The organism is Streptomyces capitiformicae, assembly GCF_002214185.1.
Lineage (GTDB): Bacteria > Actinomycetota > Actinomycetes > Streptomycetales > Streptomycetaceae > Streptomyces > Streptomyces capitiformicae.
In genome coordinates this window covers 3,115,048-3,172,718 of record NZ_CP022161.1, presented here as the reverse complement: position 1 = coordinate 3,172,718, position 57,671 = coordinate 3,115,048, and the positions used below count along the sequence as shown (strand labels likewise).

Annotated in this window: 45 protein-coding genes and 1 pseudogene (1 of these 46 running past the window's edge); 22 read left to right on the top strand and 24 right to left on the bottom strand. The window is 70.6% G+C overall.

The window, feature by feature from the left end; genetic code table 11:
• The 3 genes from CES90_RS14050 to CES90_RS14040 all read left to right on the top strand — a co-directional run.
• On the top strand, positions 1 to 473 hold the 3' portion of the coding sequence (locus tag CES90_RS14050; RefSeq protein WP_189785118.1) for a hypothetical protein. The gene continues 1,054 nt to the left of window position 1, outside the view; only the last 473 of its 1,527 coding nucleotides appear in the window; its start codon lies off the left edge, out of view; its stop codon occupies positions 471 to 473.
• Between the two features lie 145 nt (positions 474 to 618).
• Complete coding sequence (locus tag CES90_RS14045) at positions 619 to 1,518, top strand: hypothetical protein (protein WP_189785117.1); 900 nt, start codon at positions 619 to 621, stop codon at positions 1,516 to 1,518.
• 46 nt (positions 1,519 to 1,564) lie between these two features.
• The gene (locus tag CES90_RS14040) at positions 1,565 to 6,208 is read left to right on the top strand and encodes a hypothetical protein (protein ID WP_189785116.1); all 4,644 of its coding nucleotides are present in this window, start codon (positions 1,565 to 1,567) and stop codon (positions 6,206 to 6,208) included.
• Positions 6,209 to 6,325: 117 nt separating this feature from the next.
• Here the strand turns inward: CES90_RS14040 and CES90_RS14035 are convergent, their stop codons facing one another.
• The 4 genes from CES90_RS14035 to CES90_RS14020 all read right to left on the bottom strand — a co-directional run bounded on the left by CES90_RS14035 (position 6,326) and on the right by CES90_RS14020 (position 11,931).
• A complete protein-coding gene (locus CES90_RS14035) occupies positions 6,326 to 7,876 on the bottom strand; it encodes a GMC family oxidoreductase (RefSeq protein ID WP_189785115.1) in 1,551 nt (516 codons plus the stop codon).
• Between the two features lie 55 nt (positions 7,877 to 7,931).
• A complete protein-coding gene (locus CES90_RS14030; protein WP_189785114.1) occupies positions 7,932 to 9,524 on the bottom strand; it encodes an APC family permease in 1,593 nt (530 codons plus the stop codon).
• 73 nt (positions 9,525 to 9,597) lie between these two features.
• Positions 9,598 to 11,064, bottom strand: a complete 1,467-nt coding sequence (locus tag CES90_RS14025; protein WP_189785113.1) for an aldehyde dehydrogenase family protein — start codon at positions 11,062 to 11,064, stop codon at positions 9,598 to 9,600.
• A 318-nt stretch (positions 11,065 to 11,382) separates the two neighbouring features.
• Positions 11,383 to 11,931 carry a hypothetical protein gene (locus tag CES90_RS14020; RefSeq protein WP_189785112.1) on the bottom strand — a complete coding sequence of 183 codons (549 nt, stop codon included), beginning with the start codon at positions 11,929 to 11,931 and terminating at the stop codon, positions 11,383 to 11,385.
• Positions 11,932 to 12,348: 417 nt separating this feature from the next.
• Between CES90_RS14020 and CES90_RS14015 the strand changes: the two genes are divergently transcribed.
• The 5 genes from CES90_RS14015 to CES90_RS13995 are packed head-to-tail and all read left to right on the top strand — an operon-like array spanning position 12,349 to position 20,280.
• Entirely contained in the window at positions 12,349 to 15,213 is a 2,865-nt protein-coding gene (locus CES90_RS14015) for a sensor histidine kinase (RefSeq protein WP_189785111.1), read from the top strand.
• Complete coding sequence (locus tag CES90_RS14010; RefSeq protein WP_189785110.1) at positions 15,210 to 15,647, top strand: roadblock/LC7 domain-containing protein; 438 nt, start codon at positions 15,210 to 15,212, stop codon at positions 15,645 to 15,647. Before CES90_RS14015 ends, CES90_RS14010 begins: the two co-directional genes overlap by 4 nt.
• 9 nt (positions 15,648 to 15,656) lie before the next feature.
• On the top strand, positions 15,657 to 16,052 hold the full coding sequence (locus CES90_RS14005) for a DUF742 domain-containing protein (RefSeq protein WP_189785109.1): 396 nt from the start codon (positions 15,657 to 15,659) through the stop codon (positions 16,050 to 16,052).
• 24 nt (positions 16,053 to 16,076) lie between these two features.
• Complete coding sequence (locus tag CES90_RS14000; protein ID WP_189785108.1) at positions 16,077 to 19,694, top strand: hydantoinase B/oxoprolinase family protein; 3,618 nt, start codon at positions 16,077 to 16,079, stop codon at positions 19,692 to 19,694.
• The gene (locus CES90_RS13995; RefSeq protein WP_189785107.1) at positions 19,675 to 20,280 is read left to right on the top strand and encodes a GTP-binding protein; all 606 of its coding nucleotides are present in this window, start codon (positions 19,675 to 19,677) and stop codon (positions 20,278 to 20,280) included. Before CES90_RS14000 ends, CES90_RS13995 begins: the two co-directional genes overlap by 20 nt.
• A 108-nt stretch (positions 20,281 to 20,388) precedes the next feature.
• Here CES90_RS13995 and glpK read toward each other — a convergent pair whose 3' ends face one another.
• From glpK to CES90_RS13975, 4 genes are all read right to left on the bottom strand, one after another.
• A complete protein-coding gene (gene glpK, locus CES90_RS13990; protein WP_189785106.1) occupies positions 20,389 to 21,909 on the bottom strand; it encodes a glycerol kinase GlpK in 1,521 nt (506 codons plus the stop codon).
• A gap of 29 nt (positions 21,910 to 21,938) precedes the next feature.
• Positions 21,939 to 22,724 (bottom strand): MIP/aquaporin family protein, encoded by a 786-nt coding sequence (locus CES90_RS13985; RefSeq protein WP_189785105.1) that lies wholly within the window; start codon positions 22,722 to 22,724, stop codon positions 21,939 to 21,941.
• Positions 22,725 to 23,751: 1,027 nt separating this feature from the next.
• On the bottom strand, positions 23,752 to 24,942 hold the full coding sequence (locus CES90_RS13980; RefSeq protein WP_189785104.1) for a lipid-transfer protein: 1,191 nt from the start codon (positions 24,940 to 24,942) through the stop codon (positions 23,752 to 23,754).
• A complete protein-coding gene (locus CES90_RS13975) occupies positions 24,939 to 25,364 on the bottom strand; it encodes a Zn-ribbon domain-containing OB-fold protein (RefSeq protein WP_189785225.1) in 426 nt (141 codons plus the stop codon). Before CES90_RS13975 ends, CES90_RS13980 begins: the two co-directional genes overlap by 4 nt.
• A 255-nt stretch (positions 25,365 to 25,619) precedes the next feature.
• Here CES90_RS13975 and CES90_RS13970 point away from each other — a divergent pair, with 255 nt between their 5' ends.
• Complete coding sequence (locus tag CES90_RS13970) at positions 25,620 to 26,156, top strand: NUDIX domain-containing protein (RefSeq protein WP_189785103.1); 537 nt, start codon at positions 25,620 to 25,622, stop codon at positions 26,154 to 26,156.
• A 12-nt stretch (positions 26,157 to 26,168) separates the two neighbouring features.
• Here the strand turns inward: CES90_RS13970 and CES90_RS13965 are convergent, their stop codons facing one another.
• Positions 26,169 to 28,535, bottom strand: coding sequence for a glycoside hydrolase family 31 protein (locus CES90_RS13965; protein ID WP_189785102.1), 2,367 nt, complete (start codon positions 28,533 to 28,535; stop codon positions 26,169 to 26,171).
• Between the two features lie 213 nt (positions 28,536 to 28,748).
• Between CES90_RS13965 and CES90_RS13960 the strand changes: the two genes are divergently transcribed.
• Together CES90_RS13960 and CES90_RS13955 are read left to right on the top strand one after the other, a co-directional pair.
• Complete coding sequence (locus CES90_RS13960) at positions 28,749 to 30,716, top strand: acetoacetate--CoA ligase (protein WP_189785101.1); 1,968 nt, start codon at positions 28,749 to 28,751, stop codon at positions 30,714 to 30,716.
• Between the two features lie 78 nt (positions 30,717 to 30,794).
• Positions 30,795 to 31,703, top strand: a complete 909-nt coding sequence (locus CES90_RS13955; protein WP_189785100.1) for a hypothetical protein — start codon at positions 30,795 to 30,797, stop codon at positions 31,701 to 31,703.
• A 63-nt stretch (positions 31,704 to 31,766) separates the two neighbouring features.
• Here CES90_RS13955 and ptsP read toward each other — a convergent pair whose 3' ends face one another.
• Complete coding sequence (gene ptsP / locus CES90_RS13950) at positions 31,767 to 33,437, bottom strand: phosphoenolpyruvate--protein phosphotransferase (RefSeq protein ID WP_189785099.1); 1,671 nt, start codon at positions 33,435 to 33,437, stop codon at positions 31,767 to 31,769.
• Positions 33,438 to 33,514: 77 nt separating this feature from the next.
• Positions 33,515 to 33,964, bottom strand: coding sequence for a PTS sugar transporter subunit IIA (locus CES90_RS13945; RefSeq protein WP_189785098.1), 450 nt, complete (start codon positions 33,962 to 33,964; stop codon positions 33,515 to 33,517).
• A gap of 709 nt (positions 33,965 to 34,673) precedes the next feature.
• Between CES90_RS13945 and CES90_RS13940 the strand changes: the two genes are divergently transcribed.
• The gene (locus tag CES90_RS13940) at positions 34,674 to 35,357 is read left to right on the top strand and encodes a uracil-DNA glycosylase (RefSeq protein WP_189785083.1); all 684 of its coding nucleotides are present in this window, start codon (positions 34,674 to 34,676) and stop codon (positions 35,355 to 35,357) included.
• A gap of 156 nt (positions 35,358 to 35,513) precedes the next feature.
• Complete coding sequence (locus tag CES90_RS13935) at positions 35,514 to 36,035, top strand: hypothetical protein (RefSeq protein ID WP_189785082.1); 522 nt, start codon at positions 35,514 to 35,516, stop codon at positions 36,033 to 36,035.
• 53 nt (positions 36,036 to 36,088) lie between these two features.
• On the opposite strand, the gene CES90_RS13930 is transcribed toward CES90_RS13935, so the two are convergent.
• Positions 36,089 to 36,592 (bottom strand): hypothetical protein, encoded by a 504-nt coding sequence (locus CES90_RS13930; RefSeq protein WP_189785081.1) that lies wholly within the window; start codon positions 36,590 to 36,592, stop codon positions 36,089 to 36,091.
• Between the two features lie 178 nt (positions 36,593 to 36,770).
• Positions 36,771 to 37,283, bottom strand: a complete 513-nt coding sequence (locus tag CES90_RS13925; RefSeq protein ID WP_189785080.1) for a DinB family protein — start codon at positions 37,281 to 37,283, stop codon at positions 36,771 to 36,773.
• A 79-nt stretch (positions 37,284 to 37,362) separates the two neighbouring features.
• On the opposite strand from CES90_RS13925, the gene CES90_RS13920 reads away from it, so the two are divergent.
• The gene (locus tag CES90_RS13920) at positions 37,363 to 38,280 is read left to right on the top strand and encodes a Gfo/Idh/MocA family protein (protein ID WP_189785079.1); all 918 of its coding nucleotides are present in this window, start codon (positions 37,363 to 37,365) and stop codon (positions 38,278 to 38,280) included.
• Here the strand turns inward: CES90_RS13920 and lnt are convergent.
• Both lnt and CES90_RS13910 read right to left on the bottom strand, forming a co-directional pair.
• Positions 38,192 to 39,766, bottom strand: a complete 1,575-nt coding sequence (gene lnt / locus CES90_RS13915; protein WP_189785078.1) for an apolipoprotein N-acyltransferase — start codon at positions 39,764 to 39,766, stop codon at positions 38,192 to 38,194. The two genes, CES90_RS13920 and lnt, sit on opposite strands and share 89 nt — an antisense overlap.
• A gap of 131 nt (positions 39,767 to 39,897) precedes the next feature.
• Positions 39,898 to 40,392: a nuclear transport factor 2 family protein gene (locus CES90_RS13910; protein ID WP_189785077.1), complete on the bottom strand. Its 495-nt coding sequence runs from the start codon at positions 40,390 to 40,392 to the stop codon at positions 39,898 to 39,900.
• Between the two features lie 272 nt (positions 40,393 to 40,664).
• On the opposite strand from CES90_RS13910, the pseudogene CES90_RS13905 reads away from it, so the two are divergent.
• Positions 40,665 to 41,252 (top strand): annotated as a pseudogene (locus CES90_RS13905) (DUF4291 domain-containing protein); the annotation flags it as partial.
• Between the two features lie 135 nt (positions 41,253 to 41,387).
• Here the strand turns inward: CES90_RS13905 and CES90_RS13900 are convergent.
• The 3 genes from CES90_RS13900 to CES90_RS13890 all read right to left on the bottom strand — a co-directional run bounded on the left by CES90_RS13900 (position 41,388) and on the right by CES90_RS13890 (position 44,872).
• A complete protein-coding gene (locus CES90_RS13900) occupies positions 41,388 to 42,584 on the bottom strand; it encodes a serine hydrolase domain-containing protein (RefSeq protein ID WP_189785075.1) in 1,197 nt (398 codons plus the stop codon).
• Positions 42,585 to 42,775: 191 nt separating this feature from the next.
• Positions 42,776 to 43,753, bottom strand: a complete 978-nt coding sequence (locus CES90_RS13895; RefSeq protein WP_189785074.1) for an NAD(P)-dependent alcohol dehydrogenase — start codon at positions 43,751 to 43,753, stop codon at positions 42,776 to 42,778.
• A gap of 87 nt (positions 43,754 to 43,840) precedes the next feature.
• Positions 43,841 to 44,872 (bottom strand): expansin EXLX1 family cellulose-binding protein, encoded by a 1,032-nt coding sequence (locus tag CES90_RS13890; protein ID WP_229914059.1) that lies wholly within the window; start codon positions 44,870 to 44,872, stop codon positions 43,841 to 43,843.
• Positions 44,873 to 45,076: 204 nt separating this feature from the next.
• Here CES90_RS13890 and CES90_RS13885 point away from each other — a divergent pair, with 204 nt between their 5' ends.
• The gene (locus CES90_RS13885; RefSeq protein ID WP_189785072.1) at positions 45,077 to 45,817 is read left to right on the top strand and encodes an SDR family NAD(P)-dependent oxidoreductase; all 741 of its coding nucleotides are present in this window, start codon (positions 45,077 to 45,079) and stop codon (positions 45,815 to 45,817) included.
• 14 nt (positions 45,818 to 45,831) lie between these two features.
• Here the strand turns inward: CES90_RS13885 and CES90_RS13880 are convergent, their stop codons facing one another.
• From CES90_RS13880 to CES90_RS13870, 3 genes are all read right to left on the bottom strand, one after another.
• Positions 45,832 to 46,221, bottom strand: a complete 390-nt coding sequence (locus tag CES90_RS13880) for a phosphotransferase-like protein (RefSeq protein ID WP_308437883.1) — start codon at positions 46,219 to 46,221, stop codon at positions 45,832 to 45,834.
• 155 nt (positions 46,222 to 46,376) lie between these two features.
• Positions 46,377 to 46,556, bottom strand: a complete 180-nt coding sequence (locus tag CES90_RS13875) for a hypothetical protein (protein ID WP_189785071.1) — start codon at positions 46,554 to 46,556, stop codon at positions 46,377 to 46,379.
• Between the two features lie 150 nt (positions 46,557 to 46,706).
• Entirely contained in the window at positions 46,707 to 47,582 is an 876-nt protein-coding gene (locus CES90_RS13870) for an undecaprenyl-diphosphate phosphatase (protein WP_189785070.1), read from the bottom strand.
• Between the two features lie 382 nt (positions 47,583 to 47,964).
• Between CES90_RS13870 and CES90_RS13865 the strand changes: the two genes are divergently transcribed.
• The 3 genes from CES90_RS13865 to CES90_RS13855 are packed head-to-tail and all read left to right on the top strand — an operon-like array spanning position 47,965 to position 50,821.
• Positions 47,965 to 49,182 (top strand): Gfo/Idh/MocA family protein, encoded by a 1,218-nt coding sequence (locus CES90_RS13865; RefSeq protein WP_189785069.1) that lies wholly within the window; start codon positions 47,965 to 47,967, stop codon positions 49,180 to 49,182.
• A complete protein-coding gene (locus CES90_RS13860) occupies positions 49,179 to 50,114 on the top strand; it encodes a DUF6807 domain-containing protein (protein ID WP_189785068.1) in 936 nt (311 codons plus the stop codon). Before CES90_RS13865 ends, CES90_RS13860 begins: the two co-directional genes overlap by 4 nt.
• Positions 50,108 to 50,821 carry a cupin domain-containing protein gene (locus CES90_RS13855; protein WP_189785067.1) on the top strand — a complete coding sequence of 238 codons (714 nt, stop codon included), beginning with the start codon at positions 50,108 to 50,110 and terminating at the stop codon, positions 50,819 to 50,821. The genes CES90_RS13860 and CES90_RS13855 overlap by 7 nt, the downstream gene beginning before the upstream one ends.
• 95 nt (positions 50,822 to 50,916) lie before the next feature.
• On the opposite strand, the gene CES90_RS13850 is transcribed toward CES90_RS13855, so the two are convergent.
• Positions 50,917 to 51,729, bottom strand: coding sequence for a TVP38/TMEM64 family protein (locus CES90_RS13850; protein ID WP_189785066.1), 813 nt, complete (start codon positions 51,727 to 51,729; stop codon positions 50,917 to 50,919).
• 568 nt (positions 51,730 to 52,297) lie between these two features.
• Between CES90_RS13850 and tuf the strand changes: the two genes are divergently transcribed.
• Both tuf and CES90_RS13840 read left to right on the top strand, forming a co-directional pair.
• Positions 52,298 to 53,479 carry an elongation factor Tu gene (tuf, locus tag CES90_RS13845; protein ID WP_189785065.1) on the top strand — a complete coding sequence of 394 codons (1,182 nt, stop codon included), beginning with the start codon at positions 52,298 to 52,300 and terminating at the stop codon, positions 53,477 to 53,479.
• Positions 53,480 to 53,663: 184 nt separating this feature from the next.
• A complete protein-coding gene (locus tag CES90_RS13840) occupies positions 53,664 to 54,509 on the top strand; it encodes a spermidine synthase (protein WP_189785064.1) in 846 nt (281 codons plus the stop codon).
• Here CES90_RS13840 and CES90_RS13835 read toward each other — a convergent pair.
• Both CES90_RS13835 and CES90_RS13830 read right to left on the bottom strand, forming a co-directional pair.
• Complete coding sequence (locus CES90_RS13835) at positions 54,471 to 55,772, bottom strand: MFS transporter (protein WP_189785063.1); 1,302 nt, start codon at positions 55,770 to 55,772, stop codon at positions 54,471 to 54,473. The two genes, CES90_RS13840 and CES90_RS13835, sit on opposite strands and share 39 nt — an antisense overlap.
• A gap of 165 nt (positions 55,773 to 55,937) precedes the next feature.
• The gene (locus tag CES90_RS13830) at positions 55,938 to 57,026 is read right to left on the bottom strand and encodes a hypothetical protein (RefSeq protein WP_189785062.1); all 1,089 of its coding nucleotides are present in this window, start codon (positions 57,024 to 57,026) and stop codon (positions 55,938 to 55,940) included.
• 171 nt (positions 57,027 to 57,197) lie between these two features.
• On the opposite strand from CES90_RS13830, the gene CES90_RS13825 reads away from it, so the two are divergent.
• Positions 57,198 to 57,635, top strand: a complete 438-nt coding sequence (locus CES90_RS13825) for a DUF4442 domain-containing protein (RefSeq protein WP_189785097.1) — start codon at positions 57,198 to 57,200, stop codon at positions 57,633 to 57,635.
• Positions 57,636 to 57,671 lie beyond the last annotated feature (36 nt).

Genomic DNA, 57,671 nt, shown 5'->3' with positions numbered 1-57,671 from the left:
CCGACGCGTTCTTCTCTCGCGGGACCGGGTTGCGTACGCCGGGGTCCGTGCGGGTCGGGGACCTTGTCGAGTTGCTGTTCACGCCGCCGGTGGAGCGGGAGCATCTCGGGGCGGAGATGCCGGAGCCGGATCTGATCGCCACGCCGGATGACAGCCGGTTCAGTGAGGAGCAGCTCGCTGTGGCCAAGGAGCTGCTGGATCTGCCTGCGGATGCGCCTCGGCGGTTGTCGGGGTTGTTGGCGGAGGCGCGGCGGTCCGATCCCGAACTGCCTTATCTGGTTGCCCTCTTGGCTGTGCATGCGGCCAGTCCGCCGGTTGGTACGGCTTATCGGCAGGGGGAGGAGAAGTTGCTCTTCGCTGTGGATGACGGGACGGAGCTGGACGATCCGGAGTTCGGTGGGGCCGATTTGATCGTGGGGACGGCTCTCCTGGATGCGGTGGGGATGGCGGCGGACCGTACGGAGGCGGCATGAGAGCACCGTTGAGCTGCGGGATCGTTGTTGGCTGCGAGCCGTCAGTGGCTGGTCGCGCCCACGCGGCGGAGCCGCAGATGTCACAGCCCCGCGCCCCTGGCCTTGCTGCCCGTACCCCCTGTTTTCACATCAAGGAGTTTCTGCCGTGAGCGAGCACGTCGAGTGGAGTGAGCCGGAAGCCGCAGTTGCTCCCGTGGCTGCTGCCCTCACTCCCGCCGACGCCGCCGATGCCGCTCGGCTCGTCGCCTTTGGGCTTCAGCCCAAGCTTCAGCCTGCCCGTGACCAGGAATACGGCGAATTGCTGCGCCGCTACCGCGAGGACCCCGCTTTCGCCCGGCTCGCCGATGCCGTGGCCACCGGGCTCGGGCTGGTCGTGCTGGAGGTGTCGCCACGGGCGGGCATGGCTGTGACCGCCGCCGAGGACTCCGTGTTCGCCGTGCGGATGGGGGACTACGCACGGCGGACCTCGGCGGACTCGGTGGACCGGTTTCTGCATGGGCTCGCTCATCTCGCGGTTGCCGCCATGGCTTTTCCGCGGCCCGAGGACCTCGCGGACGACGGGTACATAGGGCGGGTGTCGGTCAACGGGGTCGACGCCTTCGTACGGCAGGCCTGCCGGCGGCTGGAGGAACGGGCCGAGGAACAGGGGGAGAACACCGACCCGGCCAGCGACGCACCGGGGCTGGAGGCGGCCTGGCGGATCTGGGCGCGACGCAGTTCCACCGGCGCCACCAAGGACGCGCGTCGGCTCGCGGGGTCGACCACCGGCATCGTCGGCAAGGCGGTGGGCTTCCTCACCGACTCGGGGTTCCTGCAGCGCACGGGCGACGACAACGGGGGCACGTACCGGACGACCGCCCGTTATCAGCTCCAGGTGCGGGACATGGCGGGCAGTGCGGCCATGGCCGAGCTGCTGGAACTGGGCATCGTCCCGGTGACCGACGGCACGGCGACCCTGCTGCCCGCCGAGGACACCGAAGATCTGGAGCTGGTGGCCGACGCCGGGTTGCCGTTCCACTCGTCCCCCTCATCCCCCTCCGCCTGACATCCGGCTTCACGAACCACCGTCACGACCGCGAAAGTCCGCCGCCATGTACGAGCTGTCCCGGGTCCGCCTCTACTCCATCGGGCCGGCCGGTGCGCGTTACGCCGACACCGTGCTGGACCTGAGGGGTGTGGGCGAGCCCGTGCCCGACCCCGCGCCACAGCAGGCGGAGTTCTTCGAGGAGGAGCCCACCGGGCCGCCGCGCCGGCCCGCACCCGCCGGTGTGCTCTTCCTGGAGAACGGCGGCGGCAAGTCGGTCCTGCTCAAGCTGATCTTCTCGGTGATGCTGCCGGGCCACCGGAACACGCTGGGCGGTGCCAGCTCCGGTGTGCTGCGGAAGTTCCTGCTCGCGGACGACTGCGGGCATGTCGCGCTGGAGTGGCAGCACACGCTGACCGGTGAGTGTGTCGTGGTCGGCAAGGTGAGTGAGTGGCGGGGACGACAGGTCTCCAACGACCCGAGGAAGTTCGCCGAGGCCTGGTACTCCTTCCGGCCCGGGCCGGGGCTGAGCCTGGACAACCTTCCCGTCGCCGAGTCCACCGCCGTACGGCCGCCCGTGGAGGGCGCGTCCGGCGCGCAGGGGCGGCGGCGGACCATGAAGGGCTTCCGGGACGCCCTCACCGAGGCCGGGAAGGCGTATCCGCACCTCGAAGCGCACTGGGAGGAGATCCACGACCGCTGGAACGAACACCTGACGGAGCTCGGTCTCGACCCCGAACTCTTCCGGTACCAGCGGGAGATGAACGCCGACGAGGGTGAGGCCGCCGGTCTGTTCGCGGTGAAGAAGGACTCCGACTTCACCGACCTGCTGCTGCGGGCCGTCACCGACACGCGGGACACGGACGGGCTCGCCGACCTGGTCGGCGGCTTCGGCAACAAGCTGGGGCGGCGGGCGGAACTGATCGCCGAGCGGGACTTCACGGCCGGGTCGGTGGATCTGCTCGGGCGGATCGTCGAGGCTGCCGAAGCCCGGTCGCGGGCGCGGGACATCCACGCGGGCGCCGAGCGGCGGACCCGCACCCTGGCCCGGCGGCTGTCCGCGCGCGCCGCGCAGGAACGGGTGCGGGGCACCGACCTCGCCCAGCGGGTCACCGCCGCCGCGTACGCGGTCACGCACACCGAGGCCGCCCGCGACCGCAGCGCACTGATCGCGGCCGAACTCGCCTATCGGCACGCCTCGTTGGCGCTGGCCGCCGCCGAGAAGTCCGCCGCCGCGCAGAAACGGGAGCTGGCCGACGCCCGCACACTGCACTCCGCCTGGCAGGCAGCGGAGGCCGTGCTCAGACACCGGGCCGCCGCCGACCGGGTCGCGCGTGTCGCCGCCGCGATCCAGGAGGCCGAGAGGGACGCCGCCCCGGCGCTCGCCGCCCGCGCCAAGGCCGCCGTCGACCTCGTACGCGCCCTGCACGCCGCGGCCGAGAGCGCCGAGAACCTCGCCAACGAAGGGGAGGAGCGGTCCGCCGCCCTGCAGGAAGTCGGCGAGACCGCGTACCGGGACTCGACGGCCGCCGCCACCGAGGCACAGCGCGCCCGCAGCGAGATCGGGCACCTGAAACAGCGGCTCGGCGAGGTCGAACAGGAGACCGCCGAGGCGGTCCGCGCGGGCTGGCTCGACGACAGCGCGCCGGATGCCGACCCGGCCCGGGCCGCCCTCGCCGCCAGCGACGCCGAGAAGACGGCCGTCGCCGCCTGGGACACCGCACGCGATGCCTCACGACGCGCTTCCGAGCACGCCCGGGAGGCGGCCTCCGCCGAGTCCCGCGCCGAGCTGACGGCCGCCCGCGCGGCGGACGCGGCGATCGCCGCCGAGCGCGCGTACGACGGGGAGCGCCGCACCGCCGAGGCCCTGGCGGGGGAGGAGCGGCTGGTCGAGCTGCTGGGCCTCGGCGGCAAGGGCGCGCGCAGGGCGATCCCGCAACCGCGGCGTGACGGCACCACCGCGGACGGCGACACCCAGGACAGCGGCGAAGGCCCCCTCACAGCCGAGGAGTTGGACCGCTTCGCCGATGAGCTGCGCGAACTGCTCGACGAGAACGTGTCGTCCGCCGAGCGCCTTCTCTTCGAGCTGCGCACCGCCGCGGCCGACGACTCCCGCATCCTCGGCGCCCTCGGTGACGGCGGACTGCTGCCGCCGGGCCCTGACGTCCTGGCGACCGTCGAGTTCCTCGGCGAGCACGGCATCCCGGCCCTCCCCGGCTGGCGCTACCTCGCCCAGGCCGTGGACCCCACCGACCACGCGCGCGTGCTCGCCGCCCGGCCGGAGCTGGTCGACGGCGTCATCATCACCGACCCGGACTCGCACGCCAGGGCCCGCGAGGCGCTGAGCGACGCCGCACTGCTCCCGCGCTCCGCCGTGGCCGTCGGTACGGCCGCGGCCCTGCTGGCGCCGACGCCGCCCGTGGACTCCGGAGACGGTGACGTCTTCCTCGTACCGCCGAACCCGGCCATGCACGACGAGCACGCCGCCGACGAGGAGCGGCAGGCGCTGCGTGCGCGGGCGACCGAACGGGACGAGGAGATCCGGCAGCTCGCGGCACGGCTCGGCAAAGACCGGGAGCTCGCCGCCCGGCTCGCCTCCTGGCGCACGGGATGCCCGGCCGGGCGCCTCACCGAGTTGGCCACGGCCGCGCGGGAGACCCGTGCGTTCGCCGAGGAGTCCGAGGCCGAACTGGCGGAGGCGCGGACCGTACGCGCCGAGGCCGAGGAAGTGGCGGCCGAGGCGTCCCAGGTCCGCGACGAACGGCAGGAGGCCGCCCAGAAGGCCCGGCGCGCCGCCGACGCCCTCGCCGGACTCGCCTTCCGGCTGCGTGAACGCGCCGGCTGGCAGGCCAAGCTCCGCGAACTCGCCGATGAGGCCACCGAGTCCGAGGCCCGCGCGCAGGCCTGCCTGGAGCGCGCCCGCGCCGCCGACGAGGATCGCCGCGCCACCCAGCGCGCCGCCGACGACGCCCGCCGCACGGCGCGTGCGCTGCGCGCCGAGCGCGCGGAGATCGCGGGCGCCCCCGACGACGTACCGGAGACCGACTCCGACACGCCCAAGCAGCCCCTCGCCGCCCTCCGCGAGGCCTACCGCGCCGCCTCCCAGGTGTACGAGAAGGTTGGCGTCGGCGCCGATCTGCGCGCCGAGCAGGCTCGGGCCGAGAGCGACGAGAGCGCCGCGATCGCCGAACTCGACCGGCTGACCAACAAGGTCCGCAACCGCGCCGAACAGTTGTTGCAGTCGCCCGACGGCTCCGACGGGCCGTCCCGGCAGGCGGCCGCGGCCCGTGCCGAGGAACTCGTCCAGGTCCTCGAAACCCGGATGTCCACCGCGAGCGAGCAGCTCGGACGGTTGCGCGGCGAGGCCGAGCGGCACGCCCCCGAGGACGGCGAGGCGCACACCGAGCTGCCTGACGAACTGCTCCCGCGCGATGCCGACCACGCGCAGGCCCTGCTGCGCACCGCCACCGCTGAACTCGCCTCGCGCACCGAGGCGTTGGCCCAGGCCCGCGAGGCCCACGCCGAGCTGCTGGAGTCCCACCGCGCCGCCGAGGACGCGGCCGGCGGCTTCGACGAGACCGCCGCCCTGCTCCGGGACCTCCTGCGCGACCACACCATGGACGACGACCAGGAGGAGCCCGAGCCCTACCCCGGCGGTCTCGAAGAGGCCCGCAAAGCCGCCGCCGAGGCCCGCCGCTCCCTGCGCGGCTGCGCCGCCGACCTCTCCGCTGCCGAGGGTGCCGTACGCGAGGCCAGTGACATCCTCGTACGACACGCCAACTCCACGCGCTATGAGCAGGTCCGCACGCCCGCCCGCCAACAGATCCGCGAGCTGCCCGCGTCCGCGTTGCCCGAGCACGCGCAGAAGTGGGCGGATGCCTTCGCACCCCGACTCCGGGTCCTCACGGACGAGTTGGCGCAGCTGGAGCGCAACCGGGACTCGATCGTGGACCGGCTGCGAGGGCTCGTGGAGTCGGCCCTCGCGACCCTGCGGTCCGCCCAGCGGCTCTCCCGCCTCCCCGAAGGACTCGGCGAGTGGTCCGGCCAGGAGTTCCTGCGCATCCGCTTCGAGGAGCCCGACCAGGCCACGCTCACCGAGCGGCTCGGAGAGGTCGTCGACGAGGCGACCCGCGCGGCCGTGAAGAAGAACTCCGACATGCGCCGCGACGGCATGTCCCTGCTGCTGCGAGGCGTCAGCGCTGCCCTCCAGCCCAAGGGCGTCGCCGTAGAGATCCTCAAACCGGACGCCGTGCTGCGCGCCGAGCGCGTGCCCGTGGGGCAGATGGGCGATGTGTTCTCGGGTGGGCAGCTGCTCACCGCCGCGATCGCGTTGTACTGCACGATGGCCGCGCTGCGCAGCAACGACCGAGGCCGGGACAAGCACCGCCACGCGGGAACGCTGTTTTTGGACAACCCGATCGGCCGCGCCAACGCGACGTACCTGCTGGAGCTGCAGCGCGCGGTGTCGGACGCCCTCGGTGTCCAACTCCTCTACACCACAGGCCTCTTCGATACGACGGCCCTGGCGGAGTTCCCGTTGGTCATCCGCCTACGCAACGACGCCGACCTCCGCGCAGGCCTGAAGTACATCAGCGTGGAGGAACACCTCCGCCCGGGCCTGCCCCAGCCGCCCCAGGCGGGGGAGGCGGTACACAGCGAGATCACGGCGACAAGGATGTTCAAGAGGCCGACAACATCCAGTGCCTCGTAAACGGGGCTGCGGCCCTTGCTCTAAGGGGCGCGGGGCTGTGACATTTGCGGCTTCGCCGCGGGGCGCGACCAGCCACAACCAGCCCGCAGCCGCCCCACAACCCGACCAGGCACCCCCTTAGGCGCCGGCCCTCAAGAGATCCGCGCACTTCTCGCCGATCATCATCGTCGTGATGCAAGGGTTGACGGTGACGAGATCCGGCATCACCGACCCGTCAGCCACTCGCAGCCCCTCGACCCCCTTCACCCGCAGCCGCGCGTCCAGCGGGGCTGCGGGGTCGTCGTCGGCGCCCATCTTCACCGTGCAGGCCGGGTGATAGACGGTGTTGTGCGTCTTGTGGATGTAGTCGAGCAACTCCTCGTCCGACCGGACGCCCGGCCCGGGCGCCAGCTCGGCCCCCGCCCACTTGGCGAGGGCCGGCTGCGCGGCGATCTGCCGGGCGAGCCGGAGCCCGTACGTCATCACCCGCACATCGTGCTCGTGGCTGAAGTACTGAGGGTCCACCTTCGGCTTGTCCCGATAGTCCCTGGTACGCAACCGCACGGTCCCCCGGGACTTGGCCCGCGTCACGTTCGGCGTCAGACAGAACGCGTTCTCGGACGTGGGGTAACCATGCCTGGCGGTGTTCATGTCGAACGGCACGGACCCGTAGTGGAACATCAGATCCGGCCGGTCCAGGCCCGGTTCGGTGTCGTAGAAGATGCCCGCCTCCCACCACTGGCTGGACGTGGTGGTCATCGGCTGCTTGGCCTCCCACATGATGACGCCCTCGGGGTGGTCCTGGAGGTTCTCGCCGACGCCCGCCGAGTCCACGACCACGTCCACGCCCACCTCCCGCAGCTGCTCGGCGGGCCCGATGCCCGACAGCATCAGGAGCTTCGGCGTGTCGATGGCGCCGCAGGAGACGATGACCTCCCGCCGGGCGCGTACCGTCCGGGTGTGGATCAGGTCCGGGTCCAGATACTCGGCGCCGACGCAGCGCCGCCCGTCCAGCACCAGCTTTTTCGCCCGTACCCCGGTCCGCACCTCCAGGTTCGGTCGTTTGCCCATGATCGGGTGCAGATACGCCACCGACGAGGACTGCCGGATGTTGTTCTCGTCGGAGTTGATCTGGAACCAGTTGGCGCCCCGGATCACGGTCTTTCCGGTGTTGAACGGCGTCGTAGGTATCCCCGCCTGCGCGCACGCCTCGAGCAGCGCGTTCCCGCACGGGTCCTCGCCCTTGAGTGTGCGCAGCTTCACCGGGCCGGTGCGGCCGTGGTGGTCGCCGGGCGCGTCGTTGTTCTCCAGGCGTTGGTAGAGCGGGAAGAGGTCGGCCGCCGACCAGCCCGTACAGCCCGCCGCTGCCCAGTCGTCGAGGTCCTCCGCCGGAGCCCAGAAGGCGATACAGGAGTTGTGGGAGGAACAGCCGCCGAGGACCTTCGCCCTCGCGTGCCGCATGAAGCTGTTGCCGCTGGCCTGCGCCTCGACCGGGTAGTCCCAGTCGTAGCCGGACTCCAGCAGGCCCATCCAGCGTTCCAGCTTCAGGACGTCGTCGTCGCCGACGTCACTGGGTCCCGCCTCCAGTACGCACACCGTGACCGACGGATCCTCGGAGAGCCGGGCCGCGACCACGTTTCCCGCGGTGCCGCCGCCGACCACGACGTAATCGAATTCTCCTGAGCTCACGGGGAGTTGACCTCCTTGCGTTGCAGTGCTGCGTCGGATCCCGGCGAGCCGGCGCTCAGTCGGCCGCCGAGGAGGCGACGGGCGGGGCGGGCGGTACGGGCGGCGCGGCGTCGGTCTCGGTGGTCGCCAGCCGGTGCTCGGCGAGCACACCTGTCTTGTGGCGCTGGACGAACCAGTAGTAGGCGAAGCCGCCGCCCGCGATGATCGCGACGAAGAGGACCGCGCCCCAGCGCAGGTACCAGTGGAACGGGGCTGTCGCGTTGTAGACCGACGCCCGCGGCCAGATCAGGTTGAGCGTCATGGCCCCGCCCCACACGACGGCCCCGATGTTGACGAGCAGCCCCCACCGGCCCAGCGAGAACTTGCCGTCCTTGGCCGGCTGCCACTTCCCGCGCACCCGTGCGATCAGCATCGGCACGGTGACGCCCAGGTAGGCCAGATAGATCATGATGATGCCGATGCTGGTCACCACGGTGAAGATCTGCGGCTGACGGATGTTCACGACCAGAATCGCCAGGGCCAGCACACCGATGATCACAGCCGGCAGCACCGGAGTCTGGAAGCGCGGACTGACCTTGGCCAGCAGCGAGGACGCGGGCAGGTTGTTGTCGCGGGCCATCGCGAAGGCGAGGCGGATCGCCGCCGTGTGCACGGCCAGCGCGCACACCGTGACGGCGATCAGCACGCACCACAGCATCGCCTTGCCGGCCGTCGGGCCGAGCACGTCGAGGACGATGTACTGCAGACCGTCCGTGGACAACTGCTCGCCCTTCAGGCTGGACACACTCATCAGAGCCAGCAGCAGGATCAGACCACCGAGGACGAAGGAGGCCACGACCGCGCGGATGATGGCGCGCGGCGCGTTGCGGGACGGGTCCAGCGACTCCTCACCGAGCGAGGCGGCCGTGTCGAAGCCGTACATGACGTACGCCGACGCCAGCGACGCCACCAGGAACGCGCCCAGGTAGCCGAAGGGCTGCCCCGCGCCGGTGCCGTTGGTCTCCAGGACGACCTGGGGGCCACGTGTGATGTGGACGGCGAACAACACGATGAGGACCACGGTGGCGACGAGCTCGATGAAGACGCCCGCGGTGTTGATCGTCGCCATCAACTTCACGCCGAAGGCGTTCACCAGCGTGGTGAAGAGGATGAGCACCGCGGCCAGGATCACCGCGTTCGTCGCGACGTCGTACGTGCCCGTGCCGTCCCCGACGAGCTGGAACACGTCGGAGATCTGCGGAAGCGTCAACTGGTAGGCGAGCGCGACCGCCGCGATGGAGACGATGGAGGCGATCAGCATCATCCAGCCGGCGAGCCAGCCCAGGTGCGGATTGCCTATCTTCTTCGACCAGTTGTAGACGGAGCCCGCGACGGGATAGCGCGCCGCCAGCTCCGCGAAACACAGCGCGACCATGAACTGGCCCACGAACACCATCGGCCACGACCACCAGTAGGCGGGGCCGCCGCTGCCGTAACCGAAGTAGAAGAGCTGGAAGGTGCCGGTCAGGATCGAGATGTAGCTGATGCCGGCGGCGAACGTGTGGAAGTTGCCGAGGGTGCGCTTCAGCTCGGGCTTGTAGCCGAACTCGGCGAGCTCGGCGTCGTCGGTGGAGTTCTTCGGTCCGGTCGGTTGCTCGGTTTTCGTCATGAGCGGACTCCTGGTGGCCTTGTGGGGAGGGGAGGGAGTGGCTCTCGGGAGTTAAGGGAGCGGCTCTCGGTAGTCAGGCGAACCAGCCCTGCGGTGAGGGGTCCGTGTTGCGCCAGATGTGCTTCGCCTCGCGGTATTCGGCGAGCCCCGAGGGCCCGAGCTCGCGGCCGAAGCCGGACTGCTTGAAACCGCCCCACTCGGCCTGCGGCACATACGGGTGGTAGTCGTTGATCCACACCGTGCCGATCCGCAGCCGTGCCGCGACCCGCTGGGCCTTGGCCTCGTCCGTCGTCCATACGGCGCCGGCGAGACCGTAGACGGTGTCATTGGCCAGCCGGACGACCTCGTCCTCGGTGCTGAACCGCTCCACGGTCAGCACCGGCCCGAACGACTCGTCCTGTACCACGGACATCGTGCTCGTGCACTCGTCCAGGACGGTCGGCAGATAGTAGAAGCCCTTGTCGTACGCGTCGCCGCGCGGCCGCTCGCCCCCACAGCGCAGTACCGCGCCCTCCGCGAGCCCCTTGGCGACGTACTCCTCGACCTTCGAACGGTGCGCCGCCGAGATCAGCGGCCCGGTCCGGGCCCGCTCGTCGAACGGGCCGCCGAGCCGGATCTCCTTGGCCCGGCGTACGACCTCGTCGACGAACCGGTCGTGCAGCGAGTCCTCCACGAGCAGGCGGGCGCCCGCCGAGCACACCTGGCCCGAGTGCAGGAACACCGCGGTCAGCGCCATGTCGACGGCCGTGTCGAAATCGGCGTCGGCGAAGACGATGTTCGGATTCTTGCCGCCGAGTTCCAGCGCGACTTTCTTCACCGTCCCGGCGGCCGCGGCCATCAGCCTGCGGCCGGTCTGCAGACCGCCGGTGAAGGAGAGCAGGTCCACATCCGGATGGTCGGCGAGCGGGGCACCTGCCTCGGGGCCGGCGCCGAGCACCAGGTTGGCCACGCCCGGCGGTAACCCGGCCTCCTGAAGGAGGCGCATCAGGTGGATCGCCGTATGCGGGGTCAGCTCGCTCGGCTTCAGGACGAAGGTGTTGCCGGCCGCGAGCGCCGGAGCCACCTTCCAGGCGGTCTGGAGGAGCGGGTAGTTCCACGGGGTGATGAGTGCGCACACCCCTACCGGCTCGTACACGACTCGGCTGTCGACATTCGCCTGGCCGGTGTCGACGACCCGGCCTGCTTCCGCCGCGGCCGCACGCCCGAAGTAGCGGAAACAGTTCGCGATGTCGTCCATGTCGTACTCGCTCTCCACCAGCCGCTTGCCGGTGTCGAGGGACTCGGCGCGGGCGAGCGCGTCCTTGTCGCGTACGAGGAGGTCGGCGACGCGCAGGAGCAGGTCACCGCGGTCGGCGGCGGGGGTGGTGGGCCACGGGCCCTCGTCGAAGGCGCGCCGCGCGGCCGCGATCGCCTTCACGGTGTCTTTGCCGCCGGCCTCGTCGACGACCGCGACCAGGCTGCCGTCGGCGGGGCAGCGGATCTCACGACTCCGCTCGTCCAGCGCGGATCGCCACGCTCCGCCGATGAAGAGTTCGGGCATGTTCTCGTTCCTCCTGGTCAGCGCCGTGCGGTGGGCGCCCTCGCGGCTGGGCGCCTAACCGGAGGACCGCGTTGTATGCCAAATGTGACGGTCAACACGCCTGGTCAGAAGGATGGCGGAGGGGCGGCTCGGCACGCCAGAGGCCTCACGTGGCGCGGCCACGACCACGCGGCCCACGGCACGGGAAAGACACGGTGCGGGAGCATGTGGCCGGCACGAGGTCGAGGAAAGCGTCCGCCTCACGGTCTGCGGCTCGGGCTGCGCCTCACCTCGGCATCTGCTGCCGAGGTGAGCGCGCGGGTCCGGCCCCGATTCGCGCTAGGGATGCGACAGTTGCCCCGCCCCACCCCGTCGGCGTATCCGCTCCTGTGTGCGCTCGGCCGTGCGCGCCTCGCGGCGGGCCCGGCGTCGTTCGCGCCGCAGCGAGCGAGCCGTGCTGCTGGGGGCCGACACCACGCCGTTGCGCTGGTTCCACACCTGCCGGGTCACCCAGACGTCCAGCACGCCCCAGGTCGCGAGGACGGTGCTGGCCACGCTGCTCAGGACCATGGGGAACGCCAGCCATGAACCGGCCAGGGTGCACAGGAAGGCCACCATCGCCTGAATCAGTGTCACCGCGATGATGAGGACCGCGCGCACCGCCGCAGTCCGCACCGGATCGGGCAGCCGCCGCTTGCGTGCCGGCTCCTCGATCCACAACGGCTGGTATTGCACCCGCTCTTCCTCGCCGGAGGAGAGCTGCCGCTCCGTCACCGCGACACCCTCGCCCGCCAGGACGTCGCGATCCGGTGCCTGAACGCCCCGCGGCGCCGCCTCGGGCGTCACCACATCATCCTCGGGCGCTACGCGCCGCTCCGCCGTGCCCATCAACACTTCACTCCCCACCGCCGGTTGACCATCGGCACCGGGATCACGCGACCCGGCCCCCCTCAGGTGCCCGACTTCCTCCGAATTACGCCACCGGGAGCGGCCTGCGGGGCCTGTAGCCCATTCCGCCCCCGATTCCCGTACAGAAAGACGATCGACGTACGCCGAAGATTCCCACCGAACGAAAAAAACCGGCCAACCAGCCAACCTCACCGAGGAGATGCGATGCAGCCACGTGGCCGACAGCGGGAGGCAATCTCCCGTAATGAGAGGACAACTCCCCATGCCTGACTCGCAGTCGGCGCGATGTGCGTTCGGACGGCTCTTCGAGATACCCGTGTGTCGGTAGTAGGCTCTCGCCGTTTGTTGACGCACATGTGTACCCCCGGGCCGGCGGGGGGCGAGCTGGGGGAGGCCATGCGCTTTCGCGGGAAATCGATCCGCCGGAAGATCGTGGCGCTGTTGCTCGTGCCTCTGATGGCCCTGACCGGTATCTGGACATTCGCCACGGTGCTGACGGGCCGTGAGGCCAGCGAGCTCTTCCGGGTGGCGGACATCGTCGAGGAGATCGGCTTCCCCACCGAGGACACCATTCGCGTGCTCCAGCAGGAACGCCGCCAGACCCTCGTCTACCTGGCCGATCCACGGGCCTCGGACGCGCTCACGGCCCTCGAACGCAGCCGGGCCGCCACCGACAAGGCCGTCGCCGAGTTCCGCGACCACGCGGCGGACTCCGAGGTGCGCGACGAGATGGGCGAGAGCACCTCGCTGCGGCTCACGGCGATCCTGGACGCCCTCGACGGCCTGCCCGCCCTGCGCACGACGGTCGAGCAGGGCACTGTCAACGTGCCCCAGGCGCTCTCTCACTACAACAGCCTGGTCGACCCCTGCTTCGCCCTGCTGGCCAACCTCCCCGCCGTCGACAACGTGGAGATGGACAAGCAGGGCCAGGCCCTGATCAACGTCGGCCGCGCCCGCGAACTCCTGTCCCGCGAGGATGCCCTGATCAGCGCCGTACTCGTCGCCGGCCGGATCACCCGCGAAGAGATCCGGGACTTCTCCGACCTCGTGGCCCAGCGCACCCTGATGTACGACATCAGCCTGCCGCTGCTACCCGCCTCCGAGCGCGACCGCTTCTACCTCTACTGGAAGAACGCGAACACCGCACCCCTGCGCTCCGTCGAGCAGGCTGTCAGCGGCTCCACCCCCGGCAAGCCCAACGGCGTCACCGCGAAGAGCTGGGACAGCGCGGTGGAACCCGTGCTCTCCGACCTCCGCGACCTCAGCCTCGAGGCAGGCGACCGCTATCAGGACCGGGTCGGGCCCCTGGCCACCAACATCATCCTCAAGGCCGTCATCGCAGGCGTCCTCGGCCTCTTCGCCCTCCTGCTGTCGCTCTTCATGTCCGTGCGCATCGGCCGCGTCCTCATCCGTGACCTGCGCCGCCTCCGCCAGGAGGCCCACGAGACCGCCGGAGTGCGGCTGCCCAGTGTGATGCGCCGCCTCGCCGCGGGCGAACAGGTCGACGTGGAGACCGAAGTGCCGCGGCTGGAGTACGACAAGAACGAGATGGGCGAGGTCAGCCAAGCCCTCAACACCTTGCAAAGAGCCGCCGTCGAGGCCGCCGTCAAGCAGTCCGAACTCCGCAGCGGCATCTCCGAGGTCTTCGTCAACCTCGCCCGCCGCAGCCAGGTCCTCCTCCACAAGCAGCTCACCCTCCTCGACGCCATGGAGCGCCGGACCGACGACACGGACGAACTCGCCGACCTGTTCCGTCTGGACCACCTGACCACCCGAATGCGCCGCCACGCCGAGGGTCTGGTCATCCTCTCCGGCGCCGCACCCTCCCGGCAGTGGCGCAAGCCCATCCAGCTCATGGACGTGGTCCGCGCCGCCGTCGCCGAGGTCGAGGACTACGAGCGCATCGAGGTCCGCCGACTGCCCCGTGTCGCCGTCACCGGCCCCGCGGTCGCCGACCTCACCCACCTCGTGGCCGAACTCCTGGAGAACGCCACGGTGTTCTCGCCCCCGCACACCGCCGTGCAGGTCCACGGCGAGCGCGTCGCCAACGGTTTCACGCTGGAGATCCACGACCGCGGTCTCGGTATGGCGGCCGAGGCGCTCCTCGACGCGAACCTGAAGCTCGCCGAGACCCCCGACTTCGAGCTCTCCGACACCGACCGGCTCGGTCTCTTCGTGGTCAGCCGGCTCGCCCAGCGGCAGAAAGTCCGCGTGTCCCTCCAGCCGTCGCCCTACGGCGGCACCACGGCCGTGGTCTTCATCCCCGACGCCCTGCTCACCGACGACGTCCCCGACACCAACGGCATCGGCTTCCGCCTCGACCGCGCCCACCCCACCCGGGAGGCCGAACTCGAGGAGGAGCGCAAGGCGGCGCTCTCCCAGGTGCCGGTCCGGCTTCCGGGGCTGTCCCCCGCCATCCTGGACGGCCCGGTGGAGCTGGAGGCACCGGTCGACCTGGACCCCCTCGACGGCTTCCCGGGCGCCCTGGACAACGAGGACAGCGAGCGGGGCGGACTGTTCCGCTCACGCCGCCCCCTGACCGGCGTCGGCGACGAGCAACAGCAGTCGGCGCGCGACGGCGACGAACGACAGGCACCTCTCACCGACCCCGACCCGACGCTCGGCCCCGTACCGCTGCCGCAGCGCAGGACGCCGCATCTCGTCAGCTCGCACGGCCGCCCGGTGACGAGCCCGAGGCCGCGGCGCCCGGACGACGAGCCCGCGCAGAGCAGGGAAACGGCGCCGGCGGACACACGGCCGCTCACCGCCCTGCGCGGCGACCGCGCCGAACTGTCGGCCCGTCCCGGCGCCGACCGCACCGGACCTGCTTCCCTCCCGGGCGCGCACCGCTCCGAGGCCCTGCCGCCCGGTGGTAGCGAGCCCCCCGTCCTACCCCAACGCCGCCGTACGACGGCGTCGAGCGGCACGGCCCCGACGCCTCCGCACATCGCCGCGAATGAGCCCACCCCGCGCGCGGACGCGACGGCCGACCGGGCAGAATCAGCTCCGAGCCCGCTGCCCCGTCGAGTCCGACAGGCCAGTCTGGCCCCGCAGTTGAAGGACGGCCCCGACCGGCGTGTCGAGCGCGACAGGGCCCGCTCGGCGACGCGACCGGACCCGGCCGAGCGCAATGCCGACGAGGTACGCAGCCGTATGGCCTCGCTCCAACGCGGTTGGCAGCGCGGCCGCGAGGAGAACGCCGAGGGCGACGATGCCCAGGACGTCTCAGCACCACGAGGAACGAAGGGGGACGGTCGATGACCGCACCGAAGGCCGAAGGGCCCACCGCGACCGGCATGTCCGGTGAGCTGAACTGGCTCCTGGACGACCTGGTGGAGCGCGTCGCCAGCATCCGCAAGGCGCTCGTGCTCTCCGGCGACGGACTGCCCATGGGCGTCTCCAAGGACCTCACCAGAGAGGACAGCGAGCACCTCGCCGCTGTCTCCTCCGGATTCCACAGCCTGGCCAAGGGCGTCGGCCGCCACTTCGACGCGGGCAACGTCCGGCAGACCGTCGTCGAACTCGACGAGGCCTTCCTCTTCGTCACGGCCGCCGGCGACGGCAGCTGCCTCGCCGTCCTCGCGGACGCCGACGCCGACATCGGTCAGGTCGCGTACGAGATGACGCTCCTCGTCAAGCGGGTCGGCGTACATCTGGGCTCCGCGCCGCGCACCGATGTGTCCCAGGGCGGGTAGTGGGATGGCATGAGCCGAGACGGTCAGGGAAGAAGCCACTGGTTCGACGACGAGGCCGGACCGGTGGTCCGTCCGTACGCGATGACGCGTGGCCGGACCAGCCACGCGGTCCAGCACCGCCTCGATCTGATCGCCGTGGTCGTCACGGAACCGCATGTCGACGACCCGGAGGAGGACCACGCGCTGGCCCCGGAGCACGTCCGTATCGTCGAGCTCTGCCGTGACACCCCGCAGTCGGTCGCCGAACTCGGCGCCGAGCTGGACCTGCCCGTCGGCGTGGTGCGTGTCCTCGTGGGAGACCTCGTGGACGAGGAACTGGTCCACGTGACACGTCCCGTACCGCCTGCCGAGCTGGTGGACGAGAGTATTCTGCGCGACGTGATCAACGGCCTCCGGGCGCTCTGAGCAGCGCGGAAGCGGAGTGGATACGTGACAGGCTGGCAGTTCTGGGTCGATCGTGGCGGCACCTTCACCGACGTCGTCGCACGACGCCCGGACGGCCGCCTGCTCACGCACAAGCTCCTCTCCGACAACCCCGCGCGGTACGCAGACGCGGCTGTCGCCGGCGTCCGTGAACTCCTCGACGGCTCCGATGCCCCCATCGAGGCCGTCCGTATGGGCACCACCGTCGCCACCAACGCCCTCCTGGAGCGCACGGGAGAGCGCACCCTCCTCGTCATCACCCGCGGCTTCCGTGACGCCCTGCGCATCGCCTACCAGAACCGACCCCGCATCTTCGCCCGCGCGATCGAACTTCCCGAGCTGCTGTACGAGCGTGTCGTCGAGGTCGACGAGCGCATCGCCGCCGACGGCACGGTGCTGCGCGCCCCCGATCTGGACGCTCTCGCGGGGCCGCTCCGTCAGGCGTACGACGACGGGATCCGCGCCGTGGCCGTCGTCTGCATGCACAGCCACCTCCACCCCGCCCATGAACAGGCGGTCGGCGAGCTGGCCGCCCGGAACGGCTTCCCCCAGATCTCGCTCTCCAGCGAGGTCAGCCCCTTGATGAAGCTCGTCCCACGGGGTGACACGGCCGTCGTCGACGCCTACCTGTCGCCCGTGCTGCGCCGCTACGTGCGGCACGTCGCCGACGAACTCCGAGGCGTACGGCTGATGTTCATGCAGTCCAACGGCGGGCTCGCCGAAGCCGGCCAGTTCCGCGGCAAGGACGCCATCCTCTCCGGGCCGGCGGGCGGCATCGTGGGCATGGCCCGCATGTCGCAGCTCGCCGGCTTCGACCGCGTCATCGGCTTCGACATGGGCGGCACCTCCACTGACGTCTCGCACTTCGCGGGCGAGTACGAGCGGGTCTTCACCACACAGATCGCGGGCGTACGACTGCGGGCACCCATGCTGGACATCCACACCGTCGCCGCGGGCGGTGGCTCTGTCCTGCACTTCGACGGCTCCCGCTACCGCGTAGGGCCGGACTCGGCGGGCGCGTCCCCGGGCCCGGCCTGCTACCGGGGCGGCGGCCCGCTCACGGTCACCGACGCCAACATCATGCTCGGCCGCATCCAGTCCGCGCACTTTCCCAGCGTGTTCGGTCCCGACGGCGACCAACCGCTCGACGACGCCCTGGTCCGGGCCCGCTTCGCAGACCTCTCGCGCCAGATCCGGGACGACACGGGCGACAACCGCGCGCCCGAGCAAGTCGCCGAGGGCTACCTGCAGATCGCCGTCGCCAACATCGCCAACGCGGTCAAGCGGATCTCCGTCCAGAAGGGTCACGACGTCACCCGCTACGCACTCACCACCTTCGGTGGTGCGGGCGGCCAGCACGCGTGCATGGTCGCCGACTCGCTCGGCATCCGCACGGTACTCGTCCCGCCCATGGCCGGGGTGCTCTCCGCCCTCGGCATCGGTCTCGCCGACACCACCGCCATGCGCGAGCAATCCGTGGAGGCCCCACTGGAGCCCGCCGCGATGCCCGGCATCCTGAGCACCGCCGACGACCTGGAGGGCGCCACCCGCGCCGAACTCCTCGCCGAGGACGTCCCCGAGGACCGGATCCGGGTCACTCGCCGCGCCCAACTCCGCTACGACGGCACGGACACCGCCCTCGGTGTCGAACTCGCCGAGCCCGCCACCATGCGGCGCGCCTTCGAAGAACGTCATCGCGCCACGTACTCCTTCACCCTCGACCGACCGATCGTCGTCGAAGCCCTCTCCGTGGAAGCCACCGGCCTCACCGCACCCCCCGATCTCTCCGCCCTCGCACCTTACGAAGGCCTCACCACCACCCCGGAGACGGTCAGCCTCCACACGGGCGGCGCCTGGCTCGACGTGCCACTGCACCGCCGCGAGGAACTGCCCCCCGGCGAAACCGTCACCGGCCCCGCGATCATCACCGAGCCCGGCGCGACGACCGTCGTCGACGACGGCTGGCGGGCCGCGACGACCCACGACGGGCATCTGGTCATGGAACGCGCGGCCGTCACGGAGAGTTCCGATCTCGGCACGGAAAGTGATCCGGTTCTGTTGGAGGTCTTCAACAACCTCTTCATGTCGATCGCCGAACAGATGGGCGCCCGACTGGAATCGACCGCTCAGTCGGTCAACATCAAGGAACGCCTCGACTTCTCCTGCGCCCTCTTCGACCCCGACGGCAACCTCGTCGCCAACGCCCCCCACATCCCCGTGCACCTGGGCTCCATGGGCACCAGCGTCAAGGAGGTCATCCGCCGACGCGGCACCTCCATGCACCCGGGCGACACCTACGCGGTCAACGACCCGTACCACGGCGGCACCCACCTGCCCGACGTCACGGTGATCACCCCGGTCTTCGACCCTGAGGGCGACCGCATCCTGTTCTACGTCGCCTCACGCGGCCACCACGCCGAGATCGGCGGCATCCAGCCGGGCTCCATGCCGGCGAACAGCCGCACCATCGACGAGGAGGGCATCCTCTTCGACAACTGGCTCCTCGCCGAGAACGGCCGCTTCCGCGAGCGGGAGACCCTCCGCCTGCTCACCGAGGCCCCGTACCCCTCCCGCAATCCGCAGACCAACCTCGCCGACCTGCGCGCCCAGATCGCGGCCAACCGGAAGGGCGTCGACGAAGTCGCCCGCATGATCGACGACTTCGGGCTCGACGTCGTCCAGGCGTACATGAGGCACGTCCAGGACAACGCCGAGGAATCGGTCCGCCGTGTCATCGACGCCCTGGACGATGGCGAGTACGCCTACGAGACCGACTCCGGCGCCGTCATCCGCGTACAGGTGCGTGTGGACCGCGAGAACCGCTCCGCGACCATCGACTTCACCGGCACCTCCGCGCAGCTCAGCGGAAACTTCAACGCCCCCTTCGCCGTGGTCAACGCGGCCGTCCTCTATGTCTTCCGCACTCTCGTCGCCGACGACATCCCGCTCAACGACGGCTGCCTGCGCCCCCTGAACATCGTCGTCCCGCCCGGCTCGATGCTCGCCCCCGAACCCCCGGCCGCCGTCGTCGCGGGCAACGTCGAGACCTCACAGGCCATCACCGGCGCCCTCTACGCCGCCCTGCGCGTCCAGGCAGAGGGGTCCGGCACCATGAACAACGTCACCTTCGGCAACGAACGCCACCAGTACTACGAGACCGTCGCCTCCGGCTCCGGCGCGGGCGACGGCTTCCCGGGCGCGCCCGTCGTACAGACCCATATGACCAACTCCCGGCTGACCGACCCCGAGGTCCTGGAGTGGCGTCTGCCCGTCCTGCTCGACGAGTTCGCCGTCCGGCGGGGCAGCGGCGGCGCGGGACGGTGGCGCGGAGGCGACGGGGCCGTTCGCCGCATCCGGTTTCACGAGCCGATGACCGTCTCCACCCTTTCGCAGCACCGAAGGATCCCGCCCTACGGGATGGCCGGCGGCGCCCCCGGAGCCCTCGGCGCCAACCGGGTGGAGCGCGCGGACGGCAGCGTCGTGGAACTCGGCGGAAGTGATTCGGCAGATGTCGGCCCCGGCGACGTACTAGTCATCGAAACCCCGGGCGGCGGGGGCTACGGTCCACCGTCGCGCGACAACCATCCAGCAGGAGAAGAGACCGATGATCCTCGGGCGCACTGAGCGCGGCAAACCTCCGGTCGAGCCCGTCACGCTCAAGATCCTCGTGGCCGGCGGATTCGGCGTGGGCAAGACGACATGCGTCGGCGCGGTCAGCGAGATCAAGCCGCTGCGTACCGAGGAGGTGCTCACCGAAGCGGGCCGACCGTTCGACGACACCAGCGGTGTGGAGAGCAAGTCGACCACCACCGTCGCCATGGACTTCGGGCGCATCACCCTCCGCGAGGACCTCGTCCTGTACCTGTTCGGGACCCCCGGCCAGGACCGTTTCTGGTTCCTGTGGGACGAGCTGGCCACCGGCGCCCTGGGCGCCGTGGTGCTCGCCGACACACGCCGCCTGGAGGACTGCTTCGCCGCCGTCGACTACTTCGAACGGCGCTCCATACCCTTCGTGATCGGCGTCAACTGCTTCGACGACGCCTCGCGCTACCCGGCCGAAACCGTCCGCCGGGCCCTCGACCTCGATCCCGACGTGCCGGTCGTGCTGTGCGACGCCCGTCAGCGGGAATCCGTCAAGGAGGTCCTGGTCGCCGTCGTCCGGCACGCGATGGCGTACGCGGCGGAGCACCGCCAGGCCGTAACCACCTGAAGCACGACCCGTACCCCCGCCGACAGGGGTACGGGCCGTGGCTTCATGGCACGCGCGCGTGGAGCCCGCTTCACGGAAGCGACCCGTACGCGCGCGTGGACCCCGTTCTCAGCGCGCGTCGTCCTCGTGCCAGCCGAAGCTCTTCTCCACCGCCTTGCGCCAGTTGTGGTACTCGCGGTCGCGGACGGAGGCCTCCATGGCCGGCGTCCACTCGACGTCCTTCTTCCAGTGCGACTTCAGCTCGTCGAGGTCGTTCCACACCCCGGTCGCGAGCCCGGCGGCGTACGCGGCGCCCAGACAGGTCGTCTCGGAGACCTTCGGCCGGATCACCGGCACGTCGAGGACGTCCGCCTGGTGCTGCATCAGCAGGTTGTTCTTGGTCATGCCGCCGTCGACCTTGAGGGTCGTGATGTGCACCCCCGAGTCCTGGAACATGGCGTCCACCACTTCCCGCGTCTGCCAGCTCGTCGCCTCCAGCACCGCGCGCGCGAGATGTGCCTTGGTGACGTACCGCGTCAACCCGGTGATGACGCCGCGCGCGTCGGAGCGCCAGTAGGGCGCGAACAGGCCGGAGAACGCGGGCACGATGTACGCCCCGCCGTTGTCGTCGACGCGTGCCGCCAGGGGCTCGATCTCGTCGGCGGTACGGATGATGCCGAGTTGGTCGCGGAACCACTGCACCAGGGCGCCGGTGATCGCGATCGACCCCTCCAGGCAGTACACGGGCGCCTCGCCACCGATCTTGTACCCCATGGTGGTGAGCAGCCCGCTCTTCGACGGCACGGGCCGGTTGCCGGTGTTGAGCAGCAGGAAGCTGCCGGTGCCGTACGTGTTCTTCGCGGTGCCCACGTCGTAGCAGGCCTGTCCGAACACCGCCGCCTGCTGGTCGCCCAGCGCCGACGCGACGGGGACACCCGCGAGCTGGCCCACGGCTGTGCCGTACACCTCGGCGGAGGACCTGATCTCCGGAAGGACCGCCTCCGGGACGTTCATCGCCGAGAGGATCGACGGGTCCCACTGCAGGGTCTCCAGGTTCATCAGCATGGTGCGCCCGGCGTTGGTGACATCGGTGACGTGCCGGCCGCCGTCGACGCCGCCGGTCAGGTTCCAGATCAGCCAGGAGTCGATCGTGCCGAAGGCGATCTCACCGCGCTCGGCGCGGGCCCTGAGCCCCGGCACGTTGTCGAGCAGCCAGGCGGCCTTCGGACCGGAGAAATAGCTCGCCAGGGGCAGACCGGTCTGCTCACGGAAACGATCCTGCCCGTCCGAGCCGCCGAGTTCGTTGCAGAGCGCGGAGGTACGGGTGTCCTGCCAGACGATCGCGTTGTGCACGGGTTTGCCCGTGGCGCGGTCCCACAGCACCGTCGTCTCACGCTGGTTGGTGATACCGAGCGCGCTGACCTGGTCCGCGCGCAGGCCCGCCTTGGCGATCGCCCCGGCGACCACCGCCTGCACCTTCGACCAGATCTCGGTGGCGTCGTGCTCCACCCAGCCCGGCTTGGGGAAGATCTGGCGGTGTTCACGCTGGTCGACGGCGACGATCGCGCCGTTCCGGTCGAAGATGATGCAACGGCTCGAAGTGGTGCCCTGGTCGATGGCGGCGACGTACTTCTGGGCGTTGTCCGGCATGACATCCCCTCACGTCTTACTCGGTTGCATCAGAAGGCTGCGTTGTAGATGAGGCCCGCGAGAACTCCGCCGACCAGCGGGCCGACGACCGGGATCCAGGCGTAACCCCAGTCGGAGGTGCCCTTGTTCGGGATCGGCAGGAACGTGTGCACGATGCGCGGGCCGAGGTCACGCGCCGGGTTGATCGCGTAGCCGGTCGGCCCACCGAGGGAGAGACCGATACCGACCACCAGGAACGACACCAGCAGGATCGAGATGCCGGAGCCGTATATTCCGGCCTCCTCGCCGGGGATCTGCCCGATGCCGATGCCCGTGTTCCTTCCGAAGGCGAGGATCGGCAGTACCAGGGCGATCGTCGCGATGATCTCGGTGATCAGGTTGGCGACCGGGTTCCGGATCTCCGGAATCGTGGAGAAGATCCCGAGAGTCGGCGTCGGCTCCTCCGCCGTACCCTCCGTGGTGCCCTCCTCGCGGATGTTCGCCTGGAACTGTGCGAGATAGACCAGGTAGGCGAGGACCGCGCCGAGCATCGCGCCCACCATCTGGCCCAGCAGATAGACCCAGACCTTGTCCCACGTCTCCGTGTCGACCGCGATGCCGATGGTCACCGCCGGGTTGAGGTGCCCGCCCGACAGGGGAGCGGCGGTGTAGGCACCCGCCAGCACCGCGAAGCCCCAGCCGAACGCGATGACGATCCAGCCCGATGCCCTCGACTTCGAGAACCTGAGAGTGACAGCGGCGCACACACCGGCGCCGAAGAGAATCAGGATCGCGGTACCGATGACCTCACCGACGAATATGTCTCCGTTGCTCATGGCGGCTCCTAGGCCCCGGCCCGGAGCGATCGACCCCGGACCTACCGTGCAGGGTGCGTTCCCATGGCTACTTCAGCCGAAGGCAGGGAGGGTCCCGCGCCCCGCCCGGCGTCCGTGACGAGCGTGCCGTCGCAGCCGAATCGCCCGTGGGGGATGGCTCGTTGCGCAGGCGGGGAGCCCGAGCGGCGTAATACACAAAGACGCCCGAATGCGGCGATGCCGACCGACACCGGAAGTGTTCACCGGCACTCAGGGGGCGTCAAGAACGCGGACAGCAACGGTTGGGGGCGGCTACGGGGGCGCACACGCCCGCGCGCTGGCAGCCCCGGGTCTGTGAAGGGAACGCGCAGGGCCGAATGTTCGCATCAGGGAGAGAGAACCTTCCACGTTGTCCTGCCTCACAGGCCTGCCGTGCGACGCAGCCGCTGGCCGTCCGCGTTCTGCCGTCTACAAAGCCGCTGGCGCTCCCGCCCGGGTCCCAGAGCCTCGGAGCCCCGCCGGATCTCGTGCTTCGGCGACGCGGGCCGAACTGGGCGCGCACAGGACCCCGTCGTCGGCGAGAGTGGCACGGCATATTGGGCGAGGAACAGGAAGTCGTCCCCGCCGATGTGCCCCACTCAGGTCTCATCGGACGCCGTGGTCCGCAACGCCCAGCGAGTCCCACCAGCCACCGCAGGGGCACATCGCCGACCCCGGCCGCGCAGATACGGAACCTCTCGCTCCGGGGTGCGGCGACCGCCTCCAGCGGCGCGGCACGACGTCGACGCTCACCTCCCCCGGAAGCCGGCGCGTCTCCCGTACGGCGTCCCGCAGCGCGGCCGGCCCGCCCAGGCTGGCCGGGGACGCGGCGAAGACCTTCACACGCACGGCAGCAACGTCTCCACGCGGGCCGCGGCACGGGCGCCAAACCGGCTGGCCTGCCGTCGAGTTCGGGATCCCGGCGGGGCGCGCGTGATCTCCAACGCCGTGCCCAGCGTGTCCGACCAGGAGCGATCGCCGACGACGTGACCACGGCTGACCCGCCGCGTCACCGGACCGCGATCACCGCCGAACCGTGCCCGAACAGCCCCTGGTTCGCACTGATCCCCACGCGCGCCCCCGCGACCTGCCGGTCACCCGCCTCACCCCGCAACTGCCGAGCCAGTTCGCACACCTGGGCGATCGCCTGCGCGGGTACCGCCTCCCCGAAAGAGGCCAGCCCTCCGCTCACATTCACGGGTATTCGTCCGCCCAGTGCGGTCACACCGTCCCGGAGCAGCTTCGCGGCCTCGCCCTCGCCGCACAGCCCCAGGTCCTCGTACCACTGCAATTCCAGGGCCGTGGACAGGTCATAGACCTCGGCGAGCGACAGGTCGTCGGGTCCGATGCCCGCCTCCTCATAGGCGGCCCGCGCGATCGATTCCCGGAACGTCTCCGCCGCGGGCTCCACCGCCACCGCGGAGTCCGTCGCGATGTCCGGCAGATCCAGCACGGTGTTGGGATAGCGGGGCGTCACCGTGGATACCGCCCGTATCCGCACGGGCTCGGTCACACCGCGGCGCCGCGCGAACTCCATGCTGGACAGCACGAGCGCCGCGCCACCGTCCGAGGTCGCACAGATGTCCAGCAGCCGCAGTGGATCCGCGACGACGGCGGAGGCCGCGACCTCCTCGGCGGTGACCCGCTTGCGGTACCGCGCGTACGGGTTGAGGGCCCCCAGCGTGGAGTTCTTCACTTTGACCTGGGCGAAATCCTCCGGCGTGTCGCCGTGCACCGCCATCCGCCGCCGCGCGTAAAGCCCGAAGTACGTCGGATTGGTCGCCCCGAGGACTCGGAACCGAAGCCAGTCCGGATCGTCCGGCCGATCCCCGCCCGCGGGCCGGAAGAACCCCTTCGGCGCCGAGTCCGCGCCCACCACGAGCACGACGTCAGCGAGACCGCCGAGGATCTGGGCCCGCGCGGTGCCCACCGCCTGCGCCCCGGACGCGCAGGCCGCGTACACACTCGTGACCCGCGCCCCCTGCCAGCCCAGCGCCTTCGCGATGGTCGCCCCCGCCACATACCCGGGATAGCCGCCACGCACCGTGTCCGCGCCGACGATCGAGCCGACCTCCCGCCAGTCCATCCCCGCGTCGTCGAGCGCCGCACGCGCGGCCACCGTCCCGTACTCGACGAAGCTCCTTCCCCACTTGCCCCACGGGTGCATGCCCGCGCCGAGCACCGCCACCTCACCCGTCATGCCGTCACCCCCGTAGGCCGCCAGTGCCACGTCGTCCAGGTCGTCTCCGCGTCCTCGTGCAGCACACCGGGGACGACCTCAACCTCCATGCCCACCGTCAGACCGGCGACGGTGACTCCGGGAACGGCCTGTCCCAGCACCACGAGGCGCTCTGCGGCCAGTTCCACAGCGATCAACGCGTACGGCTCCCACGGAAGTTCCGGATCGGACACGTACGGTGACGGAGGCCGGTATCGGCCATCGGTGTACGACCAGACGCGGCCCCGCCGCGACAGCGCCACTTCTCGCAAGCCACCGCCCGGACAGGCCGGATTGCGGCAGCAGACGTCTTCGCGCGGGAAGAACACCGAGGTACATGCCGAACAACGTGTGCCCAGCAGACGGAAGTCGTCGCCCTCCCCGGTGAACCAACCGGCGACCACAGGTGTGCGACTACGCGACAAATCCCCTCCCCGGAGCAAAGTCTGATGACTCGTCAGAAGTTTGTCACGGGCAACTTGAATTGGGCAGGCCCCCGGAGAACCAACAGGCCCCTGTCGGCGTCGGAGTATCGGGAGGGACGGCCGGGGCCCACGGGGGTGGTTCCGGCCGTCCCCCCTGAATCGAACGCCGGACGCGTTGGCGCATTGAGTCACCCCGGCAAGACGATCAGCAGATGATCGGATACAGTCCGCCGCGTGTCCGCGAATCAACACCCAACCGCCAATTCCGCACCGGACTCGCATTGTTCGAGCTGCGGAGCGCCCTACGGAGAGGGCGTTTCCGGCTGGCCCCGCACCTGCGAGGCCTGCCACACCGTGGCCTACCGCAATCCGCTTCCTGTCGCGGTGGCCCTCCAACCCGTGTACGACACCAAGGGCACGGCCCTCGTTGTGATCACACGGACCATCGCTCCCGCGCGCGGGGGCACCGCCCTTCCGGGCGGGTTCATCGACCACCGGGAGGACTGGCGGCACGCCGTCGTCCGTGAGCTCAAGGAGGAGACGGGCATCTGCGCTGCCGACCGCGACGTCCGCCTCGCCGACGCCATGAGCTCACCCGACGGCCACCTGCTGCTGTTCGGGCTGCTCCCCGAGCGCCCGGCCGCCAATCTGCCGCCGCCCGCCGCGACGGACGAGACGGAGGGCTGGCACCTGCTGCGCCGTCCGACCGAACTCGCCTTCCCGCTGCACACCCTGGCCGTACAGGCGTTCTTCGACGGCCGATACGTCTGAGCCGAACCGGGCTCACTCCCGGTCGAGCCCGCGGATCCGTGCCGGATACGCGGGCTCGACCGGACCCTCCTCCCCGTCCCGCTCCACGACCACACGCCGGCCCTTCCAGCGTGTCGTGTATCGCTCGGCCTCCGGCTCGTCCCAGCCGTCGCCCGCGTCCGGCACGACGAGCCCGCCCCCTGTCAGTCCGCGCGCGGGTGCCCACACCTCCAACTCCAGGCCGCCGTCGGCGCCGCGGACCGGCAACACGGCACCCGCGCGCGCGAGAACGGGGATCCGCGACAACGGGGCATCGATCAGCACCTGCCCGGGCCCCTGGTACGCCCTCTCGGTCACCGTGTCGTACCAACGCCCCCGCGGCAGCTGCACCGCACGCCGATCAGCACCCGGGTCCAGCACAGGCGCCACCAGAAGACAGTCACCCAACAGGAACGCGTCCTCGCAGTCACGAAGAGCCCTGTCCTCGGGCGTGCCCCACCAGATCGGTCGGACGTACGGCGCTCCGGTGCGACGCGCCAGATGGGCCAGCGTCATGAAGTACGGCAGCAGCCGCCGCCGTTCGACGAGCGCCACGCGCGCGTGCTCGACGACCTCGCCCCCGAACTCCCACGGCTCCCGGCGCCCCGCCCGCAGACTCGCGTGCGTACGGAACAGCGGCAGATACGCGCCGAGCTGGAACCACCGCAGATACAGCTCCGGCGACGGACTCCCGTCGAACCCGCCCACATCGGGACCCGAGTACGGCACCCCGCACAACCCGAGCCCCAACACCAGCGACAACGATGCCCTCAGCCCCGGCCAGCCCGTCGCCACGTCCCCGGACCACGTGCCTCCGTAGCGCTGCATCCCGGCCCACCCGGAGCGGGAGAAGACGAAAGGCCGTCCCTGGGGCGCCAATTCCCGCAGTCCCTCGTACGCGGCACGCGCCATGCACAGCGCGTACACGTTGTGCGCCTCGCGATGGTCACCACCACGGCCCTCCAGGTCGTGCCGGGCCGACCGGGGCAGCGTGTTCTCCCCGAACGCCGTGAACGACGTCGGTTCGTTCATGTCGTGCCAGAACCCGGCGAACCCCTGCGCGAGCCGCTCCTCGTAGAGACCGCCCCACCACGCGCGCGTACGCGCACGCGTGAAGTCCGGAAAGACCGACTCCCCGGGCCACACCACGCCCTCCACGACCCGCCCAGAGGCGTCCCGCACGAACGCGTCGTCGGCCGAACCGCTGTCGTACACCGCGTTGCCCGGCTGTGCCCTGACCGCCGCGTCGACGATCGACACCAGCCGGATCCCGTCGCGGCGCAGCTCGTCGGCGAGGTCCGGCAGCTTCGGGAAATGCTCCGGATCGACCGTGAACACCTGGTGTGAGTCGTAGTGGTCGATGTCCAGGTGAACCGCGTCGAGCGGAAGCCCATGCTCCCGGTAGCCCGCGACGACCCGCCGCACCTCCTGCTCGCTCCCGAAGCCCCACCGCGCGTGATGGTGCCCCAGAGCCCAAGCGGGCGGCAGCGCCGGCGGCCCCGTGAGCGCGGCCCAGGCGTGCAGCACGCGCGCGGGAGTGCCCACGATCACCCAGCAGCGCAGCGGACCGCCGTCCATCCGCAGCTCGGACGTGCCGGCCCGGTCGTGCCCCGACCCAGCGCCCTCCTCACCCTCCCGCAGCGTCACCGTGCCGTCCCACGTGGTGTCGTGGAACACCAGATGCGTCGCCGCGTCGGCCACCACCATCTGCACCGGCATCGTGACGTACAGCGGATCATCGCCGGGCGCGAACGCATGACCGGGGTCCGTGTTCCACAGCCGATACGTTCCGTCACGCAGCCGCGGCCCGGCCGCCCGCCCACCGAGACCGAAGAACCGCGCGTCCGCGCCCACCTCGGAGCGCTGCGTCCATCGCGCCTCACCCCCGCCGACCGGCTCCCACCACCGCGGCGGCAGATCACGCCGCAGAGTCACTCCACCGGGCGTACGCACCTCGACGGCGCCGTGCCGCGACACCACGACCGTCACCCGCTCGGCCACGACCCGCCAGCCGCCGTCTTTGTCCGGCTCCAGAACGGCCCGCGGATCCGGCTCCGGGCACCGGCCCGCCAGCGCGTACGACGGCTCCGGCGCGGCCCCGTCCCAGCCCCAGAAAACAGCCCCGTTCACATCGACGGTGACCCGCAACTCGGACCGGCCGAACCGGACCGTCCCACCGCCGGGCCCAGGCTCCACGTCCCGCACCGGTCCAGGCACCCGCGCGCGCTCGGCACCCCGCCCCGGCAACCCGGCGGCGTCGGCACGCCTCCTCCGCCACGCGGCCCGTACGGTGCGCAGCCCTTGAGCAGCCCCCGCCGAACCGATCGCCTTCACCGAACGCACCAGGTCACGACCGTCCATGCTGCTCACCCTGCCATTGACCGGCCTCTTCGTGTGAGTCGTTCAACTTCCGTTCACCCGTGGTGCCACCACACCTTCATGTCGTGGACCATCTGGGCCGCACCCTGGTGCGGAAGTCGATCACATGGCATCGTCCGTATCAGCCGCGTCACGCGCACACCCCAGCCCGTGCGCGACCGACGCACACCACGCGCACAGTCCGGGAGCCGCCCCATGACCTCAGCGAACCCCTCACCGCTCTGGCAGCCCGACCCGGAACGCATCGCCCGGGCGCAGATCACCACATTCCAGTCCTGGGCGGCCGAGCACCACGGAGCTCCTGCCGAGGGTGGATACCCGGCCCTTCATCGCTGGTCCGTCGACGAACTCGAGACGTTCTGGAAGGCCGTCACGGAGTGGTTCGACGTACGGTTTTCCACCCCCTACGCGCGCGTGCTCGGCGACCGTTCCATGCCGGGCGCCAAGTGGTTCCCCGGAGCCACCCTCAACTACGCCGAACACGCCCTCCGCGCGGCCGACACCCGTGCCGACGAACCCGCGCTGCTGCACGTCGACGAGACACACGAACCACGCCCGGTGACCTGGGCCGAGCTCCGCCGCCAAGTCGGCTCCCTCGCCGCCGAACTGCGCACCCTGGGCGTACGCCCAGGAGACCGCGTGAGCGGTTACCTCCCGAACATCCCCGAGGCCGTCGTCGCCCTCCTCGCCACAGCGGCCGTCGGCGGAGTCTGGACGTCCTGCGCACCCGACTTCGGCGCCCGCAGCGTCCTCGACCGCTTCCAACAGGTCGAACCGGTCCTCCTGTTCACCGTCGACGGCTACCGCTACGGCGGCAAGGAACAGGACCGCCGCGACATCGTCGCCGAACTCCGCCGCGAACTTCCCACCCTGCGCGCCGTCGTACACATCCCGCTGCTCGGCACCGAGGCCCCCGAGGGCGCCCTGGAATGGGCCGCCCTGACCTCCGCCGACGTGGACCCGACCTTCGAACAGGTCCCGTTCGAACGCCCCCTGTGGGTGCTCTACTCCTCCGGTACGACCGGCCTCCCCAAGGCCATCGTCCAGTCCCAGGGCGGCATCCTGGTCGAGCACCTCAAACAACTCGGCCTGCATTGCGACCTCGGCCCCGAGGACCGCTTCTTCTGGTACACCTCCACCGGCTGGATGATGTGGAACTTCCTCGTCTCCGGCCTCCTCACCGGCACCACGGTCGTCCTGTACGACGGCAGCCCCGGATACCCGGACACCGGCGCCCAGTGGCGCGTCGCCGAACGCACCGGCGCCACCCTCTACGGCACTTCCGCCGCGTACGTCATGGCCTGCCGCAAGGCCGGCATCCACCCCGGCCGCGACTACGACCTCTCCCGCGTCCAGTGCGTCGGCACCACAGGCTCCCCACTCCCGCCCGACGGCTTCCGCTGGCTCCACGACGAGGTTCGCGACGACCTCTGGATCGCCTCCGTCAGCGGCGGAACCGACGTCTGCTCCTGCTTTGCCGGAGCCGTACCCACACTCCCGGTCCACATCGGCGAACTCCAGGCTCCCAGCCTCGGCACCGACCTCCAGTCCTGGGACCCCAGCGGCAAGCCCCTCATCGACGAGGTCGGCGAACTCGTGGTCACCAACCCCATGCCGTCCATGCCGATCCGCTTCTGGAACGACCCCGACGGCAGCCGCTACCACGACAGCTACTTCGACACCTACCCCGGCGTCTGGCGCCACGGCGACTGGATCACCCTCACCTCCCGCGGCTCCGTCGTCATCCACGGCCGCTCCGACTCCACACTCAACCGCCAAGGCGTCCGCATGGGTTCGGCAGACATCTACGAAGCCGTCGAACGACTCCCGGAAATCAAGGAATCCCTCGTCATCGGCATCGAACAGCCCGATGGCGGCTACTGGATGCCCCTCTTCGTGCACCTCGCCCCCGGCGCCGTCCTCGACGAGGCCCTCCTGAACCGCATCAAGCAGACCATCCGCGAACAACTCTCCCCACGCCACGTCCCCGACGAGGTCATCGAAGTCCCGGGAGTTCCGCACACCCTCACCGGCAAACGCATCGAGGTCCCCGTCAAGCGCCTCCTCCAAGGCACCCCCGTGGAGAAGGCGGTCAACCCCGGCTCCATCGACAACCTCGACCTCCTGCGCTTCTATGAGGAACTGGCCCGCAAACGAGCCTGATCCCCCGGCAGGCAGGCGTTGTCAGTGCCGCCCGTTACTGTGAGTGAGCATTGATCAACTGTGCGCACAGGGGGAAACATGGCACACATCAGCCACCAGAGCATGCGACGGGTCCTGCGCCGCGAAATCGCGGGCACCATCGGCCTGTTGGCCGACGAACACGACTTCACCGCGATGCGGCGCTACCGAAGTTTCACCTTCGACGACCACACCACCTATCTCCAACAAGTGGAAGCCCTGCTCAGGACACTCGCCGCGCAGGGCAACCACACCACGGTCGCCCTCTTCGATCCTGAGGAGTACGCGGAGTTCTGCACCGACACCGGCCTCGACCCCGACGCCCCGTCCAGCCGCACCCGCTTCACCGCCGAGCTGGCGACCACCGGCGCCATCGTCCTGTACGAAGGCCAGCCTCTCACCGAACTCGTCCCCGAACTGATCGACGAAGCCGTCCGCCAAGCCACCTGGGAGTACGCCACCACGCTCCTCGCCCAGATCGGCAACTGCGCTTCCTGCGGCGAGGACATCGGACGCGCGGCCTTCACCCGCGCCATGGAACTGCTCACCCGCATCCTCGACACCGCCGATCCTGGCGAACGCCACCTCGTGTGCAGCGTCTCGGCCAAACCCCAAGCGCTCGTCGCGGTCCTCCGCGCGGACCAGAATCCCGACGGAGCACCTCAACTCGACGAGTCCGAAGCCCTGGAGTTCGCCACAGTCCTGGCCGTGGGATTGGCAACCCGAAGTCCCGGCGGACTCGTCATGCGCACCAGCGCCCCGGACACGACCGACCGCGTCTACGGCTGGCGTCTGCGCGGCGATGACCTCGCACCCCTCACCGCAGGAGAGGTCTTCGACGCGTACTGCACCGACGTGGAATCCGGAGACCTCGTCTCCCCGGAATCCGGCGTCGACTACTGCACCCCACCCGACCTCGGAGACGACTACGGCCAAGGAGGCGCCGCCACGGACGGACACACGCACTGAACAGGCGAGGGGCGCCCCACCCACAGGTGGAGCGCCCCTCGACAACAACCGATCGCGGCGACGCTACTCGCCCGACAGCACCGCCTGCGCCGCGCTGCGTGCCTCCTCGGCACTGTCCGCCGCACGCGCGGCAGCCGCGGCACGCTCACACTGCGCCAGCGTGTACTTCGCCAGCGTTGCCCGCACATACGGAATCGACGCCGCACCCATGGACAGGGAGGTGACACCCAGACCGGTCAGCACACACGCCAGCAGCGGATCAGAAGCCGCCTCACCACACACACCACAGCTCTTGCCCTCGGCCTTCGCCGCCTCGGCGGACAGCGCGACCAGGTCGAGCAGCGCGGGCTGCCACGGGTCCTGCAACCGAGACACCGCGCCCACCTGACGGTCGGCCGCGAACGTGTACTGCGCGAGGTCGTTGGTCCCCAGCGACAGGAACTCGACCTCCTGCAGAATCGAGCGCGCCCGCAGAGCGGCCGACGGGATCTCCACCATGGCCCCGAACTTGGCCTGCAGCCCCGCCTCACGACATGCGTCGGCAAACGCCTTCGCATCCATGCGATCCGCGACCATCGGCGCCATGACCTCGAGGTAGACCGGCAGGCCGTCCGCGGCCTTCGCGAGCGCCGTCAGCTGCGTCCGCAGCACCTCAGGATGGTCGAGCAGCGTCCGCAGCCCTCGCACGCCCAGCGCGGGGTTCGGCTCATCGGCCGGAGTCAGGAAGTCCAGAGGCTTGTCGGCGCCGGCGTCGAGCACCCGCACGACCACACGCCCCTCGGGGAAGGCCTCCAGCACCTGACGGTAAGCCTCGACCTGCTTCTCCTCGGACGGCGCCTGCTGGCTGTCGTCCAGGAAGAGGAACTCGGTACGGAACAAACCGACGCCCTCGGCCCCGGCCTCCACAGCCGCCGGCACGTCCGAAGGACCGCCCACATTGGCCAGCAGTGGCACCTTGTGCCCGTCGGAGGTCGCCCCCGGCCCGCTGGAAGCGGCCAGGGCCGCCTTCCGCTCCGCCGCGGCAGCCTCCAACTCGGCCTTCTTCTCCGCACTGGGGTTCACGAAGATCTCACCGGTGCTGCCATCCACGGCGATCATCGTGCCCTCGGCGAGCTCCCCGGCCCCCGGCAGCGCCACGACAGCCGGCACCCCGAGCGCCCGCGCCAGGATCGCGCTGTGACTGGTCGGTCCACCTTCCTCGGTGACGAAACCGAGGACGAGGGTGGGGTCGAGCAGCGCCGTGTCCGCCGGCGCCAGATCACGAGCGATGAGTACGTAGGGCTCGTCGCTGTCCGGTACTCCTGGCATCGGAACGCCGAGCAGCCGGGCGACGATACGATTCCGCACGTCGTCGAGGTCGGCCACGCGACCCGCGAGGTACTCACCAGCCCCCGCCAGCAGAGCGCGGTAAGCCGCGAACGCGTCGTAGACCGCACGCTCCGCCGTGCTCCCCACGGCGATACGGCGCTCCACATCCGCCATCAGTTCGGGGTCCTGGGCCATCAAGGCCTGGGCCTCCAGTACGGCCTGGGCCTCGCCCCCCGCCAGATTGCCGCGCGCTATCAGATCGGCCGCCACAGCGTCCACGGCCTTGCGGGCACGTCCCTGCTCGCGCTCCGCTTCCTCAGCCGGTATCTGCTTGGCAGGCGGCTCCAATACCGCCGTTCCCATGTGCCGAACCTCGCCGATCGCCACACCGTGGCTCACACCGACGCCTCGCAGCGTTGTCTCCATCTCACCCGTCTCCGATAGTGCGGCGGGTCCCACCGCCGCGGTGGTTGTGGAACTGGCCGTCCGATACGGCCCTGACGTCACTGCCAGCCGAAGAGCGTGTCGCCGGCCTTCACATCGCCGTCCTGGCGGAGATCGGAAAGAGCGTCGGCCGTGGCTTCGAGAGCTACGACGGGGCAGATCGGCGACTTGCCGGCGGCCTCGACAGCGGCGGGGTCCCAGCGCACCACAGCCTGGCCGCGCGTGACGGTGTCTCCCTTGTTGACCAGCAGCTCGAATCCGTCACCGTTCAGCTGCACGGTGTCGATACCGAGGTGCGTCAGTACACCGTGTCCCTCACCGTCGACCACGACGAAAGCGTGCGGGTGCAGTGAAACGATGACTCCGTCCACAGGGGCAACGGCCTCGGATGCCTCGCGCGCGGGATCGATCGCCGTGCCTGGGCCGACCATCGCTCCCGAGAAGACGGGATCCGGTACGGCGGCCAGTCCGATGGCACGTCCTGCAAGCGGCGACGTCACGGTGGTCATGGGAAGCCTCCCTGGGGTGGAGATTCATATGGGCCGTCACTGCCTGTCCCAGGCGGCGCACTGTGGAGCAGCGTATGTCATATGAACTGCCGGTTCCGCGTGAGACGTACGGGTTGGAGGGCTGCCGAGCGAGGCGGAATCGATTTGCACGCGCTCCAGAGCCCGCTGTAGAGTCGTAGCCCTGCTCGGGGCCGAGCGGCGCAGCTGAGCGTCCTGCCCCAGCAGCACCCAACTTGTCAGATCCTAATCTCGGAGGCCCTTCCGCATGTCTGCGGGAGAGTGGTCAGAGAGTCGGAAAAACACTGATAGAGTCGGAAACGCAAGACCGAAGGGAAGCGCCCGGAGGAAAGCCCGAGAGTAGCTTGGGTGAGTACAAAGGAAGCGTCCCGGAGCCGGTCCACTTCCCCCAACCTCACCCCGGGAAGCTGCCCACAATCAGCCGAGATCACTCAACGTAACGAAGCACTAGTAGGGTCTGTCGTTCGGATCATGCCGGCTTCGGGCGAGGGCGCTTGATGACCGCCGGTGCGTGCCAAACCCCGCGGCCCGGGCCGGATCCGAAGGACAGGCCCTGGTTCCGGGGGCCGGGCGCGATTGTCAGTGGGCGCCTGTAGGTTCTGTGCTCTGACGGCGGCCGCGCCTCGCGTGGCCGCCCATGGCCGTGACTTCTGCGCGGCCGTGAAGTGAGCGCACACCGGAGGAAGTTGACGTGACCGACATCGCCATGCTGCCCGAGTCCTGGCGCGGGGTCCTGGGGGACGAGCTGCAGCAGCCCTACTTCAAGGAACTCACCGAGTTCGTCGAGGGGGAGCGTGCCAAGGGTCCCGTCTACCCTCCGCGCGAGCAGGTCTTCGCCGCCCTCGACGCCACGCCGTACGAGAACGTCAAGGTGCTGATCCTCGGCCAGGACCCCTACCACGGCGAGGGCCAGGGCCACGGCCTGTGCTTCTCCGTGCGGCCGGGCGTCAAGACCCCGCCCTCGCTGCGGAACATCTACAAGGAGATGCAGGCGGAGCTGGGCACCCCGATCCCGGACAACGGCTATCTCATGCCGTGGGCCGAGCAGGGCGTGCTGCTCCTCAACGCGGTCCTCACGGTCCGTTCCGGCGAGGCCAACTCCCACAAGGGCAAGGGCTGGGAGAAGTTCACCGACGCCGTGATCCGCGCGGTGGCCGACCGCCCCGACCCGGCTGTCTTCGTGCTGTGGGGCAACTATGCGCAGAAGAAGGTCCCGCTGATCGACGAGGAGCGCCACATCGTTGTGAAGGGCGCGCACCCCTCGCCGCTGTCCGCCAAGAAGTTCTTCGGCTCCCGCCCGTTCACGCAGATCAACGAGGCCGTCGCCCAGCAGGGCCACGAGCCGATCGACTGGACGATCCCGAACCTCGGCTGATCTTGCCGCCCGTCCGCTCTTCTCCTTCCACCCGCCGTACGGCCGCCGGGGCGCCCCCGCGGCCGTACGGAGCCGCCTGACGGGGATTGTCAGTGCCTGCCGTTAGCGTCGGGACGGACAGGTGGGACAGGGGCGACGAGTGTGGAGGGACGCGCGGTGGTGGAGCGACAGGAGCAGACGGCGCCGGACGCCATGATGACCCGTATCGGGCAGGTGGTCATGCTGCACCACGGCGGTGACCGCGAGGAGGCCCGGGACCGCTTCCTGAAGCTGTGGGCGGAGATCGGTGAGGACGGAGACCCGCTCCACCGCTGCACGCTGGCGCACTACATGGCGGACACCCAGGACGACCCGAACGACGAACTGGCCTGGGACCTCAGGGCGTTGTCGGCGGCCGACGAGCTGACCGACGGGCGGGTGGCGGAGCATCACGAGGGGCTCGCGGTGCGTGGCTTCTACCCCTCGCTGCATCTGAACCTCGCCGCCGACTTCGCCAAGCTCGGCCGCCACGACGCCGCCCGCAGCCATCTGCGCCTGGCCAAAGGCACGATCGGGGCGCTGGGCGACGACGGTTACGGCGACGGCATCCGGTCCGCCCTCGCACGCCTGGAGGCACAGCTCGACGCGGAGGGTTCCGTCGGAGGGGAGGCGCCGGGGCCGCCGAGACAGCGGCCCTAGCGGTCGCCGGGCGGGGCGTGGTGGGGTGTCGGGCAGGGGGGTGGCCGGGGGCCTCAATGGCCGTAGACGTCCTTGCAGATGACCGCCTGCGGGGTGTCCTTGCCCCAGCCGCCGTACTTGTGGCCGAGGGCGCAGACGTGTTCGTTCTTCGGCGGGTCCGTCGGGACGTCCCCGGGGACGCGGGGAACGCGGGGGACGTAAGGGACCTCGACGCGGGGCTGGGACTTCGATGGCCGGTGCTGCTTCGGAGAGTCGGGCCGTTCGGCCCGCGGCGGGGGAGGGGTGGGCGGCGCGGGCGCGGCGGTGGGCCTTGACGTGGCCGGCTCGGGTGCCACGGACGCGCTCGGCGTCGGCTGCCGGGACGGGCCGATCAGCTCCAGTGCCTCCCGCGCCGGCGCCTGCACGATCTGGGTCTCGGTGGTGCCTTCCGGGCGGGGCTCGGACGGCTGGGACGGGACGGGCGGTAAGGCGGGCGGGTTTTGCGTGGTCACGCAGCCGGTGAGGGCCGAGACGGCCACGGTGACCAGGAGCGTTGCGGTGGTGGTCGGTCGATGCACGCGCGCAACTCTGCTGTGTCCGGGCCGCTTTGGGCAGGGGGAGGGCGGAGGATGCCCCACATGGGTGACGTCCGGCTCCGGCTGGGACGGCGTGCGGTAATGGGCGGTTCCGTCCCCACCACCGGCCGTCCGTCTCTCGTACCCGACGCCCGTCTCTCTCCGTACCCGACGCCCCGTCTCAGTACCCGACGGCCCCGTCGATCCGCTCCCTCAGCAGGTCGGCGTGCCCGTTGTGCCGTGCGTACTCCTCGATCATGTGGGTGAAGATCCAGCGCAGGCTGGGGGACTGACCGGAGCGCCTGTGCACGCCCTTGCCGACCTCGTCCAGGGCGAAGCGGGCCGCGTTGCGCCGGGCGACCGCGATCTCGGCCTGCCAGGTGCTGTGCGCCTCCTCCCAGGTGTCCTGCTCGGTGAGGTGGAACTCCCCGTCCCGGTCCTCGTCGCTGAAGTAGATCGGCCCCTGGTCGTCGGCCATCAGCACCTTGCGGAACCAGATGCGCTCCACCTCCGCCATGTGCCGTACAAGACCCATCAGGGACAGCTCCGAGGGCCGCACCGAGGCGGTCCTCAAGCGGTCGTCGTCCAGGCCCGCGCACTTGAGTGCGAGGGTCTCGCGGTGGTAGTCGAGCCAGCCTTCGAGCATGGCCCGTTCGCCGGCGGTGACGGAGGGTTCCGTGCGCTGCGTGGTCATGCCTGCATCTTCGCCCACCAGGTGCTCGCGCAACCACACATATGCTGGGGCCTCGGCACACCGTGGACGGGAGACCCCTGTGAAGGTCGGCTGCATCGGACTCGGCGACATCGCGCGCAAGGCCTATCTGCCCGTGCTCGGCACCCAGCCGGGGGTCGAACTGCATGTGCAGACGCGGACGCCCGCGACGCTCACCCGGGTCGCCGACAGCCTCCATCTCCCGCCGGGCAGGCGGCACGCCGACCTCGACGCGCTGCTCGCCCAGGACCTCGACGCGGCCTTCGTGCACGCACCGACCGGGGCCCACCCCGAGATCGTCGCCCGGCTCCTTGATGCGGGCGTGCCGACGTACGTCGACAAGCCGCTCGCGTACGAACTCGCCGACTCCGCACGGCTGGTACGGCTCGCGGAGGAGCGGAACGTCGGCCTCGCGGTCGGTTTCAACCGCAGGTACGCGCCCGGGTACACACAGTGCGCCGACCATCCGCGTGAGCTGATCCTGATGCAGAAGAACCGCATCGGCCTGCCCGAGTGGCCGCGCACGATGATCCTGGACGACTTCATCCATGTCGTCGACACGCTGCGGTTCCTGGTGCCGGGGCCGGTCGAGGACATGACCGTGCGCGCCCGCACCGAGAACGGGCTGCTGCACCATGTCGTGCTGCAGTTGTCCGGGGACGGGTTCACCGCGCTCGGCGTCATGAACCGGCTCAGCGGCTCGGCGGAGGAGATCCTGGAGGTCTCCGGGCAGGACACCAAACGGCAGGTGGTGAACCTCGCCGAGGTCATCGACCACAAGGGGCAGCCGTCCATGAGGCGGCGTGGCGACTGGGTGCCGGTGGCCCGGCAGCGCGGCATCGAGCAGGCGGTGCTCGCCTTCCTCGACGCGGTGCGCGCGGGCAAGGTGCTCAGCGCACGGGACGCGCTGGCGACTCACGAGATGTGCGAGCGGGTGGTGCGGGCGGTGGAGGACCGCTCCGGCCCCGGCCGAGCCTGACCCGTGCCGCCCGTACGCCGTCGAAGACGCCCCACGCCACCAGCATCAGCAGCGCCGCGTACACCGGCCAGTCGCCGAACCGTACGTACGGCGTCGTACCGTCGGCCAGCGGCACCTCGTACACGGCCGTCGTGCTGTCGCTCGTCGCGAGCCAGGAGCCGACGCGGTCACCGCTCGGGCCGTACACCGCGGAAACCCCGGTGAGCGTCGCGTGCACCATCGGGCGGCCGGTCTCGGCGGCCCGCAGCGCGGCCAGCGAGGCGTGCTGCTCCGGCGCCCAGCTCTGCTGGAACGTCGAGGTCGCCGACTGGGCGAGCAGCAACTCCGCGCCGTCCTCGGCGAGATGGCGGCTCATGTCGGGGAACGCGCTCTCGAAGCAGATCATGGGGCCGACGAGCAGTCCGCCGCCGGTGTCCATGACCACCTGCCCGCTGCCGCGCCTGCGGTCCTCGTCGGCCGCCTCACCGACCGAGGTGGCCCAGCCGAGCAGGGAGCGCGCCGGTATGTACTCGCCGAAGGGGACCAGCCGCATCTTGTCGTAGCGGGCGCCGGTCGGGCCGTCGGGGCCGACGAGCACCGAGCTCTTGTAGATGCCGGGTCGGTCGGAGCGGCGGGCGTCGACATTGACGAGGATGTTCGTGTCCGTCGCGCGGGACAGCGCGGCGATGCGGTCGGCGAGGTCGGGCCGGTCGGCGAGGTCGTAGCCGACGCTGCTCTCGCCCCACACGATCAGGTCCAGGTCCTGACCGGTGAGTTGGCGGGTGAGGGCCTCCTCGCGGGCGATCCGGTTGTCGGGGCCATTGGTCACGCCCGGTTGCACGACGGCGATCCGTGCCCGGCCGTCCTCGTCGGGGCGCGGTGACCACATCCATGCGGCCGAGGCCGCGACCACCGCCGTGACCAGACCGGCGACCGCGGGAGCCCGGGCGGGCCGTACTGCGACGAGGACGACGACCGCGACGTTCACGGCCACCACCAGGAAGCTGATCAGCCAGACGCCGCCCAGCGAGGCCAGCCGCAGCGCCGGCTCCACCTGCCACTGGCTGGAACCCAGCAGACCCCAGGGCCCGCCGAGGCCCTGCCAGGAGCGGACGAGTTCGATCACCAGCCAGCCCGACGGCAGGACCAGCAGCGCGGCGGCCACCCGCCTGGCAGTGGGTTCCCCGGCCAGGAAACGGCGTACCAGCCAGGCCCAGGGCGCCCAGAGCGCGCCGAGGAGGGCGGCTATGACGAACGTGAACACATGCAGGTTCGGCAGCAGCCAGTGATGCATGGCCAGCATGAACCCGAAGCCGCCCAGCCAGCCGTCGTACGCCGCCCGCCGGCCGGTCGGCGCCGTGCGGATCAGCAGCATCCAGGGCACCAGGGCCACGTACGTGAACCACCACAGGGACAGCTGCGGGAAGGCGAACACGGGCAGCGCACCGGCCACGGTGGCGACGGGACCACGCCGCCATGGGGAGGCGAGCCATGCGGGCGTCTTCATACAGCGCCTCCCTCCCCGGCGGTGGGTGTCTCCAGTGTGCGCGCCCGGGACGATCTCCGACAGGGGGCGCGGGAGGGGCGGGGGTGGTGCCCGGGTCGGGGCACCGGGGGTGATCGGGCGGCTTCGGTCGCTCAGACAGGGGACGGGCGCTGGTCCGTGGTGAGGCCTTCCGGGGCGCGGCGCCACTTCTCCTGGACCACGACCTCGCGGAGCCGCCAGCCGTCGTACGTACGGACCAGGGCGAAGGCGTAGCGGCCGCCGCAGATGAAGTCGGGGGCAGTGGAGCCGCCGTCGTGTCCGGCGAAGCGCATCGGATTGATGTAGTCCGCCCGGACGTGGGCGGTGTCGCCGGTGTCCTGCTCCAGGGAGCCGAACCGCACCCTCCGGTTGACGATCAGATGCTGCCGCATCGGGAAGAGTTCCATGCTCCGGGCCAGCCATCCGGCGACCTGTACGGCGTCGCCCTCGATGCCGCCCGCCGAGCGGTAGTCCGCGCGGCCGTCCGGTGCGAACAGGTCCCGGTACGCCGCCCAGTCGCCGTCGTCGACCGCCACCGCGTAGTCGGTGATCAGGCCGTCGACCGCGAGCCGGTCCATCACTGTGGCGAGCTCCACACGCTGCGTCATCGGCTCAGTCTTGGGGCAGGAGGCGCGCCACGCCAAGGGGCGTGCAGCGGCGACATGCGACGGAGCCGATATTCGGTGGCTCCGGAGCACGGAACTGATCGAATCTGGTCTCTGTGAGTGACAGCGAACGTGACGAAGTACGTGCAGAAGTAGAGCGAGCAGAAGACGTAGAGCGAGCAGAAGACGTAGAGCGAACAGAAGACGTAGAGCGAACAGAAGACGTAGAGCGAACAGAAGATGTAGAACGAGCAGAAGACGTAGAACGAGCGACAGAGCCCAGGTTCCGTGTCCGTGCCCGCCACACGGCGGACACCGTGACCGTCTACCAGGCCTACCGCCCGGAGATCGGCGGCCCGGCCGCGCGCGACGGCCGATTCCCGGCCGTGTGGAAGCGGGACCGGATGACATGGATCAAGCCGTCGTTCCTGTGGATGATGTACCGCTGCGGCTGGGGCCTGAAGGAGGGGCAGGAGACCGTCCTGGCCGTCGAGATCAGCCGCGAGGGCTTCGAGTGGGCCCTGCGGAACTCCTGCCTCTCGCACTACGTCAGAGGGCTGCACGAGAACGCGGCCGCCTGGAAACGGGAGTTGCGGCGCTCGCCCGCGCGGGTGCAGTGGGACCCCGAGCGCGATCTGCGGCTGAACCCGCTTCCGTACCGCTCGTTGCAGCTCGGCCTGGCGGGCGAGGCGGCGGCCCGGTACGCGGACGAGTGGATCGTCGGCATCGAGGACGTGACGCCGCTCGCCAGGCAGATCCACGGCCTCGTCCGGGCGGGCGAGCCGGCCGCGGCGGCCGGGCTGCTGCCCGAGGAGCGTCCCTACCCCGTCGCGGACGAGGTGCTGGCCCACCTGCGCCCCTAGGGCCTGTCGTCACATTCCCGCCTGCCCCGCGACGCCATGCACGCTCTCCCACTCTCGGCTCCGCTCGAGCGGGAGGGGCCCCCACCGCCGCACTGGGCACACACGGAAGTACCTCCAGGAATGTGACGACAGGCCCTAGCCGTGGTTCCCGCGGAGGAGCGTGCAGACCGCGTTCTCCTCGATCGTGCGGAGTCTTGCCAGGAGGGCCGGGTCGGTCGTCCTGTTGAACTGGGTGGTGAGCGAGAAGGTGAGCGACTTGCGTCCGTCGGGTGTCGCGGCGATCAGCTGGGTGTAGCCGGGGGTGTTCCCGGTGTGCCCCAGGACGACCCCGCAGCGGGTGGCGTAGCGGAAGATGCCGAGGCCTGCCTTGTTGCGGCCGGGGCCGGCCGGTTCGGACGCCCCCTCGATCCAGCGGCGCTGCTCGTGCAGAACCGCCCTGGACGTCAGATCTCCGGCGGCGTAGGCACGGATGAACCGCGTCATGTCGCGCGGGGTGGACACGATCCCACCCGAAGCCCACAGACCGGAGGCGCTGAGGACTTCGCTGACGTCCTCCGGCGGCCCCGGTGGCTGGACGTCGTAGCCGTGCATGAACGGCTCCGGCAACTCGTAGCCGAGCGGGAGGCTGGTGTCGCGCAGGCCGAGCGGCCGGCTGACGATGTCGCGGAGCAGCTCTTCGTACGGCCGGTGGGTCGCCGCCTCCGCCATCAGGGCTACGGCGATGTTGTCGGAGTTGGAGTACTGGTACCGGGAGCCCGGGCGGAACAGCAGCCGTTCGTCGGCCACGAAGTCCAGCAGCTTGCGGGGGTCGAAGGTGCGGCGTGGATCCGCGAGGAGCAGCTCCAGGAACTCCGGGTCCGCGCTGTAGTCGGGCAGTCCGCTCGTGTGGTTCAGCAGCTGCCGGAGGGTCACCTTCCGCCATGCGTGCGGCAGCCGGGGCAGTCGGCGGCCGATCGTGTCGTCGAGGCCGAGGACACCACGCTGTACCAGATGAAGTGCTACGGCACCGCTGAACGCCTTGGCCGTACTGGCGATCCGCATGTGGTCGGTGGGCTGGATCGTACGGCCGGTCTCCAGGTCGGCGACGCCTGCGCGGAGGACGCGTGACTTGTCTCCGCTTTGCAGCACGACGATGACGCCGGGTGGCCCGCCGCTGGTGGTGACCAGCTCGTCGAGCTGCCGTTGGAGGGCGCGTTCGTCTTCGTGGACGGCAGCGGCGCCCGCTGCCGGAGCGGCGATCAGGCCGCCGAGGCAGGAGGCGCCGAGGAGCCCGATGAGCGCCAGACGGAGACGGGGACGGGTGCGGGGAGGGGTGCGGAGCGCGTGCGGCATGGGGGTCCTGGGGAGCGGTTCGGCGGGGCAGGGGCACACCCAGCATGGGCAGGGACGGCGTCCGGGCGCTCGCGCTCTTGGGCTGTCCGGTGGAACGCTCCGCGTGTCCGGTCCGCGTGTCCGGTCCGCGTGTCCGGTCCGCGTGTCCGGTCCGCGTATCCGGTCCTCGTATCGGGGCGAGACCGCCGAGGTCAGTCCGGCGGCCGGACGGTGATGACGACGTTGCCGATCTTCTGGCCGGTCTCGACGTACCGGTGGGCGTCGACGATCTCGTCCAACGGGTACCGCCGGTCGATGACGGGCCTGAACTCGCCCGCCTCGATCAGATCGCGGAGGTACCGCACCATCTCCTGGTCCTGCTTCGGGAAGGGGAACTTGACCTTCCGGCCGCGGAAGAGGGGCGTGACGAGCGGGAGGAGCAGGTTCTGCCATCCGGGGCCCAGGTCGGAGGAGAGATAGACCCCGCCGGGCTTCAACAGCCGCTTGCAGCGGCCGAAGGTGCTCTTGCCGACCGCGTCGAACACCGCGTCGTAGCGCTGCTCGTCCTCGGTGAAGTCCTGAGCCGTGTGGTCGACGACTCTGTCCGCCCCCAGGCTCTTCACCAGCTCCAGGTGCGGGGTGCCGCACACGGCGGTCACGGTGGCCCCGTGGTGCTTGAGGAGCTGCACCGCCGCTGAGCCGATGGCGCCGGTCGCGCCGTGCACGAGGACGTCCTGGCCGGCGCGGATGTCCGCCTTCCTGATGAACGCCAGGGCGTAGTGCGAGCCCTCGGTGCCGGGTGCGGCCTCCTCGAAGGTCACGTTCGTGGGCATGGTCGCGATGGCACCGTCGGCCGGGACCGACAGGTACTCGGCATGGGCTCCGAAGCCGAACGCGTCCTCGTTGTACCCGAAGACCCGGTCGCCGACGGTGAAGGACGTGACACCGCCGCCGACCGCGTCCACCACTCCCGCGTACTCGGTCCCGAGGACGGTACGGCGCGGCCGGGCCAGCCCGGTGGCCGGACGCACGAAGAAGGGCCTGGCCGCACGGTAGGCGCAGTCCGTGCGGTTGACCGTCGTCGCCATCACCCGGACGAGAACGTCACGATCGCCGACCGAGGGCTTGTCCACCTCGGCGATCCGGATCACGTCCGGCGGTCCGTACCGGTAGTGCACCGCGGCCTTCATGGGGCGGACACTAGCGGCGATGCGCGGTGTCCGACATGGTGTGCGACCCGGGTTTTCCGGTCCGGCCAGGGCTGTCAGCGTTTCGCGTCAGCGTTTCGAGAACTGGACCTTGGTCGGCTGCACGGTATTGGGACGCACGGTGATCCCGTCGACCGTCAGTCGCTCTCCGTGGATGTCGGTGATCCTGATCGTGCTGCCGCAGCCGTTGCCGTCCTCGGCGAGGAAGTAGTTGTATTCGGTACGGGGCAGTTGGCGCCAACCGCCGCCGGCGCGGACCTCCAGGCGTGCCACCGGATTGCGGTGGCCGATCACCTGGATGCCGCACCAGTAGCGGCTGGAGCCGGTCTTGTACCGGACCGAGATGGTGTCGGAGGTGTCCGGGCTCAGCAGACTCCACGTGATCGGGATCTGGCCGCGTGACGGGGCAGCGAGCTTGGCGAAGGCCTGGGCGCTGAGATCGAGTTGGCCGGGTGCGCAGGGCAGGGGGCACTCGTTGGTGATGCGGACCGTGACCGAGGCGCCGCTCGCCGCCCGGACGCGTACGTACGCCCCGCACGCCTTGGACGTCTCGTAGTCGGTGTGGTTCATCGCCGCGGTCATGACGTCGCTGGTCGGGCCGTACAAGCAGGCGCCGTCGCCGTTCCCGGCGTCGTAGAAGGTGGCGACCCCCTCGTACGTGGTGTTGGGTCGGATCCGCCCCACCAACGGTGCCGCGGCGGACCCGGACTGCGGGGTGCTCTGGGCGGCCGGCGGGGTGGGCTTGGGGGTCGGGGTCGCTTTCGGGGGTTTCTTGCCCTTCGTCGGGGTCGGGGTCGTGGACGGCGTCTGCTCCGGTGCCGTCTGCGGGGCGCTCGCTCGGGCACCGGCGGCGGGTGTGCCCGGGGTGTCACGCGCACTTCTGGAGTCCCCGGCGGCCCTGGCCTCCCCGGCATCGGTCTCGCGGCCGGGGCTCAGGGCCATGACGAGCGACACGACGAGCCCGATGGCCGCCACGGCTATGACGGAGACGAGCGCGGCGCGCCACTTCGGGCGGGACGGATGACTGGTGGGGCGGCGACGCGAAGGGCGGGAAGGGTGGCGCGGAGGGCGGCCGGAGGAGCGGTGGGAACGGAATGCCACGGATGAGTCCTTGCGCAGGTTGGGCGAACACGTGGTTCGGGTGAGACTCCAGGGAAAGGAGCTTCCCATCACCAGTGGCCGCCGGCTCCGGAAAGGTTGCCGGGCTTTTTTCACCGGCTTTCAGAGTGTGATCATAGGATGATCGATCATCGGGCTCGGTGGGCCACGAGGGCCGCGACGGCCGTTCGTATCAGGGAGGTTGGGATGTCACGTCCGGTCACGGTGGTCACGGGTGGCAGCCGGGGGATCGGTGCCGCGACCTGTCTGCGGCTCGCGGCGGACGGGCATGACGTGGCGGTGGGGTACGTGCACGACGGTGCGGCCGCCGAGTGGATCGCGACGGGGGTACGGGCGAACGGCGCACGGTGTGTCACCGTCAAGGCGGACACGTCGGTGGAGGCCGACGTGGACCGGCTCTTCGAGACGGCGGCGGAACGGCTCGGACCGGTGACGGGGCTCGTCAACAACGCCGGGGTGACGGGCGGGTTCGGCAGGCTGGCCGACGCCGACACGGCCGTTCTGCGCCGGGTGGTCGAGGTCAACCTCCTGGGTGTGCTGCTGTGTTCGCGCCGGGCGGCCAAGGCGATGGCGGCCTGGGGCAGCGGGGTGATCGTGAACGTGTCCTCGGCGGCGGCCACGCTGGGCAGCCCCGGCGAGTACGTCCACTATGCGGCGACCAAGGCCGCGGTCGACGCGCTGACCACCGGGCTCGCCAAGGAGCTCGGCCCGGACGGCATCCGTGTCAACGCGGTCGCTCCCGGCGTCATCGACACCGAGATCCACGCGAGGATGGGCGATCCGGAGCGTCCCGAGCGGTTGGCCGCATCCATCCCCCTGCGCCGCCCGGGCCGCGCCGACGAGATCGCCTCCGCCATCGCCTGGCTCATGTCCCCGGAAGCCTCGTACACGACGGGCGCCGTGCTGAGGGTGGCCGGAGGGCGGTGAGCGCCGGGTGAGCTTCAGCCCTGCTGCTTGTCGAGCAGCCGCTGGAACGAGGTCGGCGCGGGCCGATGCGGCAGGAACTCCTTGATGCCCAGGGCGCAGACGAGAGGGTCGGCTCTGCTCGTGTCGCACTCGACGTCGTAGATCCCGTGGGCGTGTGCCTGCGCCAACTGCAGCGCGGCCCGCCCCGACGGCCGGTCGCCCCGCTCCCGCTCGCGTCGGTTCGAGTTCGGCCCGGGGGTAGTGCGCTCACTCAGGACGTGGTCCACGACGACGTTGTTGCCCGCGGCGGCCATGCCGGCGACCGCGCGGTGGTAGGCGCGCCAGGTGTTGTGCAGCACGGTCGGGAGCCGCTCGGGCGGTGTCTCCCGGCGCGTACCCATCGCAAGGAACGCGTCGACAGGCATAGGGAAGTGTCGACAGGCATAGGGAAGTAGGGCTCTTCGAGGACCGCAGCAGCTCGTCGGCGATGCTCGATTTCCCCGAACCGGACGTGCCGTTCAGGAAGATGACCATGCCCCGGAGCCGTGGCTCCACTCGGCGGCACCCTTCCCCGGGCCGCTCACGCCGCCTCGATGACCTCTCCGCGCATCGCCGCGGCCCACTCCACCACCAACAGCTCGTACTCCGCGCGTTCCTGGGACGACAGTGACCCGCCCGCACGCCGCCACAGCGCTCGGATCTGGTCGTTTAAGTCGGCGGCAGACCGCACGGAACCACAGCTCATGGATTCGGGGGACATGCCGACCAGCGTAGGCGCAAGCACTGACAGCGCGCTACCGCCCGGCTACGGATGCCGTATGTGGTTGGTCACTGAAGGGTGTTGGGGTGTTCGCCGCTCGTCCGCGGCACTCCGAATCGGGATGGCGGGCGGCCTGTCGTCCTCGTCGGGTCAGCCGCCCGACTCGCCCGCGTGCGGGCTCAGGACGCCCGTCGAGACGAGGACGACGATCACGATGCCGAGGGCGATGCGGTACCAGACGAAGGGCATGAAGCTCTTCGTGGAAATAAATTTCATAAACCACGCAATTACCGCATACCCGACAAAAAAGGCGATGATCGTGGCGAAGATCGTCGGACCCCAGGAGACATGGCCGCCCTCCATCGCGTCCTTGAGCTCGTAGCCGCCGGAGGCGATCACGGCGGGGATGGCGAGGAGGAAGGAGTAGCGTGCCGCGGCCTCGCGCTTGTAGCCCATGAGGAGGCCGCCGCTGATGGTGGCACCGGAGCGGGAGACACCGGGGATGAGGGCCATGGCCTGGCAGAGGCCGTAGATGAGGCCGTCCTTGATGCTGAGCTGCTCCAGCGTCTTGCGTTCCTTGATGGCGCGGTGCTTGCCGCCGGTCTCGTCGCGGGCGGCGAGACGGTCCGCGACGCCGAGGACGATGCCCATGACGATCAGGGTGGTGGCGGTGATGCGCAGGTCGCGGAACGGGCCCTCGATCTGGTCCTTCAGCGTCACGCCGAGCACACCGATCGGGATGGAGCCGACGATGACCAGCCAGCCCATCTGCGCGTCGTGGTCGCCGCGCAGTTCCTTGTTGAACAGGGAGCGGGACCACGCCGAGATGATGTTGGCGATGTCCTTGCGGAAGTAGATCAGCACCGCGGCCTCGGTGCCGATCTGCGTGATCGCGGTGAAGGCCGCTCCCGGGTCCTCCCAGCCGGAGAAGGCCGCCGTCAGGCGCAGATGCGCGCTGGACGAGATGGGGAGGAATTCGGTCAGCCCCTGGACGAGTCCGAGGATGAGGGATTCAAACCAAGACATGAAGTTACGTGGTCCAAGCGCTGATCGTTGAGGGTCGGCGGATGACGTGCCCGCGCCGCGGAGGAGCCGTCGAACGGCCGTGCGGGTGCGGGTGATCAGAGGTGCTGGAGGCAGCCTAGCGTCCCTGGGGGACAGGGCTGTCACGGGGGTTTCGCAGGGCCGGGTGGGGGACGGGCGGGGAGGGGTGGGGGAGGGAGTGGCCGGGGTGTTCCGAGGGTGGAACGGCCGAATCCGTGGTGTTGACCGGTCACTATGTCCGCACATACGTTGCTGGCGAGGGAAAGCGCTTGCCGTTGCGAGGGTCGCCGTTCCGCCGGAGCCCCTGGCCACCAGGCGTTGGCCAATGTCCGACGTCCCGTTCGATGGAGTGCTGATCACGTCCATGCCCACAGCCAGCAACGACCCGAGCCCGACTCCGGACCACCCGTCGAACCGCCCCCCGACCCCGCTGACCGGCCGCCGCGTCCGCGCCGCGATCGTCGGCATCGGCGCCATCGGCGGCGGCTCCCATCTGCCGGCGCTCGCGCAGCTCGCCGAGGAGGGCGAGACCGAGATCGTCGCGGCGGTGGACATCGACGCCGACGCGGTGAAGCGGTTCTGCGCGGAGCACGGCATCCCGCACGGCTACACCGATCTGGACCGCATGCTGGCCGAGCAGCGCCCCGACCTGGTCAGCATCTGCACCCCGCCCACCCTGCACCGCGACCAGACGATCGCCGCCCTGCGGGCCGGCGCCTGGGTGTGGTGCGAGAAGCCGCCGGTGCCGACGCTCGCCGACTTCGACGCCGTCGAGGCGGAGGAGGGCACGGAGACCGGCGGGCCGTACGCCTCGATCGTCTTCCAGCACCGCTTCGGTTCCGGTTCGCGGCATGTACGGCGGCTGATCGCCGAGCAGACCTTGGGGCGTCCGCTCGTGGCCCACTGCCAGACCACCTGGTACCGGGACACCGCCTACTACGCCGTGCCCTGGCGCGGTCGCTGGCAGACCGAGGGCGGCGGGCCCGCCATGGGCCACGGCATCCACCAGATGGACCTTCTGCTCGATCTGCTGGGCCCGTGGAGCGAGGTGCGGGCCATGGCGGGGCGCCTGGTCCACGACGTGGAGACCGAGGACGTCTCGACCGCGCTCGTGCGCTTCGAGAACGGCGCGCTGGCCACCGTCGTCAACAGCGTCCTCAGCCCCGACGAGGTCAGCCGCATCCGCATCGACTGCGAGCGCGCCACCGTCGAACTGACCCATCTGTACGGCCACAGCAACGCCGACTGGTCCGTCACTCCCGCCCGGGGCACCCCGGACGCGGACGCGGCGGCCTGGCGGGACTTCGGCGCGGACGTGCCGAGCTCGCACCTGGCGCAGCTGCGCGAACTGGTGGCGAGCATGCGCGCGGGCGAGCGTCCGCGCAGCAGCGGCGCCGACGGGCGTACGAGCCTGGAGCTGATCGCCGCCCTGTACAAGTCGGCGTTCACCGACACGACCGTAAGGCGTGGGGAGATCGGGCCCGGGGACCCGTACTACACGGCCATGCACGGCGGCGCCCCCGGCTGGGCGCCCGTCCCCGCCCAGGCTTCCGCCGGCACGAGTGAGGAGATCCCCGCATGACCTTCCACGACGGGCTGCGTGTGGTCCACGCGCACGGCGACCGGATCACGGTCACCGAACCCACCACCGGCGTCGAGCTGTTCAGCTACGTGTACCGGCCGGAGGCGGCCTGGGAGGCCCCGAAGCCGTATCTGCACCCGGTGCGGACCCTCGCCGGCGACGTCGTCACGGACTACCGGCCCAACGACCACCGCTGGCACAAGGGCCTGCAGATGACCGCCTCGCATCTGTCGGGGCAGAACCTGTGGGGCGGCAACTCGTATGTGCACGGTGAGGGTTACCTGGCGATCCCGGAGCGCGTCGGCTCGATGGCGCACGTCAACTTTGACGAGGTGGTCTCGGACGGCGAACGGGTCGTGATCGCCGAGCGGCTGACCTGGCACCCGTACACCGGCGAGCTGTGGGCCGACGAGGAGCGCCGCATCGAGGTCCACGACGTCGACACGGCGGCGGGTTCCTGGGCGCTGACCTGGACGAGCTCGATCACCAACCGACGTGACGAGCCGCTGCTGTTCGGCAGTCCGACCACCGCCGGGCGCGAGATGGCGGGCTACACGGGCCTGTTCTGGCGCGGCCCGCGTGCCTTCCGGGACGGGCGGGTCATCGGGCCCGACTCCGAGGGCCCGGAGCTGATGGGCGAGCAGGCGCCCTGGCTGGCGTACTCGGGCGAGCACGACGGCACCGACGGCCACGCCACGCTCGTCTTCGCGCACGCGCCCGAGAACGACCACACCGGGGCCGAGGGCACCCACCCCGCCCACTGGTTCGTCCGCAACGAGCCGTTCGCGGCGGTCGCACCCTCCTGGGCGTTCTACGAGGAGCTCGAGCTGGCTCCCGGCGACACGCTCACCCGCCGCTACCGGGTCGTCGTGGCGGATGGTGCCTGGGAGCGGGAGGAGATCGCCAAGTACCTGGAGGCGCACCCATGGTGAACGCGTACGAGGGGCTGCCGGGCGGGGTCGCCCTCTCTCACCTGTCGGTCTACGACTGGCCCGCCGCGGACGGGGTGTGCGGCGGAACTCCCCATATGCATCTGACCTGTTCGGAGGCGTACGTCGTCACCGGCGGACGCGGCGCCGTGCAGACGCTGACGACCTCCGGGTACGAGGTCACGCCGCTGGCGCCCGGCACGGTGGCCTGGTTCACGCCCGGTACCATCCACCGGCTGGTCAACGAGGACGACCTGCGCATCACCGTCCTCATGCAGAACAACGGGCTCCCGGAGGCGGGCGACGCGGTCCTCACCCTGCCACCGGAGTACCTGACCGACCCGGAGACCTACGCCGCCGCCACCCGCATCCCGGTGGACGCCCCGGAGGAGGAGCAGGAGCGCGTCGCCCGCGTCCGGCGGGACCTCGCCCTGCAGGGCTACCGGGCACTGCGCGACGCGGACGGCCCCGAGCCCCTCGCCGCCTTCCACCGCGCCGCCGCCGCGCTCGTACGGCCCCGGCTCGTGGAGTGGCGGGAACGGTGGGAGCGGGGTGCGCGGGTGGCCGCCGCCGCCACCGGGGAGCAGCTGGACCGGTTGGAGCGGGGGGATCTGTCCCACCTGGCCGACGCCGTCGTACGTGCCGAACAGCCTTCGGCGTACGGGAAGTTCGGGATGTGCGGGCGGCTCGACGTCTACAAGGGGAACTGAGTCCGGGGTGGGATGGGCGCCTTGGAACTCGGGAGGAACTGTGGTGTGGCGGCTGCGGGCTGTATATGGCTGGTCGCGCAGTTCCCCGCGCCCCTTCAGGGCGCGGGTGTGACTCCTTGGTCGGGGGATCGGCCCCGCAAGTGGTGGCGCTTGCGCCAGGCGATGGCCCCGCCGATCAGGGCCGGTATCGCGATGGCCGCCATGGCGATGAGGAAGGCCGGTGAGGTCGGAGAAGACGCGCGGGCGCCGGCGACGACGTACGCCGCGGTGTTCGGAATGGAGCCGAGGGCGGTGGCGAGGAGGAACGGCAGACAGCCCATGCGGGAGACGGACGCGCAGTAGTTCGCCGCCCAGAACGGCACCCCGGGGAACAGCCGGGCCGCCAGCATCGACCGGAAGCCGTGGCGGCTGAGCTGACCGTCCGCCGACTTCAGCCAGCGGTGGCGGAGCAGGGGGCGAAGGGCGTCCTGCCCGAGCATCCGGCCCAGGCCGAAGGCGATGCCGGCCCCGAGGACCGTGCCCGCGAGCGCGGAGGCCAGGCCCAGCTGGGAGCCGAAGAGGGCGCCCGCCGCGAGGTTGAGGATCGGCCGGGGCACGAACGCGACCGTGCACAGCCCGTACGCCACCGCGAACACCACGGCCGCCGCGGCGCCGTTCAGCTGGGGTGGCCAGCCGTTCGCCAGCAGCCGCTGAGGCTCGAACAGCAGCACGGTCGCCACCGCGCCCACGAGCAACGCCACGAGCAGCGAGAACCGTGCCCACGGCGACAGCAGCACTCTGCCCCAGCGGGCGGCGCGGCCCGGCGGGACGGCTGGAGCAGCGACGACTGTGGCGACGGCGAGCTCCGTGGCGGCGGCCCGGGGAAGGGCCGTGGCGGTGCCCCCAGAGCGGGTGGTGGCATCGAGCATTCGACGACGGTAACCGACCGATGTGTGCGTACGCCGTACGGAACGTCTCACCGGCGTCACAGCATGCGGAACTCCTGCCTCGCCGCGCGCGACGCCGACGGGCTCCGGCGGGCACCGCACACCCCGCCGCCTGCGTCTTCCGGAACACGGACGCCGCCGCATCACCGTTCACCCCGTACGCCGTCCTGTGAAGGATCTCTCCTTCGGCCCGCGCGGCGCCGCCGAACCTCGAAGGGCGTTCAGTACCCCTTCCACACCTCTGAACTCGCCCGTGCCGAAAACCATTCGACGTGCGCCGACGCGTCGACGATGATCGACCTCATGTTCCGGCACTCCTTCGTTCTCGCAGCATCCGCGGTAGTCGCGGATGCCCCGAAGGCTGCCCTTCTGATCGTCGTGGCCGCCGCAGACGGCGCCCGAAGCTGACCCTTCCCGGAGATTCCGGCGGACCCCGCAGGGGGAGGGTCGGCAAGACCTTGGGGTCCCCGTCCCGGCCGCGCCCGTAGTCGCGCCGGGGCCATCACTCAGTACCGCCGAAGAGGCGCCGAAGAGGCTTCGAGGTATCGCCATGTCCAAGACGGCTTACGTCCGCACGAAACCGCATCTCAACATCGGCACGATGGGCCATGTCGACCACGGCAAGACCACCCTGACCGCCGCCATCACCAAGGTCCTCGCCGAGCGCGGGGCCGGCACGTTCGTGCCGTTCGACCGGATCGACCGCGCCCCGGAGGAGGCGGCGCGCGGCATCACCATCAACATCGCGCACGTCGAGTACGAGACCGACACCCGGCACTACGCGCACGTCGACATGCCCGGTCACGCCGACTACGTCAAGAACATGGTCACCGGGGCCGCGCAGCTCGACGGGGCGATCCTCGTCGTCTCCGCGCTCGACGGGATCATGCCGCAGACCGCCGAGCACGTACTGCTGGCCCGGCAGGTGGGGGTGAACCACATCGTCGTCGCTCTGAACAAGGCCGACGCCGTCGACGACGGCGAGGACACCGTGCTCATCGACCTCGTCGAGCTGGAGGTCCGCGAGCTGCTCACCTCGCACGGCTACGGGGGTGACTCCGTACCCGTCGTACGGGTCTCCGGGCTCAAGGCGCTCGCAGGGGACCCGCGGTGGACGGCGTCGATCGACGCGTTGCTGGACGCGGTGGACACGTACGTTCCGATGCCGGAGCGGTATCTGGACGCGCCGTTCCTGTTGTCGGTCGAGAACGTGCTGACCATCACCGGGCGGGGGACCGTCGTCACCGGTGCCGTCGAGCGGGGCACGATCCGGGTGGGGGACCGTGTCGAAGTGCTCGGGTCGGAGGCCGAGACCGTGGTCACCGGGCTGGAGACCTTCGGCAAGCCGATGTCGGAGGCGCAGGCGGGGGACAACGTGGCGCTGCTCCTGCGCGGGGTGCCGCGGGACGCCGTCCGGCGGGGGCATGTCGTGGCCGCCCCCGGGAGCGTGGTGCCCAGTCGGCACTTCACGGCGCAGGTGTATGTGCTGTCGGCGCGTGAGGGCGGGCGTACGACTCCGGTGTCCACCGGGTATCGGCCGCAGTTCTACATCCGTACGGCGGATGTGGTCGGGGACGTCGACCTCGGGGAGGTCGGTGTCGCGCGGCCGGGCGACCGGGTCACGATGAACGTGGAGCTGGGGCGTGAGGTTCCGTTGGAGCCGGGTCTCGGTTTCGCCATTCGTGAGGGCGGTCGGACCGTGGGGGCCGGGACCGTGACGGCCGTTCAATAGGTGGGTTGCGGTGGGTGGGGGACTGCGGGCCGGTTTGTGGCTGGTCGCTCCCCCACTCTCGGCTTCGCTCGAGCGGGAGGGACCCCCATCGCGGCGGAGCCGCACATCGAACGCAGCCCCCGCGCCCCTTTCAGGGGCGCCGCAGTGGCCCTCTGGCAAGGAGTGCGCCCGGCACAATGGGGTCGTGAACGACTCCATACCCGTCACCCGGGTCACCGACCACGGAACCGCCAAGCTCATGCCCGATGTCGATCGGGAGCGGGCCTGGCTGTTGACCATGGACGGCGCGCCGCAGTCGTATGTCGATCTGGATGAGCCGGCGCATCTGGAGTTCGAGTACGCGCGGCGGCTCGGGCATGTGCTGGACACGGTGGCGGCGCCGGGGCGGGCGTTGGACGTGCTGCATCTCGGTGGGGGCGCGCTCACACTGCCCCGGTACGTGGCGGCCACCCGCCCCGAGTCGCGGCAGGACGTCGTGGAGGCCGACCGGGAGCTGCTGAAGCTGGTCGTCGAGCATCTGCCCCTGCCCGATGACGCGCGGATCGCACTGCACGGCGCCGATGCCAGGGAATGGCTCGAAGCCGCCCCCGCGGACTCCGCCGATGTGCTCGTCGCGGACGTCTTCGGCGGTTCGCGGGTGCCGGCGCATCTGACGACCCTGGCGTACGCGCGGGCCGCCGAGCGGGTGCTGCGAGCGGACGGGGTCTATCTCGCGAACCTCGCCGACGCCGCGCCGTTCGCGTTCCTGCGGTCCCAACTGGCCACGTTCGGGGCGGTGTTCGAGGAGCTGGTGCTGATCGCCGAGCCGGGGGTGCTGCGCGGCCGGCGGTTCGGCAACGCCGTGCTGCTGGCCGCCCATCGGCCCTTCGCCGTCGCCGCCCTCGCCCGGCGCACCGCCGCCGACGTCTTCCCGGCGCGGCTCGAGCACGGTCCGGCGTTGCGTGACTTCATCGGGGGTGCGGTGCCTGTGCGTGAGGAGGACGCGGTGTCGTCACCCGAGCCGCCCGACGGGGCCTTCGGCATCGGCTGAGCCGGGCTCGGCGCTCGGTTTGCTGAGGGTGACCGGAGTGCTGTGTCTGGTCAGGGTCCGTACGTCCCGTACGCACAGCACCGCCGCCGTGGCCGCGGTGCACAGCGCGGCACAGCCCCACAGGGCCGCCGAACGCCCTACGGCGCTCTCCGCCGGGCCCGCCAGCGCGGTGGCGAGGGGCACCATCGCCACCGAGCCGAACCAGTCGTACGCCGACACGCGGGAGAGCTTCTCCTCGGGGATCTCCTGGTGCAGCGCGGTCATCCAGGAGACGCCGAACACCTCGATCGACACACCGCTGACGAACATCGTCACGCACAGCACGGTGATCGGCGTCGGCACGGCGAGCGCCGCGGAGGGGAGGGCGAACGGGAAGACGCAGAGGACGCCGACGAGGAGGAGACGTCGTGGTTTCCAGCGGGTCATGAGCAGGGCCCCGACGGCGTTTCCGGCCCCGTACAGCGCCAGCGCCAGCCCCCACGGACCCGCGCCGCCGAGGCTGTCGCGGGCGACCTGGGGACCATAGACCGCGTCGGCGGCCACGATGACCGCGTTGACGAGGGAGAACTGGACGACGATCGCCCACAGCCAGGTCCGGCCGATGAACTCCCGCCAGCCGTCCCGGAGATCGGCGAGCATGCCGTGGCCCGGCTCACGGTCCGGCACATGGCTCACGTCGAGGAAGGCACGCAGACCACCGGCGACAGCGAACGCGACCGAGTCCACCGCGAGTACCCAGCCCGGCCCGATCAGCGCGACCAGCACGCCGCCGAGGGCCGCCCCGCCCATCACCGCGCCCTGCGAGGCGAAGCGGAACAGCGCGAAGGCCCGCCCCGCCTGCTCCGCGGTGACCGAGGACAGCAGCATGCCCTCGGAGGCCGGGCCGAAGAACGCCTGCCCGGTGCCACCGAGCGCGGACAGCAGCATCATCTGCCACAGCTGCGCCTCCCCGGCGAGGACGAGCACCGCGAAGGCCGCCTGGGAGAGGCAGTTGAGGGTGTTCGCCGCGACCATGACGTGGTGCCGTGGCAGTCGGTCCGCGACCGCGCCGCCGATGAGCAGGAACAGCACCAGTGGCAACGTCCGCGCCGCCGCGACCAGACCGACGTCCCCGCCGTCGCCGCCCGCCTCCAGAACCGCGAACGCGGCCGCGATCAGGGCGCCGTGGCTGCCCAGGTTGGTGACGACCGCGGCCGCCGTCAGCAGGGTGTAGTTGCGGCCCGCCCAGTCGGGGCGGCGGCGGAAGGAGACGGGAGTGGTCACGGGCCGACTATCGCCGCCCGGGCAGCTCCAGCCAAATCGTTTCGTCGGGGCATACGGCCAGATCGGGCCAGGACGAGACGACCTCAAGAAGCACGAGGAGCACAGGGAACGCAGAGAGCGCGGGGGTCGACCGCCGTCACCCCCGCACCCCCCGTCTCAGCTGTCTCAGCCGCCCGTCGGGTCGCCGTAGAGCCGTACCGTGCTCAGGATCTTCTTCACCGTTGCGTCCGGGACCTCCTCCTTCACGCCCTTGGCGCCGTGGAATGTCCAGGAGACGAAGTCACCCGCCGAGTTCTTGAAAGCGAACGTCGTCGCCTTGCCGTCGCGGTCGCACTTGCCCTTGCTCTTCTTGGTCACGCCGCTGGAGTACGTCGTCGCGACACTGCCCTCGACGCCCGACGTCGTCGTGTACGCCTCGGGCTTGCCGACGGTCATCAGCTTCTTGGAGGCGGCCTTCTGGTCGGTGTAGCCGCCGAAGACCCACCACGCCGAGTCGTTGCGGGCGATGTCGCCGGTGTTCTTGGCGCCCTGCTGGCCCTTGGTGCCCACGGCGGCGAGGGCGGTGGTGTCCTCCCTGCCGTCCTTGTCGTCGTCGGACGTGCACCACTCCGCCTTCAGGCGCGCGGGCGCCGACATGCCGATGAGGACCGAGCCGTCGCCCTTCTCGCTGTCCTCGAAGCCGATGAACGTGTCCGGCGAGTCGACCTCCCACTCGGCTGGAACGTCGAACGCCGTGCCCCACTTGGGATTGACGACGACCTTCCAGCCCTCGATGGTCGGTTTCGCCCCGGCGTCCTCGCCGCGCGGGTTCTCCGAAGCGGACGGCGACGGGCTCGGTGACGAGGAGACCGACGGCGCCGGCTTGTTCTTCGCCTCGGTCTTCTCGTCTCCGTCACCGCCGAGGACGAGGAACCCAGTTACCCCGGCCGCCACGACGACGGCCGTGGCCGCGATGATCGCGATGAGCTTGGTCCGGTTGCCGCCGCCTCCGCCCGGCGGTTCCGGAGCGCCCACGGGAGCCGGGGTACCCCACTGGGGCTGCTGCCCGTACGCGGACTGCTGACCCGTCGACTGGTAACCGGGCTGCTGGTAGGGGTTGGGCTGCTGATACCCCGGCTGTTGGTATCCCGGCTGTCCTGGCTGTCCCGGCTGCCCGGGCTGTCCCTGCTGGCCGTACCCCGGTGGTTGCTGGTACGGATTCGGCTGCTGCGGATGGTGCTCGCCCCCGGGCGGCTGCTGCTGTCCTGGCCACATGGCTCGTAACCATAAAGGCGCCGGGGGGCGGGGTGCCACGGGAGTCCGCCAAGCGGCTTTGCAGTGGGGACGAACGGCTCCAAAACGCCCCGGGGTGACGACTTTTGACGTCGGACACCCCTGGCCAGTCTGGCTACTCGTGGGTAACCTCGGGTCATGAGCGCAGACCAGATGTCGATCGGCGAGATGCTCGCCGCCACGGTGCCGATGACCAGGACACTGAAGTTGGAGTACCTGGAGACCTCGGCGGAGAAGGCCGTGGTGGCGCTGCCGGATCAGAGCGAGTTCCACAACCATGTCGGCGGGCCGCACGCCGGGGCGATGTTCACGCTGGGGGAGTCGGCGAGCGGGGCGATCGTGCTCGCCGCGTTCGGTGATCAGTTCTCCCGCGCCGTACCGCTCGCGGTCAGCGCGGAGATCGCGTACAAGAAGCTCGCGATGGGTCAGGTCACGGCCACCGCGACACTGGGCCGCCCCGCAGCCGAGGTCGTCGCCGAACTCGACGCCGGTCAGCGCCCCGAGTTCCCCGTCTCCGTCGCCATCCGGCGCGCCGACGGCGCCGTGACCGGCGAGATGACCGTCGTCTGGACCCTGCGCCCCAACGCCTGACTCCGGTCGCGGTCCCTGACCCTCGCCGCCCCCACT

Coding starts and splice junctions, on each gene's coding strand:
- CES90_RS13955 (WP_189785100.1), top strand. CDS start 30,795: ATGGCACACATCAGCCACCAGAGCATGCGACGGGTCCTGCGCCGCGAA.
- CES90_RS13965 (WP_189785102.1), bottom strand. CDS start 28,535: ATGGACGGTCGTGACCTGGTGCGTTCGGTGAAGGCGATCGGTTCGGCG.
- CES90_RS14040 (WP_189785116.1), top strand. CDS start 1,565: ATGTACGAGCTGTCCCGGGTCCGCCTCTACTCCATCGGGCCGGCCGGT.
- CES90_RS13980 (WP_189785104.1), bottom strand. CDS start 24,942: ATGACGGGTGAGGTGGCGGTGCTCGGCGCGGGCATGCACCCGTGGGGC.
- CES90_RS13865 (WP_189785069.1), top strand. CDS start 47,965: ATGCCCACAGCCAGCAACGACCCGAGCCCGACTCCGGACCACCCGTCG.
- CES90_RS13875 (WP_189785071.1), bottom strand. CDS start 46,556: ATGTCCCCCGAATCCATGAGCTGTGGTTCCGTGCGGTCTGCCGCCGAC.
- ptsP (WP_189785099.1), bottom strand. CDS start 33,437: ATGGAGACAACGCTGCGAGGCGTCGGTGTGAGCCACGGTGTGGCGATC.
- CES90_RS14010 (WP_189785110.1), top strand. CDS start 15,210: ATGACCGCACCGAAGGCCGAAGGGCCCACCGCGACCGGCATGTCCGGT.
- CES90_RS13830 (WP_189785062.1), bottom strand. CDS start 57,026: ATGTGGCCAGGACAGCAGCAGCCGCCCGGGGGCGAGCACCATCCGCAG.
- CES90_RS13985 (WP_189785105.1), bottom strand. CDS start 22,724: ATGAGCAACGGAGACATATTCGTCGGTGAGGTCATCGGTACCGCGATC.
- glpK (WP_189785106.1), bottom strand. CDS start 21,909: ATGCCGGACAACGCCCAGAAGTACGTCGCCGCCATCGACCAGGGCACC.
- CES90_RS14025 (WP_189785113.1), bottom strand. CDS start 11,064: ATGCCCGAACTCTTCATCGGCGGAGCGTGGCGATCCGCGCTGGACGAG.
- CES90_RS13860 (WP_189785068.1), top strand. CDS start 49,179: ATGACCTTCCACGACGGGCTGCGTGTGGTCCACGCGCACGGCGACCGG.
- tuf (WP_189785065.1), top strand. CDS start 52,298: ATGTCCAAGACGGCTTACGTCCGCACGAAACCGCATCTCAACATCGGC.
- CES90_RS13925 (WP_189785080.1), bottom strand. CDS start 37,283: ATGACCACGCAGCGCACGGAACCCTCCGTCACCGCCGGCGAACGGGCC.
- CES90_RS13880 (WP_308437883.1), bottom strand. CDS start 46,221: ATGCCTGTCGACGCGTTCCTTGCGATGGGTACGCGCCGGGAGACACCG.
- CES90_RS13895 (WP_189785074.1), bottom strand. CDS start 43,753: ATGAAGGCCGCGGTGCACTACCGGTACGGACCGCCGGACGTGATCCGG.
- CES90_RS13945 (WP_189785098.1), bottom strand. CDS start 33,964: ATGACCACCGTGACGTCGCCGCTTGCAGGACGTGCCATCGGACTGGCC.
- CES90_RS13825 (WP_189785097.1), top strand. CDS start 57,198: ATGTCGATCGGCGAGATGCTCGCCGCCACGGTGCCGATGACCAGGACA.
- CES90_RS13885 (WP_189785072.1), top strand. CDS start 45,077: ATGTCACGTCCGGTCACGGTGGTCACGGGTGGCAGCCGGGGGATCGGT.
- CES90_RS13855 (WP_189785067.1), top strand. CDS start 50,108: ATGGTGAACGCGTACGAGGGGCTGCCGGGCGGGGTCGCCCTCTCTCAC.
- CES90_RS14030 (WP_189785114.1), bottom strand. CDS start 9,524: ATGACGAAAACCGAGCAACCGACCGGACCGAAGAACTCCACCGACGAC.
- CES90_RS13850 (WP_189785066.1), bottom strand. CDS start 51,729: ATGCTCGATGCCACCACCCGCTCTGGGGGCACCGCCACGGCCCTTCCC.
- CES90_RS14020 (WP_189785112.1), bottom strand. CDS start 11,931: ATGGGCACGGCGGAGCGGCGCGTAGCGCCCGAGGATGATGTGGTGACG.
- CES90_RS13870 (WP_189785070.1), bottom strand. CDS start 47,582: ATGTCTTGGTTTGAATCCCTCATCCTCGGACTCGTCCAGGGGCTGACC.
- CES90_RS14015 (WP_189785111.1), top strand. CDS start 12,349: ATGCGCTTTCGCGGGAAATCGATCCGCCGGAAGATCGTGGCGCTGTTG.
- CES90_RS13900 (WP_189785075.1), bottom strand. CDS start 42,584: ATGCCGCACGCGCTCCGCACCCCTCCCCGCACCCGTCCCCGTCTCCGT.
- CES90_RS13910 (WP_189785077.1), bottom strand. CDS start 40,392: ATGACGCAGCGTGTGGAGCTCGCCACAGTGATGGACCGGCTCGCGGTC.
- CES90_RS13960 (WP_189785101.1), top strand. CDS start 28,749: ATGACCTCAGCGAACCCCTCACCGCTCTGGCAGCCCGACCCGGAACGC.
- lnt (WP_189785078.1), bottom strand. CDS start 39,766: ATGAAGACGCCCGCATGGCTCGCCTCCCCATGGCGGCGTGGTCCCGTC.
- CES90_RS13995 (WP_189785107.1), top strand. CDS start 19,675: ATGATCCTCGGGCGCACTGAGCGCGGCAAACCTCCGGTCGAGCCCGTC.
- CES90_RS14005 (WP_189785109.1), top strand. CDS start 15,657: ATGAGCCGAGACGGTCAGGGAAGAAGCCACTGGTTCGACGACGAGGCC.